Below are 57,671 nucleotides of genomic sequence, written 5' to 3'. Positions count from 1 at the left end.
CACTAAAAAAGCCACAACACCTCTTGCAACCGATCTCCGCAATAAAATTGAAGGGCAAATTCGTGATCGCAATTTCTTTTCAGCTGAAGCGCAGATTAACCAAGCATTAAATAAAGACAATTCACAACATGAATTATATTTACTGCTATTGGATATTCACTTACTACAAAAAGATGAATTTGCAATTAGCCAATTGCTGAATCATTTACGCTCTCTGAAACTATATGATATTTTGACGCAAGCAGAAGCCAAAAAATCAGATTATGAGCAGTTAAATCAAACAAATACTCCTGACACAATTCAGTTTAAATCAGTTGATATCGTAGCACCTGCATCCCAAAGACCTGTTGTTGAAGCACCAAATACTGCTGATTTCGATGCGCTAATGTCATCAGACAGCACAACAGTGCCTCCTGCACAAAGTATTACTGTTGAACCAGTTCAAGACATTAAACCACTAGATTTTGATACCTCAGCATTCATAACCACAACAACTCAACCCGAACCAGAAACACGTATTGAAGTACCTACTTTAGAATTTGATACTTCCAGCCTAAACACCATAGCAACTGAACCATCTCAACCAATTGGGGAAATTAAGCCCCTTGATTTTGATTCGTTGTCATTGGACCCCACCCCTGCTCAAACAGAGCTTCCGACAGAAGATATCAAACCTTTAGATTTTTCGTTCAATCTCGATGCGCCTTCTACAACAACTGAAGCTGAAACCTCGTTGATTGCAACACCAGATGAGCGTCCTGAATTTACATTTGATTTTTCAAACCAACCCACAACTGAAGCGACAACAGATATTCCTCCTGTTTCTTTCGACACTGTTAGCCCAAATGCAGCAATAGTAGACGAAACACCTGCAGTTATTACGCCAAGCCTCAGTTTTAGTCTTGAGTCTACGATACCTAGCCATAAGACTGAAAGTGATCCTCTAGTACAATCTTTCCCTCAACTAAGCGAAGTTAACGAAATCCTCTTAAACTTTGAGTTAGCTGAGCAATATATTCAATTGGGTGCTTTTGAAGCTGCACGTGAAATTCTGGCTGAACAAGAAGCAAACTACAGCGTTGAACAACGAGATCAAGCTGAACAATTGCTAGGTCGCATAGCATCCTAAGTCATTTCGTTTTAAACTAAAGCAGTCATCACAGACTGCTTTTTTTATAATGAAAAAAATTGCGCTTATTTATATGGGTGGAACCTTTGGCTGTATTGGTGAACCTTTACAACCCATGCCTGCCGAAGACTTTATTCCCAAACTTAGCCATGTCTTGCCGATTCATCTCGACATAGAATGTTTTGTTGCACCTGTCATTAAGGACAGTAGTGCATGCACAGCCGCTGATTGGTTATTGTTGATTCAACAGGTCCAGCACTTACAGTTGCAGCAGTTCCAACATTTTGTCGTGATTCACGGCACAGACACCTTGAGCTATGCCAGTGCCGTGGCAGCACACTTTATCGCTGACTCAGCTCGTGTGATTTTCACAGGTAGTCAGTACCCATTACTCAATGTACAAGGAACTGACACCCGTGAATTTAGTGATGCCATCAACAATTTGAATTTTGCCTTAGATGCTGTAGTGAAATACCCTATCGGTGTTTATTTAGCATTCCATCAACATTTGTTTCATGCCCAAACCGCTATAAAACGACATACCACTGAACTAGATGCCTTTAGTGGCCTGCCTGCTGAACAATCTATTTCGCACAATTTAAAAGCACATATTGTACAAACACGTGATGTAGAACAATCACAACAGTTCAACTGTCTTAATCTAATGATGCAACCTGTTGGCTTAGAACAGCAAATGCAGAACTTAAGAAACCTCTTAGCGGCCCCACCCCACTTTCTCATTCTACAAGGTTTTGGGACGGGTAATTTAGCCGTGAATGCTGAGTTGACTGCGCTTTTCGATGACCTTTACGCACAAGGCTGTGTTGTTATCTTAAGCACCCAAGTTCCTTTCGGCCGCACTGATCAGCGCTATGCCGTTGCCGCGTGGACAACCCAAGCCAAAATAATTGTCAGTGATTGCCTCGGGCATGCAGATCTGTATGCCAAAGCCCTCAAAATATATTTACAATACGCCACCGCTGAAGAACGCTTCAGCCATTGGCATGATTTGGGTTAATTTGAGGTACATATGCAACGTTTTGCGATCGGCATTGAATTTTGTGGGACACATTATCGTGGCTGGCAAACTCAGCAAACTGGCGTGACCAGCGTACAAGAGACGATTGAAAAGGTGCTTTCGAAAATTGCCAATGAACCAATTAGCCTACATGGTGCAGGCCGTACCGATGCTGGCGTTCATGCAACCAATATGGTGGCGCATTTTGATAGCTCCGCGCTTCGCTCCGAACGTGGCTGGCTAATGGGTAGCAATAGCCAACTACCCAAAGATATCTCGATCCAATGGATCAAAGCGATGGATCAAGACTTTCATGCGCGCTTTAAAGCACAAGCACGTCGTTATCGTTATGTGGTCTATAACCATCCGCAGCGACCTGCCCTGATGCATAAACAAGTCACGCATGCTTATTATGCACTAGATGTGGCGAAGATGATGCAAGCTGCGCAAAAGTTTGAAGGCACGCATAACTTTGAAAGCTTTCGTGCTGCAGCATGCCAGTCTAATCAACCTGTACGCCATGTGAGCCATTGTCGCTTAATTCAACATGGCCCATATCTGGTGCTCGACATTCAGGCTGATGGCTTCTTACACCATATGGTCCGCAATATCATGGGCTGCTTATTAGAAATCGGGCAAGGTATGTATGAAGTCGAACATATTGAGGCTATTTTCGCAGCAGAAGACCGTAAAGCTGCTGGCATTACTGCGCCTCCTGATGGACTATATTTTATTCATGCCGACTATCCAGCACAGTTTGAATTACCTAAACAGCCCCTTGGACCGCATTGGCTGAATATGCCAGAATAATTTATTTTTCAATCTCTCCCTAGTCGCTCCTTTTTCAAAGGACATGAGACTCCTCCCTTGATAAAAGGGAGCTTAGGAAGAATTGTTTAACGCTGCTTCCGCTTGCGATATTCCACTGGGGTTTCATTGGTCCAGCGTTTAAACGCACGATAAAAAGTACTTGGCTCTGAAAAACCAGTCAAATATACAATACGTTCTACACTTTCAGCCGTATTGGCCAAGAGCTTTTTCGCCAAACGACAACGGTAATCGGACAAAATCTGTTGAAAGCTAGTATTGGCTTCAGAAAGCTGAGTCCGTAAACGCCTTGGGGTAATACTGAGCTGAGAAGCCACCGTTTCCAATGTGGTCTCCCCGCTCTCAAGAGTTGAACCAATGGCTCGACGCACTTCACCAACCAAGTCATAACGTGCTAATTCTTGAAGTTTTTCAATCGCTAACTGCTCATGCAGTTGCAACAGTTCGGGCTCTGCCTGCCACAAGGGATAAGCCAAAATACTTGGATCAAAATATAAACGCGTTTCTTTTTGCCCCAAACTTACTGGGCATTCATACACCCGAAAATACTCATCATCGGATGCGCCTTTCGTGAAATTAAAATCAATATAGATCGGCTCAAAACGCCCTTCCGTAATGAATTTAAAGAAACGCAAGATACCTGACATTGCACATTCAGAAAAATGTCGATTGACTAAATTTTCAGCCCAAGGCTGTTCACCGTTAGTCAAATAACACCGGTCATCCTCAATCACCAATTTGGCATGAAACGCATCACTAATCAGACGTTGATAAGCCAATGCACGCTTTAAACCTTCACCAAAATTTTCAGATGAAATAAATAAATGTTCAATTACTTGACCACGGTATAAAGGTAGATTTTCTCCCAAATGTAGACCGATATCAGGATCGCGGCTCACCTCTTCAGCCGCCACCCAAAAAGCATATTGAGCGTTCAAAGGCGTACGGTCATTGGTTTCAACTTGGTTTAAAGCCACACCCGCCTTTGTTAAAATTTCTTCTGTTGGCAACCCTGAACGACGAATCGCTTGGTAGCCTAATCGCAATACAACCGATGCATCCGTTAGCTGACCCACGCTAGAACCTTCCTTGTATGTTCTTCATTTATACATAAAACATTAAAATTAGATTAACTTCGATTGACCAAACTGACAACAACTTATGCAGTTTTTTTGTTGAAAATCTTTATTACTCTTGTTCGCTTATTTTACTGACAGATGATCATGCAACCGCCCATTCCGCCTTGTTTTATGCAAAAAAATTGACTATAATTTGCGCCTTTCCAATTTATTCATTCAGGTAGGCTATGGCCAATAAAGAGGAACTCATCGAGTTCGAAGGCGTTGTCACCGAGACGCTTCCTAATACTATGTTTCGTGTACGTTTAGAAAACGGTCATGAAGTGATTGCTCACATCTCTGGTAAAATGCGTAAACACTATATTCGTATTTTGACTGGCGACAGTGTTAAAGTAGAAATGACACCTTATGATTTGTCTAAGGGTCGTATCACTTATCGTGCGCGCTAAGTTTTAGCGAAGCAAAAAAGCCACTTTTCAAGTGGCTTTTTTAATGTCTGCGCTTAGACTAAACGTTATACATCGACTATATTTAAACCAATAATCAAACTATAATTAAATGCGATAACAACTAAATACACCAAAACAATAATGAAGACGACTTTAATGAAGCTCGCAATTTTACTGTTCCCCATGCTATGTGTTGCCTGTGCCACAACCAACCAAACTCAGCTCAACCAAACCTTACAACACTATATCGGACAATCTTCAGATCAAGTTCAAAACCAACTCAACCTCAATAGCATGGGTTATAAAGTTCTCGGTGCTCCTGTACATACACCCGAGAAACTGACCTACACCCTATTACGCAATATGCCTATTCCGATGGGAACACCCAACCTTGGAACCAGTGTCACTATGGGTGCGCCCATTCCAACACCTTCTAGCGGTAGCCTGAATATTGAAATGAAATGTAAAATTGAGTTCAGACTGCATGATGATCTTGTGGAATCTATTCACTACATCGGTAAAGCGTGTTAACGGCTGTGTTATGTTGAGCCACCTACATACCGTTTATCTCAAATTACTCGAACCATACTCAAACGAATATCCAGATATAGAATACTAAAAGGGTGTCTCTCTGCTTAGGGGATAATCATGAAGCCCTTTATTGTCAGTTCCTTGAGTTCCATTTGCTTTCTACTACTTCAAGCTTGTAGCAACGCTCCAGCGCAAAATCACACCGTCATTTCATCCACTAAAATTGCGCTCCCCGACTATTTAGAACAATATATCGGCCAAGATGTATCGAGCATACGGCGTCAGCTCAACTTACACAAACTCGGTTATGAAACCTTAGGGTCACCAATTCAAACATCAAACCAACTGAGTTACACCATCGTCAGACGGATTCAAATTCCAACCCCTATGCCCACTATGCGAAGCGACAGCAGTGTCGGCGCGATTCCTATTCCAACAGCAACCCCATATTATGATGTACAGTTAGAATGCCAAGTTCATTTCTTATTAAAAGACAATATTGCCCAATCTGTTCAATACCAAGGCAAAGCCTGTAAAGGTTATTAAATCTTGGGAAAAAAAACGCAGCGAATGGCTGCGTTTTCCAGTGTATCTAACTTAGTTCAGTGCAGCCACAACCGCCTGCCCCATTTCCGCAGTACCCACTTTGCTCATGCCTTCAGACATAATGTCAGCAGTACGTAAACCTTGATCCAACACACTTCCTACCGCATCCTCAATCGCTTTTGCAGCAGCTTCTTCACGGAAAGTATAGCGTAGCATCATTGCAACAGACAGAATGGTCGCCAATGGGTTAGCAACGTTTTGACCTGCAATATCTGGTGCAGAACCATGACATGGTTCATACATACCTTTGCCACTTTCATCCAAAGATGCCGACGGAAGCATGCCAATCGAACCCGTTAACATTGCTGCTTCGTCAGACAAAATGTCACCAAATAAATTACCTGTCACAATCACGTCAAACTGTTTAGGCGCACGTACCAATTGCATTGCAGCATTATCGACATACATATGCGACAAGTTAATGTTTGGATAGTCAGCTTCTTTCATCGCCGTTACGGTTTGCTTCCAAAGCTCTGTCACTTCAAGTACATTGGCTTTGTCTACAGAGCACACTTTACCGCCACGTAAGCCTGCAAGTTCAAATGCGACTTTGGCAATACGCTTGATTTCAGACTCTGCATATACGTCGGTGTTAAAACCTTGTTTTTCGCCATTTTCCAGTTCACGAATACCACGTGGTTGACCAAAGTAGATGCCACCAGTCAATTCACGAACGATTAAAATGTCCAAGCCTGCAACAATTTCAGGCTTTAAACTTGATGCATCTGCCAATTGCGGATACAAAATCGCTGGGCGCAAGTTTGCGAATAAATTGAGCTCACTACGAATTTTTAATAAACCACGTTCTGGACGAATTGAGCGTTCAATGTTGTCCCATTTTGGTCCGCCAACTGCACCAAGTAAAATCGCATCTGCATTTTTGGCTTGTGCTGCAGTTACCTCTGGATAAGGTGAACCATGTGCGTCAATCGCAGCGCCACCCAGTAAACCTTGTTCCCACGTTAAACCTAAATTGAATTGATCGTTTACTCGTGTAAGCACTTGTTCTGCGGCTTTTACAATTTCAGGACCAATGCCATCACCCGCCAAAATCAAAATATGTTTAGACATGAAAAATTCCATTGTTAGTGAGTTTTAACTCACACGATTAAAGTTTTTGTTCTACAAACTCACCCAAGCCATTTAGGACATTGTACGGTTTGCAAAAACGACGAATTGTTCTTTGGTTTTGCTTTAAATCGACACATAAAGGGTCAGGTGCAGACATATTCAACAAACTTCCCTGATGTCGACTGCGCGCACGAAACATTCTAAAAGTATAACGTTCAGCAGGCTTAAAGCGATGAATCACATGTAAGGTTTCTGCTCGGTCTGCTGAGACCGGATAGAAGCGAATGACCAGTTCATGCTGCCCAGCAGGCACCGACAAAAACAGTGAATTTGCATCATTCAAATCATCTCGCTTCAAACGAACAATTTGTTCTCGAATTGCATCACGGCTCACACGATGATTGTCTGCATTGACGATTTTGATTTTATTCAATCGCTCAAACTCACAGTTCACTGTACCTGTACAATAAATTTGTGCATTGTTTTTACTTGCTGGGGTTTCATGAATACGCTTTATACTTGCCGTATTCATACTTTGACAGGCAGTTAATGTGCCTATCAAAGCAAGTAGAGTGATACGACCATAACTCGTCACCATTGTTCAAGTCCAACCTTTACCAGTAGCAAAACGATTAAAATTCTTTTGCTCTGATATTAACAAGAGATAAACCGCAGCACTAGTTATATCGTTTCTTCAATTAAGCATGAATTTCAGCAAACACCCATGGACGCGCAGCTTTGGTCTTTTCTTCATAAGCACGAATCTCATCTGCTGCTTGTAAGGTCAAACCAATATCATCCAAGCCATTTAACAAACAATGCTTACGGAAAGGATCCACTTCAAACTTGAAAGCTTCACCCGATGGTGTACGCACTTCTTGCGCATCCAAATCAATCGTCAGTTGATAGCCTTCATTTGCTGCACATTCTTTGAAGAGTTGGTCAACAATCTCTTCAGACAAAATCACAGGCAACATGCCATTTTTGAAGCTGTTGTTAAAGAAAATGTCTGCATAACTCGGTGCAATCACGGTACGGAAACCATATTCTTCCAGTGCCCACGGCGCATGTTCACGGCTAGAACCGCAACCAAAGTTCGCGCGAGAAATCAAAATCGAAGCACCTTGGTAACGTGGCTGATTCAATGCAAAATCGGGGTTTTTAGGACGTTTTGAATTATCTTGTCCTAAAAAACCTTCATCTAAATAACGCAATTCATCAAATAAGTTTTCACCAAAACCCGTGCGCTTAATGGATTTCAAAAACTGTTTTGGAATGATCAAGTCTGTATCAATATTGGCACGGTCTAAAGGTGCAACGATACCCTGTTCAACGGTATATTTTTTCATGTCTATGCTCCCAAGCCCGAATTAAAATGAACGCACATCGACAAAGTGACCTGCAATCGCTGCTGCAGCTGCCATTGCTGGACTCACCAAATGCGTACGACCACCATTGCCCTGACGACCTTCGAAGTTACGGTTGGAGGTCGATGCGCAGTGCTCACCAGGTTGTAATTTGTCTGCATTCATGGCTAAGCACATTGAACAACCTGGCTCACGCCATTCAAAACCAGCTTCAATCAAAACTTTATCTAAGCCTTCCGCTTCAGCTTGAGCTTTCACTAAACCAGAACCCGGGACCACCATTGCCTGTTTAATGGTACTTGCCACTTTTTTGCCTTTGGCAACTTCCGCCGCTGCACGAATGTCTTCGATACGCGAGTTGGTACATGAACCAATAAAAACACGGTCTAACTGAATGTCTGCCAATGCCTGACCTGCGGTTAAACCCATGTACTGATAAGCACGCGTCCAGTCATTACGCTGTACATCATCTTTGGCTTGTTCCAAAGTCGGCACCGCTTGAGAAACTGGAATCACCATTTCAGGCGAGGTCCCCCAAGACACTTGTGGTTCAATCTCTTCACCTTGTAATACCACCACAGTATCAAAATGTGCGTCTGCATCCGAATGTAAAGTATTCCAGTAAGCCACTGCTGCATCCCACTGTTCACCTTGTGGTGCGTAGGGACGACCTTTCACATAGTCAATGGTTTTATCATCGACAGCCACCATACCGACACGCGCGCCACCTTCAATCGCCATATTACAAACCGTCATACGACCTTCAATCGACATATCGCGGAAGACTTGACCACCGAACTCGATCGCGTGACCTGTCCCGCCTGCCGTACCAATTTTACCGATGATGGCTAAAACCACATCTTTCGGTGTCACACCCTGACCCAATTGTCCATCAACACGCACCAACATGTTTTTCATCTTCTTTTGAACCAAGCACTGGGTTGCCAATACATGCTCTACTTCAGATGTCCCAATCCCGTGTGCCAAGCAACCAAAAGCGCCATGCGTTGCTGTATGAGAGTCGCCACACACCACCGTCATGCCTGGTAAGGTTAATCCTTGCTCAGGTCCCACCACGTGTGCAATACCTTGACGCACATCATTAATGTCAAACTGCACTACATTAAAAGTTTTGCAGTTGTCGTCTAAGGTTTGGACTTGAATGCGTGAAGTATCATCTTCAATGCCTGCAATACCTTCTGATCGCTCTTTGCTTGAGGTTGGAACATTATGGTCAGGTGTTGCCACGTTCGCACTTAAACGCCATGGCTTACGCCCTGCAAGTTGCAAACCTTCAAAAGCTTGTGGCGACGTCACTTCATGTAATAAATGACGGTCGATATAGAGTAAAGCTGAGCCATCATCACGCTGTTTTACTAAGTGGTCATCCCACAATTTGTCATACAATGTTTTTGGAATTTGGGGTTTTGCTTGTTGGTTTTCGCCTGCCATGTCGATTGACTCCACTGGACTGGGTAATTCTTTCATTAAAAACGATTATAACGGTGATTTCACATAAATCTAATTTATCATTTTTATTAATTTAAAAACTTTTTGGAATTATTTTTAAATCACTCAAGTTCATGCTCTGCTACCGAGTTTAGACGCTTTCAGCAGATTTTACCTAAGCTCATAACACATTGTATACCGTGCTTTTTCTAAACTGAACCATCCCAAACCAACGTTTATTTTCTCTCAATTAACGCTTGAAATTATCTATGCTTGCATTAGACATAAAAGTAGCGCTGAGAATCCAATAGAGTCAAACAACAAAACAAACTCAGCTCAACATTGCCGACATAAATTCACTAGTAACATTCAATTTTATGCGGAATGAACGCTCTTAATTCTTGGCATAACTTGAAGTTACTTGTATTTTTACAAAAGGATTAATGGTTCAAGCAAAAGCCTTAATCTCTGTTTTTATTATGTTAAACATAAAACGAAGCACATTATTTCACTTGATTCAAAAATTCAATCGAGACCAATCAAAATTTCATTTTGACTTTACTAATGATAATAATTATTATTTACAAATGTAAAGTGTTATTGAGAGGCCTTTTATCATGTCAAACATTCAAAAATTTGTAGCAAAAAATCAACGCATCTTCAAAAAAACTTTAAGCTACTACATCATGCATATTACGGTCGCTATGTTAGTTGCGTATATGGTCACAGGTAACTTATGGATGGCGGTTACCTTAAGTTTGTTAGAACCGACTGTTCAAGCTTTTGCCTTCTTCTTCCATGAGCGAATTTGGGAAAGAAAAAGCCGTAGCCCAGAAGAAAATATTCCGGCCTAAGCCCCATCTCCTCTCATTAACTTAAAAAGATCACTTTTAGTGATCTTTTTTTATCTCAATGCAGATGAAATAACACCCGATTTATTTTAAAGATCGCAATTCATATAAAATGATTTTATAATTCAATTATACTTTCATAACCAGATTATCCTTATGAATCTTGCAGCCTTCGAAGCTTTTGTAAAAGTCATGGAAACCGGCTCTATTTCTTTAGCCGCAGATCAACTCTTCATTACGCAACCTGCTGTGACCAAACGTATTCATAGTTTAGAAGAATATTTTGGTGTGAAACTGTTTGAGTCGGCAGGTCGTGGTGTACAAGCCACGCATGCCGCACATTCACTGCTGCCTAAAGTCAAAAATTGGCTCAATGAACTGGGTGACATTCACCATACCTTGAGTCATGAACAAGGCATGGTTCAAGGCAAACTTAAAATTGGCACCAGTCACCATATTGGTTTACATCACCTACCCAATCATTTACGTGAATATGTACAAACCTTTCCCAATGTCACTTTAGATGTACACTTTGTCGACTCAGAGCAAGCGCATGAAAAAGTACTGGCTGGTGACTTAGAATTGGCTTTTTTGACGCTTCCACCGAAGTTAGATGAGCGTTTGCAATATGTCACCATTTGGGAAGACCCCTTAGTTTTTGTAGCAGCGCCCTTTCATCCGCTGGCACAAATGCAAAACTTAAAACTCGAAGATCTGATTCAGTACCCAAGCTTATTGCCTGCGTCTCAAACCTATACCAGCCAAATCACACTGGCAGAATTTGAGAAACAAGGGCTAAAACCTAAAATTAGCATGAGTAATAATCCACTCGAATCAATTCGCATGTTGGCATCTATTGGATTGGGCTGGTCAGTGCTTCCCAAGACTTTGATCAATCAAGACCTACAACAGTTAAATATTAAATTTGAAATGAACCGCCAATTGGGTATGGTTTGGCATCCTGGGCGAACGCAGTCGCGTGCAGTGCAAGAACTGATTACGATGATGAAATAAGCGCTGCACCAAATAAAAAACCATCCTGTAGGATGGTTTTTTTATTTGGTGCGAGGAGTGACTTAAGAACCGCCTATAGCCAATGCAATCAGTCCAAGCCAAATCGCTAACAAAATCGCACCGGCTAAGAGATTTGTACCACCACGATTTTCTAATTCTGTTGCGACATTGCCATTTCCGAACTGGCGGATTTTAGTAATCTGCTTATCGACGTGATGCTTATACAAAGTGTTACCCTGCATGCCAAATGCAATAGCCAAGCCGATATTTGCCCCCGAACTGTCAATCCCCAAAAGTGCTTCAACAATCCCGATGAACACAATCAGAGCTATGGACATAAAGCCATAACTGTACATTTTCCGATAAAACAACCAAATTACGCCAAGAAAAAAGCCGCAACATTAAATCCTGCATATTGTTTCTTGGGTGTGATTTTTTCAAATTGAGCCTGATAGTACGACGCATATTTCTCCCCGATAAATACAGCACGATCTAGTTCGAGCTGATCGACTGAAGCCCGTCTCTCTAAAACACGAGGCGACGGAAAAGATTGTTGATCTAAAGACATAAATTGCTTCTTATTTTTTATTTTATTGAAGAAATGAGGGCAAAGCTTTTCAGCATCGCCCCAAAAATATCACTTATTTTTTAATCAATGAATCTTCATGTAAAGATTCATTGAGTTGATCCACAATAATTGCCCACTCACCATCCGATTTAATTTTTTCTGCCAAAAACTGACGTTGCGCTTCAGTCCAATATTCCGCATCAACAATCATGGTTTGCGCATTAAGCTGATGCGTTACAATAAATAAGGCAATCGCATCTTCATTTGCATCTAAACCGAGTTGCTCAAACAGATGGGTCATTCTTGGTCGTACACTCATGTTATTCTCCACGATACTGTTCTAATTTTTACATAGTCAAAATAGCTTTAGCCAAGTTTTAACATAGCATATTTAGTTAGTTTTCCAAGATTTGTCGTCCCATCACCGCAATATTTTATCAATAGATTTGCTTTCAATGAAATTGACTGACTCAATGTCTTTGCAATAAAAAAGACGACCCGAAAGTAGCCTTTTCAATATCGAAAGATAAATAATTAAATGGACCAGTCTTGGATTTCCCATGCCTGATCTTTAGCCAATGCTTCCAAACGATCATCAGGATTAACAGCTATCGCATGGTCGGCGTATTCCAGTAAAAAACGATCATTAATAGAGTCCGAATACGCCCAAGACTCGCTGACATCACGCCCTGCCAGCCACTGATCTAAACGCGTCAATTTACCTTTTTGGTAGCACGGCGTATTGATCACTTTGCCCGTGTATTTGCCATCAACCACTTCAGCATTGGTTGCAATGATTTCGCTAATCCCAAACTCGCGAAAAATTGGGGCGGTAATAAAGTCTGAAGTGGCCGTGATCCCAACCAAAGCATGCCCTGCCTCTTTGTGACGTTGAATGGCTTGAAAACCATCAGGACGCATTTGCGGGCGAATCACTTTTTGCATGAATAACTCATGCAGTTCAGTGAGGTAGGTATTGTCATGTTGAGTTAAAAATTCAAACACAAATTCATTATAAGCAATCGGGTCGAGTTGCCCTGCTTTGTAATCTTCATAAAATTTATCGTTTATGGCACGATGGCGAACTGGATCAACCAAGCCCTCATTCACCAAAAACTCTCCCCAAGAATGATCCGAATCGGTGTTTAACAAGGTGTGATCGAGATCAAATAGTGCCAATTTCATGAAAATACTCGTAAAAACTGAAATTTAAGAAAAAATTTGTAAATCTATCTCCGCTAGTCGATAGAAATTCGTTAAGATCATAGCAATTTTAACATTTTTAAACTTTGCTTTTTTCGAGTTGGATACAGAAATAAAAATCCCCGATCGCAAAGTCATAAATTACACAATATTTAGGTAGCCAAATGATCGATTCGGAAGGTTTCCGACCCAATGTCGGGATCATTTTGGCAAACGAGTTTGGACAAGTTTTATGGGCAAAACGCATTGGACACAATGCTTGGCAATTTCCACAAGGAGGTATCCAATATGGAGAAACCCCTGAACAGGCACTTTATCGTGAGCTGAGAGAAGAAGTTGGCTTACTGCCCGAACACGTCCAAATAGTAGCGCAAACTAAAGGTTGGCTGCGTTATCGTTTGCCGCACCGATACATTCGTACAGATTCCGATCCCGTATGTATTGGACAAAAACAAAAGTGGTTTTTACTCAAACTCACTGCCCCCGCTCAGAATATTCGTTTGAATTTGTCTGATCCGCCCGAGTTTGACCAATGGCAGTGGGTCAGCTATTGGTACCCACTGGGGCAAGTGGTGAATTTTAAACGCGATGTATACCGCAAAGCGATGGTGGAGTTGTGCAATCAGCTCCCTCAAAAAAAGCCTTAAAAAATCTAGACGTCCTACAGATTTTTTAAGGTTCTCTTGTTATAAATAAGTTGGACGCACTTTTTTTGGAGTAGATGCGATGTCGAATATGCAACTGGATACCCTTAGACGTATTGTGCAAGAAATCAATGCGTCCACCAGTTTGCATGAATCACTCGACATTATGGTCAACCATGTGGCAGAAGCCATGCACGTTGACGTTTGCTCCATTTATTTATTGGACGAGCGTAATCAACGTTATTTGTTGATGGCATCGAAAGGTTTGAACCCCGATTCAGTCGGCCATGTTTCACTACATACCAGTGAAGGCTTAGTCGGCCTAGTCGGACAACGCGAAGAAATCGTCAACCTTGACAATGCCCCGAAACATGAACGTTTTATGTACTTACCTGAAACAGGTGAGGAAATTTATAACTCGTTCCTTGGCGTACCCGTCATGTACCGCCGTAAAGTCATGGGCGTGCTTGTGGTGCAAAATAAAGAGCCTCAAGACTTTAGTGAAGCGGCTGAATCCTTCCTTGTCACCCTCTGTGCACAACTTTCAGGGGTCATTGCGCACGCACATGCCGTGGGCAATATCGACGTTTTTCGTAAGCCCAGCAATTTACCCGCTTACAAAACTTTCCAAGGCGTCCCTGGTTCAGGTGGAATTGCCTTAGGCCGTGCTGTCATTCTCTACCCACCTGCAGATTTGGCGGCTGTTCCTGACCGTGAAGCCGATGATATCAGTGAAGAATTAGCCCTACTGGATCGTGCCCTAACCTCAGTGCGTGATGAAATCAAATCGCTTGATGACAAGATGCAAGACGCCCTTATGGCTGAAGAACGTGCCCTGTTTAGCGTGTTCTTACGCATGTTGGATGAAAATGCGCTACCTGCTGAAATTAAAGAGCAAATTCGCGAAGGTAACTGGGCACAAGGTGCAGTACGTATCGTCATTGATAACCATATTGATCTGTTTGAACAAATGGAAGATGACTACTTACGTGAACGTGCGGCAGATTTAAAAGATTTAGGTCGACGTATTTTGGCCTATTTGCAAGAAGCGGATTCGAGTCACCGTGAACTTACCGATGAAAGTATTCTGATTGGAGAGGAAATTTCAACCGCAGCTTTGGTTGAACTTCCTGTCGATAAAATTGCTGCGATTGTCACCACAGAAGGTGCCATGAACTCACATATGGTAATTGTGGCACGTGCTCTCGGCATTCCAACCGTTGTGGGGGTGACTGAACTACCGATTAATACACTTGATGACGTTGAAATGATTGTCGATGCGCATCAAGGTCGGGTCTTTATTAATCCACCTCGTCGTCTACGTACCCGTTATAAAGAGATTCAAAAAGAAGAAGAGCAAATTGCCAAAGACTTAAAACAGTATGAAACCAAAGATGCCATCACCCCTGATGGTGTCGCAGTCAAACTGTTTGTCAATACTGGTCTAATGATTGATGTGGTGCGCGGTGTACAACGCGGAGCCAAAGGTGTTGGTCTATATCGCTCCGAAATTCCATTTATGCTCCGTGACCGCTTCCCTGGCGAAGAAGAACAACGTGCGATTTATCGTCAGCAGTTGAGCCACTTCGCCAACAAACCCGTGGTGATGCGTACACTCGATATTGGCGCCGATAAAGACTTACCTTATTTCTCCATTGAGGAAGAAAACTCCGCACTGGGCTGGCGCGGCATTCGCTTTACGCTCGACCACCCTGAAATTTTCTCTTCACAAATTCGTGCCATGCTTAAAGCCAGTATTGGTTTAAATAACCTGCATATTTTACTGCCGATGGTCACCAGTGTCAGTGAAGTAGAAGAAGCGCTGTACCTTCTTGAGCGTGACTGGGTCGCAGTGCAAGAAGAGGAACAAGTAAAAATCACCAAACCGAAAATTGGTATTATGGTTGAAGTTCCAAGTGTGCTGCTGCAAATAGATGAGTTTGCCGAGTTGGTTGACTTTTTCTCGGTCGGCTCAAACGATTTAACCCAATATTTACTGGCAGTCGATCGAAACAATCCACGGGTTGCTAACGTTTATTCACATTTCCATCCTTCAATTTTGCGTGCACTGACTCGCTTAGTCAAAGAGTGTCATAAGTACAACAAACCAGTCAGCATTTGTGGAGAAATGGCAGGAGACCCTTTATCTGCGATCTTACTGATGGCAATGGGCTTTAATACGCTGTCGATGAGCTCAAGTAACATTCTGCGTGTACGCAAAGCTATTTGTCATGTGCCGATGCCTGACGCGATTGAACTCTTAGAACACGCATTGAAAATGAGTAATCCACTCATTGTAAAAAGCCAAATGGAATATTATTTTAAAACACACGGTTTAGGCGATATGGTCAAATCAGCGACACGTATTGTGACGGCTTAGAAGCCTTTAAACACAAAAAAGAGGCATTAAAAAAGGGAGATAATCATCTGAATATCTCCCTTTTTTGTGCTTGTCATAGCCTCGTTTTGCATTTTTCTTTCGGTCTACAAAGACTTGGCTTTGGTTGACTTCATGCATGTGTTTTGCCACGAAGTTGTGAATCACAACTTTTGGCTCAGCTTTCTTCTTTGCCATTTTCCCACCTAACTGAACGGATGATATCGCATAGGATATGGCTGGAATTTTACGCTTTTTTGTATACTTTACAAGCGACTTTCATGTCATTTCTGTCTCTTAGCGTAGCCTATTTTTAAAGAGATAGCTCATACAACTATTTAAGCGCCATAACTTGTATCTGCTGAAACATACACTTAAAAATAAAATTGATCTAACAATAAAATCATCGCAATCAAAATCATCAATGCACCAGAGACTCGACTCACGATCATAGCTGCATGAGGACGTGTTGCTAAAACTCTTTGCGCACTAAACCCGACCAAAAAGTAAACCGCCGCACAACTAACCAAATGGATTCCTGCCAATAAAATAATCTGAGAAGTTGCCGATACGGCAGATTTTGGATCAATAAAAGGTGGCAACAACGCTAGAAATAAAAGTAGGACTTTCGGATTTAAACCACTCAAATACACCCCACGAATGTACCAAGATTTAGAGGAAGTCAATGCCACCTGATCACGACTAATACTTGCAGGACGCATCGACAAGTTCAAACCCATCCAAAGCAGATACAGTGCCCCAATAGCTGTAAGCACTTGAAGTAACATTGGCTGACTCGCAACCAAAGTTCCAACACCAGCCGCAACAGTCAAAGCCGCCATCAAGTGTCCAGTTAATAGTCCCGTCACCGCAGGTAAGACTTTTTTACCTTGGATTCCTGAAGAAATCACATAAGCCCAATCTATACCTGGTGTGATCACGAAAAGTATAGAAACGCTCCAAAACGCAATCAAAATGCTGAGTGACATCCCTTTCCCCTTTTATCGGTTATCGTTGTTAAAATTTGGGGAGTTGATCATTCAAACAGCCTCAAATAATTTTGAAAGGATATCCTTTAGGCTCTAAAATGTGCTTTCAAATCTTTGTGCAATAACGGCTAAAAAAGGGAGATTCTTCCACATGGACAAAATTGATAAGAAGATTCTTGCTGAACTACAAGCAGATGGACGTTTATCGGTTACCGAGTTGGCAAATAAAGTTGGATTGAGTCTTTCACCCTGTCATCGACGAGTCAAAGCCTTAGAAGATGCGGGTATTATCAAAGGCTATCGTGCACAGCTCGATTTTTCTCAGTTGGGTTTAAATTTTTCGACCATTGTTTTTGTCACACTCAAAAATGGCGATAAAAATTCAGTGCTCAGCCTTGAAGAGGCTATTTTGCAGATTCCTCAAATTGTAAAAGCACAACGGCTTTTTGGTGACCCCGACTACTTACTGCATGTTGTCACCTATGACTTGGAAAGTTATCAAAAACTCTATGATGAACAACTGTCAGCACTCCCCAATGTGCAACGCCTGATTTCCACTATGGTCATGAAAAATATTATTTCGAATCGGAGTGTTTTATTCTAAAAAGAACACTATAGAGTGGTATCCACCCCACCATTTAGTGAGAAATGTCATACAACGCAATACTTACCCTCGTTCGATGGATGAGCTGAACGACAAAAGACCAATCCAACCTAAAGGTAAATGAGCCAAGCCATACTACGCGTATAAAGAGAAAAAGTTCTATTTACGAATGCTGAAAATTTATACGCAACTTATCTTATTTTTCACTATTGTTTATATTTGTTTCCTTCTTTAAAAGCGCTAAATTAATACTTAACTCGATATAAAATAAGAGCATCATCATGCCATTAGAAAAAGACAAAGATGCAACTATTGTGGTCAACGACACCCCTGACCAAGAAAAGTATGAATTCTTAAAAGAGAAGATTCGTTATAAACAAGCTTTACGCGAAAATTCAAAAAAAATTGACCATCAAAAAGTTCGACTGAATATTCAAGCGGATGCTCTTCCCAGTAAAACCTTTTTTATTATGAATGCCTTGGCGGCCGTCATTGCAGGTTATGGCCTGCTTTCAAACTCGGCTGCGGTAGTGATTGGCGCGATGCTAGTGGCGATGATGTTAGGGCCTATTTCAGGTATTGCCTTGGCTTTAATTGACAACCGCCTTTTACTGTTTAAAACCGCGCTGTCCACTTTACTCCTTGGCATTGCCATGATTTATAGCATTGGAATCGTGATTGGTTTAGTAAACTATGACCTGCCTATGACCAATGAGATTCTATCGCGCACGCAACCGACCATTTTAGATTTGATGATTGCTTTAGCAGGTGGTGCAGCAGGAGCTTTTGCTTCGGTTTCACCTCGGTTGTCTGTAGCAGTCGTCGGTGTCGCTGTTGCCACTGCTTTGGTTCCGCCCTTGGTGGCCAGTGGGATTTTATTTGCACATATGGAATGGAAAAATTCAGCCAATGCTTTTTTACTGGCGGTGACCAATATCTTTGCCATTCAGATTAGCTCATCTTTAGTCCTTTGGATTGCAGGCTTTAGACGTGGTTCCAGCGAAGAAGTGCAGAGTAATGTCAAAGAGTTTCTCAAACGTAATGCTATTAGCTTAATGTTCTTAGCGCTCTTAGGGATTTATCTCTCCTTTAATTTTTATACTCTGCTCAATGCTCGACTATATGAAAGCAGTACTGAAACAACCATCAGTACTGCGCTGAATCATGATAATAATATTATTGATACCATCCAATTCGATAAAAGAGATGATTTCACTTTAGTCCGTGTCTCTATCCGTGGCGATATCCCGCCTAGCCCTGCACAAATTGCAGCACTCAATCAGAAACTTTCGTCAGACTCAAACAATAAACCCAGTATCGTCCAAGTCCGTTTTATTCCGATTGATATTATTCAGGCTGAGGACAGCCCCAACGTCAAACTCGAACAACATGAGGCGCAAAAACTTTCAGTACAATAATGTGCCTTAAACCGCAAATGCTCTATGCAGCAGTCGTTCTACGTCGGGTTGTTTCATCTCAAGCATCCCGACAACCCGACCATGAAATGGACTATAACGGCTTTGAATAAAACCATCAGCCACATAGTCTGGTGCATGCCGTTTTAGCAGGACTGCTTGAGTCAAAATCACCAGCCTACTGACCAAACTGCGCCCCATAAATTGCAGCTCTTCAGGTGCCTGCTGGAATAATTTAAATAGACTTTGTAGCTCTTGCTTCAACTGGTCATCTTGCATCGCGGTGGATACTAAATCTTGAAACAAGATCTCAATCGACTCTACATCACGGCTGATGGCACGCAATACATCCAAACACATGACATTACCTGAACCTTCCCAAATGGTATTGACTGGGGCTTCTTTAAAAATGCGCGCCATGATGCCGTTGTCGACATAGCCATTGCCCCCAAAGACTTCCATCATCTCGCCAGTCAACTCAACTGCACGCTTACATACCCAGAACTTCGAAGCTGGGGTCATAATGCGTTTCCATGCTACGGACAATGCGTCATCCGCTTCATAGCAATGTGCAAGATGGAAACTAAGTTGCATCGCCGCTTCCGTTTCTAAGGCTAAATCTGCTAGTACCGCTTGCATCAAAGGCTGCTGTGCTAAATGTTTGCCAAAAGCTTTGCGCTGACGGGTATAAACAATACATTGCACCAAGGCTTGCCTAAGCATGGCAGTACTGCCTACGGAACAGGTCAGACGGGTGTAATTCGCCATTTCAATAATGGTGGGAATACCGCGTCCAGCTTCCCCAATCATAATGCCCCACGCGTCTTTAAATTCGACTTCGGAACTGGAGTTGCTACGGTTGCCCACTTTGTCTTTTAAGCGTTGCACATGAATTGGGTTCTTGCTGCCATCCTCTAGCCAACGTGGCACAAAGAAACAGGCCAAACCATCTTGTTCCGTCTTTGCCACCACCAAATGTGCATCACACATCGGTGCAGAGAAAAACCATTTATGCCCTGTGAGCAAATAGGCTTGTCCACGCCCCGACTCTGCGACGGGTACTGCAATGGTTTCATTGGCACGTACGTCCGAACCGCCTTGTTTCTCAGTCATGCCCATCCCTAGCCAAATTGATTTTTTCTGGCTGATTGGCACATCACGTTCATCGTATTCAGTCGAAAGTAACTTATCGCTGATTTTGGCCCACAGTTCAGGCTCACGTTGAATCAGTGGAATACTGCCCAAAGTCATCGAATTTGGGCACAAGTTTCCACACTCCACCTGCCCTGCCAAATAAAAACGGGCTGCCCAATCGACCCATTTTGAGGATGAATGGGGATGATTAAACGGATGTGCATGGGTATCGAACTGACGGTTCAATCCCATCCATTTATGCCATGCAGGGTGAAACTCGATAAAGTCTTTACGGCGTCCGCGCGCATCAAAAGCATGTAATATGGGCGTATGCCTATTGGCTAGATCAGCATAATCATAATATTCCGCCGAACCGATGACTTTACCCATCTCTGTGAGTCTTGCCTGATCCTGACTGCCATAACGGGCCAATATTTCTTGTAAAACGATATCAGTTTCAAACAGGTTGTAATTTTCCAGTTCATCAAACTGATTGCTGATTTGATGGGTCATCCCTGTCGTATTCATATCACTTTGCTCTTGTTATGCTGTGCTTTTCATTTCAGTATAGAGAAAAATTGAGTCTGCCATGTTCAGCTTTGTGCCATGAAGAATCCTGAGATCCAAGTCCGTCGTAGACCGCGCCAGTCGCGAGCTAAACTTACCCAAGAAGCTTTGCAAGAAAGTTTTGTTCGGCTTTTGCATGAACGCCATGCGCACGAAATTACCATTCGGGAAATTACCGATGTGGCGGGAGTTGGTTTAGGTACTTTTTATGAATACTTTTCAAAGAAGGAAGATTTGGTTGCATTGACCATTCACCAGCATGTGAAAACTAATGCGGAGCAACTAAAAAGTTATGCACAAAGCCTGATGGAGTTATCCACAAAATTAACTTTTGAGGGCTATTTACAGCAGATTATTCACTTTCAGCTTGAGCAGATTCAGACTCGACAGTTTCTCTGGGCTCAAACTTTTTTGCTGGAACGACAGGTGTCGAATATTGAAAGTTACCGTAAAAGTTATGAAATGATGGTGCAAATGTGGCACAGCATCCTTGAGCCTTATGTTGATGATGCAGAGCAACTACAGCAATTGAGTTTAAATGTGCAACGTGTGTGTTATGGCTTTGTGTCGCAGACTTTGCTGGTCGAGCCAGAGTTTGATGAGTGGTATCAACTTGAAAAGGATATCCATCAAAGTCTGGTGAAACTTAATTTTTAATAAAAATAAGCTTCCTATTCATTTTCGCACTTACATTTAAATTATAGGTATTTGAGATATAAAATAATACTAAGTAATTACCCCTATAAGCTCTATTATGTTAAATTGAATTTTCAGTAGCTAAAGATTTGGAAAGCGAATTTTTGTTTCGGCTTTTCTAATTTCATTACTGGTAAAAGAAATCGTTGTTCCTAGTGAATAAGCATAAATTCCTTGAATAGAATCATTAGATGATTCATATGAGATATAGAATCCGTTATCAACTCTATTCACCCATTCAAAATTCGTTTTATATTTTTCAAATAGAAATTCGATAATTTTCGTTTTTAACTCTATATCATTTGTATCAATATCATAAGCGATACAATGAAGCTTACCTTGCCATTCTTGAAGTGAAATAGATCCAACTGGGGTTGCCAATATATACCAGTTTGATTCTTTGATGAAATTCACGTTTGGAGTATGTTTTTCTAAATCGAATTTAGTCTGAATAGTTGAAAAATCTGAGCCAATTTCAATTATAAATGATTCTAATACTTTATCCTGATTCACCATATTATTCTCTGCATGCAATAAACTATTCGTAAAAAGTGAAATGAAAGCAATCAATATCAAAAGAGCTTTGGACATAAGTAATTCTAAATTTAAGTTTTCATAAAATGAATATAATGCATACTATACAACACCTATACTTTTAAATTAAATAATATCAGCATCTTATAATCCATAAAAAACCGCCCTTACAGGCGGTTTTTATTCCAGTGAAAATTACTTCGCATCAAAACGGCATATATCCATTCCATAATTTAAGAAGCAATAAACATTGAGGCTTCAATCATTACGAACGATTTTTTTCATTCAAATCTTTGGGTGGCATCGGGCAACCATTTGCGTCTTTAGGAGGCTGTGGATGATCTTTCCCCTGTGCGTCTTTAGGAGGTCGTGGTCTATCTTTATTATCCATATCTTTTGGTGGTGGAAGACAATCTTGCGTTTGATTTGAAGCAGGCTGTTTTTGTATTTGCGTATTTTGTGAGCTTGCGGCTAAGGCTGTGCCAGCAAGAGCAAGTGTCCCCAAACCTAGAATTAGACCCGTTAATACTTTTTTCATTGTGATGTACCTCTATGCTATAAATTATTATTCCAATGCTATAAATCAATTATGGATATTTAATGGATTTATATATTTGGGCAAACATTTCTATTCTCATTTTTGGTTAATTTATTATAAAAATTCAAATATAAAAAAACCGCTCTTTTGAGCGGTCTTTTGTTCTTGTGAAACCTACTTCACATCAAAACGGTCTGCATTCATTACTTTCACCCAAGCGGCAACAAAGTCTTTTACAAACTTCTCTTTGTTATCATCTTGCGCATAAACTTCCGCATATGAACGTAAAATCGAGTTCGAACCAAAGACTAAGTCTACACGTGTTGCCGTCCATTTGGTTGCCCCTGTCGCACGCTCCACGATTTCATAACGGTTTTTACCCACAGGTTTCCAGTTGTATTTCATGTCGGTTAAGTTCACAAAGAAATCATTACTCAGTACCCCTACGCGATCTGTCAACACACCTTCTGGTGTACCTGCATAGTTCGTACCAAGTACACGCATACCACCAACCAATACCGCCATTTCAGGTGCAGTCAAACCGAGTAATTGTGCACGGTCTAACAGCATTTCTTCAGGTTGTACGCTGTAATCTTCTTTGACCCAGTTACGGAAACCATCATGCTTAGGCAATAAGTCTTCAAAAGAATACACATCAGTTTGCTCTTGAGTCGCATCGCCTCGTCCTGCGAGGAACGGAACTTTGATATTCACACCCGCAGCGTGTGCCGCTTTTTCAACGGCTGCTGTGCCACCCAGTACAATTAAATCCGCAATACTGACTTTTTTCGCAAGACCTGCCTGAATTTCTTTAAGTTTCGCCAAAACTTTGGCTAAACGCTCAGGCTCATTGCCCACCCAGTCTTTTTGTGGTGCAAGACGGATACGGGCGCCATTGGCACCACCACGGTAGTCTGAACCACGGAAAGTACGCGCACTGTCCCAAGCAGTATTGATCAATTCAACCGAAGTTAAACCGCTATTTAGCAACTTCACTTTTAAATCTTCAATTTCAGCTTCAGACAAAACATAATCGACCGATGGAATTGGGTCTTGCCAAATAAGGTCTTCGCTCGGAACATCTGCACCTAAGTAGCGAGATTTTGGTCCCATGTCACGGTGCGTCAGCTTGTACCAAGCACGTGCAAACACTTCGGACAAGTAAGCAGGGTCTTTGTAAAAACGCTCTGAGATTTTGCGGTATTCAGGGTCTATTTTTAATGCCATATCAGCATCAGTCATCATTGGGTTACGGCGTACATTTGGGTTATGCGCATCAACAGGTTTGTCTTCCTCTTTGATGTTAATCGGCTCCCATTGTTTCGCACCCGCAGGACTGGTGGTTTTTTCCCATTCATAAGTAAACAGCAGATAGAAAAATTCGTTATCCCATTTGGTTGGGTGAGTCGTCCAAGCCCCTTCTAATCCACTGACCATGGTGTTCGCACCATTGCCTGTGCCTTCGGAGTTATGCCAACCAAGACCTTGAAACTCCACGTCAGCGCTTTCGACATCTGCCCCTAAGTTTTCAGCTTTACCATTCCCGTGGGCTTTCCCTACGGTATGACCACCCGCAGTCAATGCCACGGTTTCTTCATCATCCATTCCCATACGGTCAAAAGTGACACGCATGTCTTGTGCAGTCCGTAATGGATCTTGAACACCATCAACCCCTTCTGGATTGACGTAGATCAAACCCATTTGTACCGCAGCCAATGGATTTTCCAGCGATTTTCGGTCTTGGTCATTGGCATAGCGGTTTGCCGTTGGTGCCAGCCATTGACGCTCTTCGCCCCAGTAAATATCTTTTTCGGGTGCCCAAATATCTAGACGACCACCACCGAAACCAAAGGTTTTTAGACCCGCTTCTTCATAAGCTACAGTCCCTGCAAGAACAATTAAATCGCCCCATGAAATTTTATTGCCATATTTACGTTTGACTGGCCAAAGCAGGCGACGGCCTTTATCGGTGTTGACGTTATCAGGCCAACTGTTGAGGGGGGCAAAACGTTGGTTACCAGTGTTGGCACCGCCACGTCCATCTTGTTTACGGTAGGAACCCGCCAAGTGCCATGCGGTACGGACAAACATCCCAATGTAGCTACCATAGTCAGATGGCCACCATTCTTGACTGCTGTTGATGAGTTCACGTAGGTCTTGTTTCACCGCTTCTAGATCTAATGATTTGAATGCAGTTGCATAGTCAAAATCAGGATCCATCGGGTTGGTTTTTTTATCGTGTTGCGACAGGATGTCTAGATTGAGCGCATTGGGCCACCAATCAGAATTATTGGTGCTGGCTAAACTCGTTTGTCCACCGTCTTTCTGGTGAAATGGACAACCTGATGCTTGCATATTCTGTGTCATGTCGAGCTCCAAATTTGATCATCAAATTATGATTATCATGAACCGTTTAAAGTATTTATTACTTTTCTAACATAGCCCTTTTTTATGACAATCTAAAGCGAGTTTTACGAATAAAAACAATCGGATTATTCCATGTAAATATTTAAGAAAGAAAGATTTTTAACTTTTCAACAAGATAGAAGTCGACGAAAAAACAACAGCAAGAAAAGCCTTTAATGCGGAGTTAATGGGCATTTTCAATTGAGTTTATCGTTTAAAAATTAGACGATTCCTACCAGCAATCAGTGCAGCTCAGGTTGAGTAAAAATCAAACAATAAAAAAGGCATACTTTCGGTTTTTAGATTTTTTTTGAAAGATATTTTAGTGATGTCGTTATGGTCTCGGTGATGACTGTATTTTGCCAGCCATCACCTAATCTTTACATAAAGTGCCCATTACACGCTTAAGCGTCGACCTTCTCTTAAGCAAACAAACGGATTCATCAGCTTCGAACTATTTTTCATCGCCACTTTCAAATCCATCTCAGGTTGCTCACGACTTTCATCAGTCAGCTGAAAGGTGCGATAGTGAATGGCCATCGAGCATTTAGCATGCAGGTCTTTATGTGCTTGAAAGGCATCTTGTGGATTCATATGCATATAGCGCATGAGCTCACGCGGTTCATACGCCCCGATAGGCAGTAGTGCAATTCGCGGTGCGCCAAAACGCTGATGCAGCTCTTTAAAGTGCGGCGAATAACCTGTATCCCCCGCAAAATAAGCATAGTCAGCGCCACAGTGAATAGTAAACCCGCCCCATAACGCACGGTTTTGATCGCGTAGTCCACGTCCAGAACCATGCTGTGCTGGGGTATAGACCAGTTTCAAATCATGCAAGCGTGCTGACTGCCACCAATCCATTTCCAACACTTGTAAATGCTTGGGTAAATACCATCCATTGCCCAAACCCGTATAAATGGGCATGGCGAAACGCTCATACAACCAGTTCAGACTGGCTATATCCATATGATCATAGTGATTGTGGCTCAAAAGCACCGCATGGATGGTCGGCAAATTTTCTAGGGCAATCCCCGCAGGCATGACACGGCGTGGCCCTCGCCCTTGCTTCGGACTGACATGTTCCGCCCAGACAGGATCGGTCAATAAATTATAAGGGCCAATCTGGAGCAATACCGTGGCATGCCCCACAAACCAAACTTGCCAATCATTTAAATCGGCATGAGGACGGTCTTGCGGTAGACTTTTTTTATCGGCATGAAAATGCGCATATTCTTGTGCTAAATCGACATTCCATGTCGAAGACTTACGCTTCACCAACCATTTCAGTAAATCGCCACGACTACGCCCTTCGGGTCGACGAACCGAATTGAAAAAGCGTGTCCCGTTATAATGGTCGGAGTGTAGAAACTGAAATTCAGGTTGTCGCCACGTATGGGACATCGTATTTTCAGTCAGAATTTGATAATGGAGTTCAGTTGATTTTGGCTTCATTTAACGTCGTTATCTTTATTGCAATACACCAGTAACAGGACCAGTTTTGAAAACTGACCTCTACCTTAACCTATTCCAAGCGTCCTTGCATTCGCTCTAACCACACTTTTTTTGATTGTGGCTTAACAAAGAGTGCCACAATTTCAGGATGATTTTGTTTAATTTTTGCTTCAATTCGATTGACACAGGCTTCTATCTCATCGGTAGTCAGGTGATCTTCAAACTCCACGCTCAATGAGGCCAAAACCTGTTTGGCACCCATTTGTTCGGTCAACAAGCCGTTGGCTGACAGCACACCTTCATCATCTTGGGCAATTTTTAAGATGTTTTGCCGTACATGCAGGTCAGCGGTCTCACCGAGCAGCAAACCTTTAGTTTCTCGTGCCAGTAGAAAAGCAGATACCGCTAGAACCAGCCCAATCAGAATGGACGCCACGCCATCCAATTCAGGCAGATCTAAACGATGTGCCAAATAAATACCCAAAAAGGCAATCAACAGTCCAATCAATGCAGCAGAGTCTTCAAACAAAACGGTAAACGTGGTGGGATCTTTACTGCGTCGAAAAGCCTCAAAATAACCTTGCTGACCTTTCGCTTTACGAAACACTTTCAGGGCAACACACCATGACGCCCCCTCACTTACAAATGCAAAACCAAGTACAACATAATTGATGATCGGATTTAAAATCGGTTCAGGGTGTAAAATGTGCATGATCCCATTATACATAGAGACCAATGCCCCTAAGGCAAACACCATAAGAGATACAATGAAGGCCCAAAAATACAGCTCTCGCCCATAGCCAAAAGGATGATTAAAATTGGCAGGTTTATTCGACTTTTTTAGCCCATATAACAATAAAATTTCGTTTAAGGTATCTACAACAGAGTGAATCGCTTCACTCAACATGGCAGAACTATTGGTCAGATAAGCTGCTATAAACTTCACCAAGGCAATCGCTAAATTACCTATGAGTGCGGCATAAACCACCAGTTTATTTGAATCTGCCATATCGACTTTTAGCCCAAGCTGTATTCTATTTATGTTTTTATCATATCGAAATTTAGTGGCGCATAGCGCAGGTTTTTGTAGTTCATAAATAATAAACAGACCTAAGCAAACCTTGGTCTGTTTAAATACACCCATTTAAGTGCAAAGCTTTAAATCTCAGGCAATTTTACGTAAATCCTGCAACACGTCTAAATGTTTTTCTGCATCAAAGATGACTTGTTTGCCAATCATTTTTTTCAAATGTCGCATGTCTTTGGCTGCATTCACTGTAATTCCCCCCACGATAACACCATCGGTCACTCCAAACAGAACAAACGAAGAGGCTGCACGGAGTTCAGGTCGAATTTCGCCACGAACAATCCACTCTGCTGCGGCCATATCACCAACAAACTGATAGTTAATATCGAGCTGATCCGTCCAAAACCATGCAGAATTTGCTTTTGGATGCTCTACACTCATCACGTGACGGGCAAAAATTCCAGCCTGTAAATTGGCATTTTCCCATGTTTCCACACGACGGTACTGACCATCAGCACGAAATTGGGTCGCGACATCACCCGCAGCATAAATATCTGGATGTGAAGTTTGGCAGTGTTCATTCACTTGAATGGCACTATCAACCGCTAAACCAGCATCGACTGCCAGTTGTGCATTCGGGACAATCCCAATACCATAAATCACGGCATCTGCACGTAACTGTTCCCCTGTTGCAAGAGTGATTACCACGGTTTCACCATCTAAATGACAGTGATTAATGGTGCTATTCAAGCGCACATCGACACCCGCAAGACGTTGTTGCGCCAATAAAAACTCACTCAAAATCTGCGGGGATGAACGCCCCATCACCATCGGCCCCATTTCAATCACCGTCACTTGACAGTCTCTAAAGCGCGCAGAGGAAGCCAGTTCTAATCCAATGACCCCTCCACCAATCAAGACAATTCGCTGTCCAGCTTGTAGCACAGGCACCAGTGCTTGAGAGTCTTCCAAATTACGTAAGGTATAAATGCGTTGACCTAAAGCATCGAAATTCGGCAAGCGACGTGCTGCACCGCCAGTCGCAAGCAACAGTTTGTCATAAGCAATCACATCACCCTTTTGCAATTCAACAGTTTTTTCCTCAGGGTTGATTTTCACCACGCCATTACCAAGGATATGCGTGACACCTAAAGTCGCCAATTTCTCTTCTGATAAAATCTCAACCTTGGTTTCTTCGGGCTTTAAAATCACATCTTTGGATAAAGGTGGACGTTCATAAGGCAAATGAACTTCATCCCCAATCAGGATAATATTGCCCTCATACTTGTTACCGCGGAGTTCTAAAATCGCACTCGCACCTGCTTGGCCTGCACCAACAATGACGATGGTTTCAATGTTACTCATTTAGTTCACCTTTTAACTCTGCCGAGACAATGCCAAAGCCTGCAATCCACTCACTGATATCTTCATAGCAATGTGTGGTCATGTCATATTCGCCAAGTTCATGTAATGCAGCAAATGCCGCCATCCAAGAACGGACTTCCTGACCACCCCGCCCACCATCACGGCGAATATCGGCTTCAGTCATCGCTTCAATTGTGGCGAAGTCTGCTTTGGCCAATATTTCAAGCAATGCACGATCCCATTCTGGATTGAGTGGCACGGCAACAGATTGATCACCTGCTGCCAGTTTCTGCCCCACGGCAATAATTTTGGCTTGACGATGATTCCGTGATTCTTCACTCGGATTACGTCCACAAATCAAAAACTCTTCCACTTCTGGCGGTACAGCACCCATTTGTGGTGTCGGAGGATCATGTGAAAGTCCACCTGTTCCTAAAATTAAAACCCTTTCATTTTCAAGACTTAAAGACTGAATAAATTGTCCAACAGCACGCCCCAAAGCAATGGTTCGCTTGGTGGTTGGCATCGGTGCTGCTGCACCATTGACAAAAATAGGAATGGTTGGATAACGGTCTAGCTGTCCACCACACAGAAAATGTAAAGGCTGCGTCACGCCGTGATCGGCTTGCATTCGGTAGGAATAGGCAACATCCACACCTTCATCGAGTACACGACGCACCAAAGCAATCGCAGTATCTTCAGGCACATTGATTTTGTCGTTATCTTTACCGTAGTCCCAATCACCTGCCGCAGTTGCACGAATACCCACACAAAAACTTGGCATCAAATCATAGAAAAAGCCATTAAAATGGTCTGGGCCAAAAGTAATGATGAGGGTTGGATCATACCCTTTGACTTCTGCCGCAAGCTGGGCAAAAGTCTCACGTACAATCTGTTCTTTACGCTGTTCTTGCGGTGAAGCAAATTCCATTAAGGGACTGTGCGATGCACAAATGAGTTTAACGGCCATGTGTGACTCCAAAATAGAAACCGTCGCTTAATGACTGTGTTTCCTTAATATATGCAAAGATCTCAATATAAAGACTGGGCCAAAATTAAGCGCTGAAATGATGAAGCGGAGTCTTTCCAATAAAGCATAAACTTCCAGACTAACCTTCGGTTCGACCTACTTTTCTTTTGGGAAAAGTAGGCAAAACCATTGTCATTCGCAAAACTCGGCAACAACCATCACGACATTGACAGGTCGCAGAAACATTTCGTTTTAGCTTTAGTCCTGCCTCAAACAATTGCGAATGACTTTTCCGCGTACCCAAAATTTTTGAAATACTCATCAAACCTAATTGAGTTTAGATTTGAGATTTCTTTACGTTTAAAAGCGCTGAAGATCCCTAGATGATGAGCAGTTCAGTGAATCAATCACTCATCAAAGAACCCTGCACGGGGTTGGCGTAAACCACGGATGCCTAAACCGCATTCAGCATTGATCAAAACACCCGTCAGTGGACGGTTGTTCTGACGCGATGCCAATAGAACGTATGAACCTGTCATCTCTTCAGGTTCAGGCAAGAAATTTAATGGCATACCACGAGCAATCTTTTCAGGATCACGTGCATCGAGTAGCCCCAAATTTTCTTGACCCAAAGATGCTGCTCCTTTGATATTGACATTCATACCTGACGGCGCCACCGCATTCACTCGTACTTTAGGCGCAAGTTCATAGGCCAATTCTTTCATCACACCCACGCCTGCATGCTTAGAAGCTGTATATACAGGGCCTCCGCCTGCCGAGTACAAGGCTGAATTAGACAAAGTAAATATGATCGACCCTTCAGAAGCTATCAATGCCTCCAGTGCGGCTTTTGCCCCCAAGATGAGCGATTTGGTATTAATGCCCATAATTTCATCAAAGGCTTTATCTAACTGTTCACCCGAAGTATTGACGATATCGGCATAATGATCCCAAATCCCAGCATTACCGACAAAACAGTCCAGTTTGCCAAAACGCTCAAGCGTGGCATTCACGGCACGGACATTGTCTTCATAGCAAGCCACATCACCCGCAATGGCAAGAATGCGATCACCGAAATGTGCCTGTAATGCCTCCACTTTCGCTTGTGAGCGCTGTAGCACAGCCACTTGTGCACCTTCTGCTAAAAAGCGCTCGACCAATGCCCAGCCCAGACCAGAACCGCCCCCCGTAATCAGGGCAACTTCACCTTGTAACCAGCCCATGCTTATGCTCCCGCCATCTCGACAAACAATTGTCCATCTTCCACAATCACAGGAAAGGTTTGAATAGGATCAGTTGCAGGCAGGCATAAAGCCTGACCTGTTTTTAGGCAGAAACGAGCAGAATGTAATGGACATTCCACTGTGCCGTCCTCTTCCAAATAACCTTCGGACATGGAAGCATTGCCATGTGAACAGCGGTCATTCATAGCAAAGAATTCACCACCATTGTTGAAAACAGCCAGTGCCTCAATCCCATTCACACCGCAGTCCACTTTCAATGCTTCGCCTTCATCTAATTCACCGACTTGGCACACAAAAATCTTATTCATTAGAAGAACACACTCAGGTTATGGGAGTTGTAAGTCACTTGGTCTAGGGTGATTTTACGATTGAAAATCTGGAAACCTTGCTTGGTATCCACTTTACGAAGTTTGTCATGACGCTTCCCGCAGTAGAGGGTGACATCTTTTTCTTTCTGAGTACGGTAGAGTAAATACGTCACGTAAACATCATACTCACCGTCGACTTCAGTCGCTTCAACGATCACATTGGACACCATGTGTGTGGTACGAGACGGTGGCTCTTCAGCCCATGCCATCCCTGTTTCCAAACGCGCGACACGACGTTCTAACAAATCTTTAGAGTCGTTAAACACCCACGTGGTTGGCGGCTCAACCGAACGACGACGGTCACGGGTTTGCGCATTCGGTGTCGTGCGTAAGGTATAGGCAATATCATCTGCCAAGACATCCAACCACTCACGGAATTTCCAGTCGTCGAGCAATTTTGCTTCACGGTAAAGGAACTGACTGATCTGATGTTGAAGTTCTAAATTGATCTGACTCATTTCATCAACTCCTTCTCATAGTCTTCCGCGGCTTTTTCGACTTCTTCCCATGTTTCATGAATCAGTAAATCTGCCCAACGGCGGTATAAGCCACGTGCTGCGGTTTCGGAGAAAATATAGTTGGTAATGCCTGGAATGCCATCTTCACGAACTTTCTCATTGCCCAAGCCCATTTCCATAATCAACGGGTTGTTACGTGCTTTATAGCCACGAAGTACTTTTTGGATTTCAATCCAGTTTTCCGAGTCATCTTGCTCAAGGAAACCCGCAGGTCCAAAAGCACGCGTTGCAGAACGTTCAAAGGCTTCTTTCACTTCTTGAGAGGCTTCGGCATCGGCAATACAGAATGCCCAGACTTCAGTTTTGTTTGGACCGCGCGGATGCCAGACTCGAAGCGTTGCCGTTCCATTTAACCACGACATGGTCGGGAACATGGTGTTATGCCCCGCAAGACGTAATGCACGTACTTCACCCAAACGCTCTTTAACTTCCTCAAAGGTTTCACGGAAGTAGTTGGCTACTTCACCATCCACCCAGACGTTGGCATCGGGTTTTTCGGTAAAGAAGAAGCCTGAGCCATGACCACGTGAACCATACTGAATGGCATCTTTGGCAGTTTCCCAAACTGGACGCGCGGTTTGTGCTGCACCGAGTTTTTTAGAAGAGTCGTCATCGGGTTTAGCGCCCAAAACTTGAATCGCAGAGGCATGGGAGAACAAGGCATGGTACTGATCTGAGGCAAACTGTTCTGCCGCAAATTTCCAGTTACACTCGATTTCCCACTTGTGTACCCCACCAATAATTTCAGTCCCACCTGAACGACGATCGACCACGCCATCTAAATACCAAGCGATATCCCCCATATATTCAATCAGGTCTGGAGTCGATTCATCCCAGCAGCCAAAAATCAGCCCCTTATAAGACTCTACGCGGTTGACTTGAACCAAGCCCCACTGTTCTTTGCAGGCACCTTGTGGGAAAGCACGATCTTCAAGTGGAATATCTTTCAGTGAGCCATCTACCCCATAAGACCAGCCATGATATGGACAGGTAAAAGCGCGAGTATTACCACAGTCTGCAAAGCTGACCCGCATAGAACGATGTCGACACTGGTTTAGAAATGCTTTAATTGAGCCATCTTTTTGACGTGCCACAATAATTGGGTCTTCACCCATGTAAGTATTGAAAAAATCACCTGATTTTGGAATTTGGCTTTCATGACAGAGAAATAGCCATGTACGCCCAAACACGCGTTCCAGTTCTAATTCGTATAAATCTGGGTCTGTATAGATGGATGGCGAGATACGTCCATTTTGTGCATCGACCAAAGCGTCGATTTCACGCACATCAATTTTTCCACTCATGAAAAGCTCTCCTGCGACCAATACACGGCACAACGTAAATAGACTCAACTTTTGAGGCATCATGATTTTTTAGACAGCTTTAGTGAAATATTTTTTTTGTTTTAATTAATATGTTTTAGCAATTATTAGAAAAGTTATTTCTTATATTAAAATCTCCGCATTCATCTCAAGACCATTTATTTTATAAATACTTGAATCATCTTCACGGCATAGTTGTTTATAGATTATACTTTATTGTAGTCGTGGTAAGACATTTTTTGGATTACTCAGTGGGTTATTTATATGGAACTTAGACACCTTCGCTATTTCATCACCGTTGCTGAAGAACTGAACTTCAGTAAGGCGGCATTGAAACTTTATACCGCTCAACCTTCACTCAGTCAGCAAATCAAAGACCTCGAAGAAGATGTCGGCGTACAGTTGCTGTATCGAACCAAGCGAAAAGTTGAACTCACGGAAGAAGGTGCTGTTTTTCTAGAACAGGCACGCTTGACTCTAGCTCAAGCGGACAAAGCGGTCGCTATGGCACGTCAAGTGTCACAAGCCAAACAGCAAATGCTGCGCATAGGTTTCGTGCCAGTTGCGGAAATGAAAATATTCCCTTATGTGCTGCCCAATTTACGGGTACAAAACCCAGACTTAAAAATTGAGTTACTCAGTATGAACAATACTGAGCAGATGCGTTTGTTGAAAAAAGGGGAGCTGGACATTACCTTTACCCGACATAACTTTCATAATGATGAACTTGAGAGCCAATTTGTTCTACGTGAGCCACTCATCTTCCTGCTTCCTAAAGATCACCCTTTAGCAAAATATGAGCGCATTCCTGTTAAGGCTTTAAATGGTATTGATTTTATCATTCCCGCAGCCGAACAGTCACAGACCCTGCACCAAACTATTTTAGAATTTGCCAAAAATAATAGTATTGAATTCAATATTGTTCAAAAGGCCGATAATATTCTATTTAATATCAACTCAATTGGGATGGGTCTCGGTTGCACTATTTTACCTGGCTATGTTGCACCCTTAACCATGAGCAATACCGTGATTCGTCCGCTTGAGGTTGAACTCCCTTACTTAGATTTATATGTAAGCTATCGTAAAAACACCACATCACTGGCCGTAAATAAATTTCTAGAATTGCTGACTCGGGTGTTTTATTTGAACATTAACCGTGAATAAATCCCCAATGAGTTCAAATTAATCCTCAAATACGAGACACCACTATTTTCTGAATAAATGGCGGTGTACCTTTTTCATGAAAAAGTACCCTGAACTACAAGCGTATCTAGAGTATTTCAGTTTTAAACCAGACTTATCAGCTCTCGACTTTTGTTGCCTCTACTTTTTAAAGGAAGATTAACGAATAAAAATCAGAATTTTTGTCAGGTTTTACCTACAACTTAAGTCTAAACATAAGCATATACTGAGCTAGCTATTACGATTTTAGCTGCGCTAAAAAATAAAATAGAAAAGGAGAAAATCATGCCGATGCCCACTTTACAGCGTTTAAAAACGGCCATGCAGTTTCGCCCCTTCTTTTTTATTAGTTTTTTGGTTACGGCTATTTTTTATGCTCTGCTCAATACCCTGACTGACTGGTCTTGGTCTACCAATTTATTGATCAGTTGGAACATTGCCGTCTCAAGTTATTTGCTCAAAACCATGACAACGCTTTGGTCTGTTGACCATCGACACATTCTTCAACATGCACAGCAACAAGACGCCAGTAAATGGATTATTCTACTGTTGGTGATCATGACATTAGTTATGTGTTTGATTGCAATTGTGTTGGAGTTAACTCATCTTCCCAATGACCCAGCTATCAAATATGGTCACTTGGCTCTGTCCTTACTGACCATTATAAGTGCATGGCTCTTTATACATACTGTGTTTGCCATTCATTATGCGCATGACTATTATCTCGCTCTTGCGGATCAACAAGATGCTGGCTTGGACTTTCCAAAAACAGCACAGCCGACTTATCCTGACTTCTTATACTTTAGTTATGTGATTGGCACTTCAGCGCAAACTGCGGACGTTTCGATTACTTCCCGCTCCATGCGTATTCTCAATATTCTGCACATTATTTTGGCCTATGGTTTTAACACCTCGATTTTGGCCATTAGCATCAATGTAGCGGCAGGCTTTATTACACTCTAAGTTTAATGCTTCTTCTTTGAAATTTCGGACATAAAAAAAGGATGGTTCAACCATCCTTTTTCAATTCAATCGCTTATTTCACACCACGTGCACTTAAATAATCTTTAATCACCGTATTAAATTCTTCAGCTTTTTCCACCTGTGACCAATGTCCACACTGACTGAAAATGTGGGCATCCGCAAATGGAACCGTATTTAAAATATCCCATGTACGAGATACAGGAATCACCACATCCTGGACACCATGAATCAGCAATACAGGCACTTGGATGTCCTTCATTTTTTCAAAATCGAGTGGGAACTCAAAACGATCACGGTCACGTGCGCCTACCACATCCATTAAACGGTCTGAGGCATAGTCATTCTTGGCTGCTTCATAACGAACTTTGACCAACTCATCGGTAATTAAGCGCTTATCCACCACAAACATCGACAAAGTATTTTTGATGCCTTCTTCGGTCAAAACAGGATTAGCATGGGCTTTCAGTGCAGCAGTTTGTTTGGCTCCGCCTGTCCCCATCGACACAATACCCAAGACACGTTCTGGATAATCGAGCACCATTTGAAAAGCTAACCACCCACCCAGTGAATTGCCCACCAACCAAGTTTTTTCAATGCCTAAAGCATCCAGTGTACGCACCGCATGATCGACCCATGCGCGAATGCCATAAGCCGTACCATCAGCCACCACTGTTTGACCATAGCCAATTGAGTCAATAGCAATACAACGGGCTTGCTCCGCAATCTGTGGTAAATTTAACCACCAGTTCGCTGCTGCCGAAACACCTGTTCCAGAGCCGTGTAAAAATAAAATTGGTGTACCCTCACCCACTTCATGATAATGGGTTAACTCACCTTCCGCTGTTTCAATCCATTTATCTTCCAAGCCAAAGAATGGGTCGGTGGTGTAATTGGGGATTTGGACCGTGCTCATACTTACTCCTCGTACAGCCTAAGACCCGTCTGATGTTCTGTGTTCAGGACAGGTCAATTCATTCATTTCGACAGTTTTACTGTTCCATCTTACCTGTTCAAAACGACTCCACTGATACTTGTTTTCGATCAGACACTACAAAAAAACGATTATTTAAATAAATGTTTTACAACAATATTTTTATTAAAATCAGAAAATCTGTTTATTATTTGAAGGTGATTCAACAAAGAGCGACTTGTGCCCAAATCGCCCGCTTTCAGTTCAATACTTAAAATTTATAGCTATAGGTCGTAGCAACACGATATTCTTTTAAATCGCTTTTCCAATCATAGTCTGTGTCAATATACATGGCTTGAATCCCTAGACCTTTGAATTTGCCTTCAGGTACGGTGTAATTCACAATCAGATTCAATTCTTGTTCGTCCTGATCGGTTTTACCGCCTGCTGTCGCATCAAAACCAGCAAAATAAATTGCATTGGCATTCAAACCTTTTAACCCCAATTCAGCAAAGTCATAGCCATAAGAGATATTCCATGATTTCTCTTTGGCATTGGTAAAGGTTGCCACGGACCAATTCACCAGATATGGCTGTGGTACCCATCCTGCCAAGGTTGGGAAGCTGTTATCGCCAAACATTTGTTGATAGCCCAAACCTACACTGTGTGACCCATGACTGAATTTAGCGCCCATCGACAAGGCTTGGTTGTCAATTTCGCCATACAACTTATCACCTGACTCAGAATTATCAAAATAACGAACATGGCTGGTCAGCTTCGTATTTGTCCCCAGCGTGGTGTTATAACTGATTCCTGCATAATGCTGTTGATAAATGTCTTTGACATCGGCATACCAATAGCTTGCTCCAAACTCTGGATTAAACTGATGATCAATCCCCGCGATGTACATGCCATCCGCTGTTTTAGCTGTATTTGGGTTATTGTTCGGAAATAAACTTAAGTCCTGAAACTGATTGTCATAACGTGCATTAATCCCATCAATATACGCCAAACTCAGTTTGGTATCTTTCAGCTCTTTAGACTCTAACCATGCCCCGCTATACGTGGTCAATAACTGACGCGATGGATCAAATACTAAAACTGGAGAAACAGGCAATAACTCACCCACTTTCAATTCTGTTTGCGACACTCTGGCTTTTAAAGTCGCACCGACTTTGCCGAAATTGCTGGCTTGTTCCTGTCCATTATGTGGAAGTACCCAATCGGCATTTTTGTCACGGCCATTTAGACGAAATGCATGTTGCACCAAAAGATCGGCACCCAATTGTAAGCCACCTAATTCGGCATATCCTGATTTGGCATCTAAGCTGATGGCCTGCGACCAACTGCCCCAATTGTTTTGTGGTACAGTTTCATACTGACGGTCTAAGTAAAAATTTCTGAATTTTAACTGGACTTGGCTATCGTCGATAAATTCTGCATTCGTTGCAGTTGTACCTAATGCTGTAATTGCAACACAGATGGCTGTCCATAAAGTTTGACGACGCATGATATTCATTCCAATGATCACATTAAACTATGACACCATCATGCGGAACTCATCGAAGAGAAAAAATCCGACCACAGTCTTAAGAAAATGCCACATCACCGACTATAAATACCAAGCTGGACACCGCTCTTTTTTCATTTAGATAAAATTACAATAACTCACTTTTAACCCAATTTCGCAAGCTATGATGAAAGATGGAGCCTCTCCAACCTTTCTCGTTTTAAACCACTTTCTTTTCTAAATAGTTTGAATAATTTAAGTGTTTTTTTGTTTAAGTTTTTCGAGTCAGTTTTTTTATTTCAGCGTAACGTTATAAGAAAAAGCGCTCATATCACAGAAATTTTCTATATGTGCATGATGAAGTTGAATAACGTTAAAATTTTATGCATGTGTATTCAAGATTGATCATCCGCAAAACCTGTTCACTGGGTGCACTTAAATACTACGATTGCAAAAATAGCCTATTTCAAATATCACGCAGGTTGCTGATGAGGTTTCGCGGCTCGAATAATTTCTAAATTTAAAAAACAAAAAAAGCCCCCTCTAAGGACTAATACCAGTCAGTTACGCATTTTTAATCCTCCCCAACCCTCCTTTTTCAAAGGAGGGAGCGTTTCGGAATTCAATACGGTATGAATTCAAGGCGTTCCCCTCTTTCCAAAGAGGGGTTAGGGGAGATTCATCAATCAGCAATAATGAAATTACGCTTAACTGATCAGCATTACCCCGAAGAACGCTTGCTTAATACTGAATGATTAACTTAAACCAAAGCAGCCTTCGCTTTCGACATGGTCAAAGCCAAATCTTCAATCATGTCTTCCTGACCACCGACCGTACCACGACGGCCTAATTCCAATAAAATCTCACGCGCTGACACACCATATTTGGCTTCTGCACGCTTTGCAAAGAGTAAGAACGATGAATACACCCCTGCATAACCCAAAGTCGCCGCATCACGGTCCGCTCGAATTGGGTTCAACATCATTGGAATCACCAAATCCTCTGCCACATCCTGTACTTTAAACAGATCCACGCCTGTTTCTAGTCCCATACGGTTTGCCACCGCAATGAACAATTCTAATGGAGTATTACCTGCACCAGCACCTAAACCCGCAGACGCCAAGTCGACACGAATAGCCCCAGCATCAACTGCAGCAACCGTATTTGCCACCCCCATACCCAAGTTATGATGCCCGTGGAAACCCAGTTCAATACTGCTGTCCAGTTCTTGACGCAGTAAACCGACACGGTCTGTGACATCTTGTGGCAGCATATAACCTGCTGAATCAGTCACATAAATACAGTTCGCGCCATAAGACACCATCTTTTTCGCTTCTTCAAGCAATTGAGCAGGCGATGCCATGTGTGCCAACATCAAGAAACCCACAGTATCCATACCCAACTGACGTGCCGCAGTAATATGCTGCTCTGAACAATCGGCTTCGGTACAATGGGTTGCTACACGAATGGTAGAAACACCAATTTCATGCGCCATTTTTAAATGATCGACTGTACCAATGCCGGGTAACAGCAAGGCTGACACTTTGGCATTTTTCATACGCGGAACAACAGCAGATAAGTATTCTTCATCCGTTGCCGCAGCGAAACCGTAGTTCACTGATGAACCGCCTAAGCCATCGCCATGCGTCACTTCAATTAGCGGTACACCTGCATCATCCAATGCAGTGGAAATTGCAATCATTTGCTCAACAGTGGTTTGATGGCGCTGTGGATGCATACCATCACGCAAAGTCATATCATGCACAATAATCTTAGACATGGGTTGCTCCTTATACTTCAGCCGTAGCCAATAAACGTTCCGCAAACATTTCCGCAGTGCGCGCAGCTGCCGCAGTCATAATGTCCAAATTCCCTGCGTACTTTGGCAAGAAATCACCCAAGCCTTCCACTTCAAGGTATATCGACACGCGGTTGCCATCAAATACTGGGCCATTCACCAGTTTATAACCAGGTACATATTTTTGTACTTCGGTAATCATGGCCTGAACCGATGCCGTAATGGCCACTTGATCGGGTTCCCCTTCGACCAAGCAATGCACCGTATCACGCATCATCAGTGGTGGCTCGGCTGGGTTAATAATGATGATGGCTTTACCTTGTTTTGCACCGCCGACTTTTTCAATCGCGCCAGCCGTGGTACGGGTAAATTCATCAATGTTTTTACGTGTACCCGGGCCAACCGACTTGGTCGAAACGGTCGCAATAATTTCCCCATAACTCACCGCTTGTACGCGAGAAATGGCAGCCACCATAGGAATGGTCGCTTGTCCACCACAGGTCACCATGTTCACATTCGGCAACTCACCTGCATCCAAGAGTTCTTGAAGGTTGACAGGTGGCACACAAAACGGACCAATCGCAGCAGGTGTCAGGTCAATCATCTGCACACCTAATTCGTTCAACTTACGGCTATTTTCCGCATGCACATAAGCCGAGGTCGCATCAAAGGCAATTTGAATTTCATCCGCAACTACATGTGGCAGTAATCCGTCTACACCTTCTGCTGTGGTTTTTAGACCCATATTCGCTGCGCGGGTTAAACCTTCTGAACTTGGGTCAATCCCGACCATCCATACTGGCTCAAGGAATTCGCTACGCTGCAACTTATACAATAAATCTGTTCCGATATTTCCCGGACCGATTAATGCACATTTAATCTTTTTCATGCATCTACTCTCTCAAAAATCCAATTTATTTCGCAGCAAACGCAGCGACTACTGAACCAAAGCCTTCAATTTCAACTTTAAATTCATCTCCTGCTTGGGCAATCACCATTGGCCCCAAAGCACCCGTTAAAATAATGTCACCAGCCAGCAATGGACGACCACGACGTACCATCTCATCGGCAAGCCAAACCGCAGCATTTAAAGGATTGGCTAAACAGGCTTTACCAATGCCTTGCGAAACTACCTCATCGCCACGGGTCATGGTCATTTTGCAGTTGACTAAGTCAAGCTGATCCAATTTCACGGGGCGTGAACCCAAAACAAATGCCGCAGAAGACGCATTGTCTGCCACGGTATCAATCAATGAAATTTTCCAGTTCTCAATGCGACTATCCACCACTTCAATTGCAGGCAAGGCATAGGCTGTGGCACTAATAATGTCTGCATAGCTATGTTTTTCTTGAGTTAAGTCTTTGTTAATCACTAACGCGATTTCTGCTTCTACTTTAGGCTGAATCAATAAACCTGCAGGAATGGCTTCACCATCGCCATAAGCCATATCGGCAAACAGCATGCCGAAATCGGGCTGATCAACCCCTAGTTGCGCCTGCACGACTTTAGAGGTCAAACCAATTTTACGTCCTACCAAGCGACGCCCTTCTTGTAAGGCACGTTGGGTATTCACTTCCTGAACCGCATACGCAATATCGACATCTGCCTGTTCCGCACCTAATTGCGGACGTATAGGTGCAATCGCAGTTTTTGATAATTCGGCATTGCGTAAAGCCTGCGCAACAGATTCAACAACAGCAGAATTCGACATCTAACTTTCCTTAAACTGCAAAATAGAGACAAAATACTGTTTTATCGAGCAAGGGAAAGACAGAGATGTTCAAAATGAAGCGAGCATATACTTGAAGAAGAACCTGATGGCTTATCCCTAAGACCACTCAAAACGAGTATGTTTTAGACCACTCAAGCATCGGAAAATTGCGGGTTTTACGCCAATACTTATTTTATTTTTTACAATAGTTAGAACCTATAAATCTTCTCTATTTTAGCCATCAAAATAAACAGCATAGAAAAATCAAAACGAAAAACGACAAAATCACCCATAATTTCGCTATGTATATTTCAATCAAATTTTTTCATCTACGACTAAAAAACGATACGTGAGAAACCTATTTGAAGAAATCTATAATTAGAAAAACCTCTTATCAAAGAGGTTTTTCTAGTTAAATGATTTTATGCTGCAAATAAAGCAGGATTGTTCTTGAAACTTTCACGTTGTTGAATAGCCAATACATAGCGCTCAATTGCTGGATGTGGCTTTAATAAATTCATTTTTAATTGCCACATGATCATTGCTCCTAAACTGATATCGGCTACCGTAAACTGCGAACCGCATAGATACGGGCTGGCTTGCTCCAAGCCTTGAATCAACGCTTGATACGTATCCTGATAATCGCCATACCCCATAAACATCTTCTGTTCTGGCGCAACTAGTACTTTTAAATGTTGATTGTCGGAGGCTGCTGCAAACGGGCCTGCACCAAAAAACAACCAACGATAATATAAACCTCTTTTCGGATCATCCAGTGCGGGAGCCAAACCTTTTTCAGAAAATTGATCTGCTAAATATGCACAAATGGCATCCAACTCGTAAATCACCACATCACCATCCACCAAAACAGGCACTTTACCAAAAGGGTTGAGTTTTAAAAATTCGGCTGATTTCATTTCTGCGCCATAGGTAACTTCTATACACTCGACCTCAATCCCCAAATCAAGAATAAGCCAGTCCACCACAACGCCACGAGATTGCGTATTGGTATATAAAGTTAAAGCCATTGTTCTATCCTCTGTGTTTATTGTTTTTTAGAATAGAACTGAGTTGTGTCAGTTTTTGTCAGCAGTGTTTGCCGATTGTCCTGAATTTGAAAATTCTTTTTGACACCATTGTTCAAATAAATGGCGTTTAAATTGGGGATAAATTTGCTCTGTGAATATGAGTGTTTGAATTCGATCTAAACGAAAGTTTCTAAAGTCTTCTCGCAATTCACACCATGCAGCCAACAACATTTTGTCGTTAAAATATCCCAATGCAAAAGGCCATAATTGCCTATGTGAAATCTGTTTATGCTCATCAACATAATCAATCTGAATTTTAGTCTGTAAGCGAATTGCAACACGAACTTGTCCCACAATGGTTTGATCAACCTCAATCCATGAATGAATTGATTTTAGATAAGTATCATTTAAAAATTCTTGTTTTCTTTGTGGCAATACTGCTTTTAATTTACTTAATACTGAATGTGAAGCCTGCTGTAATGCATGATCAGGGATGGATTTAGCCCATTGTAATGCCAGATACATCGCTTCAATTTCTGACTCATCTAAACTCATTGGCGGCAGGAGAAAGTTTTCTTTCAATTGAAATCCTAAACCTGCACTTCCCTCAATATTGACCCCTTGATCACGTAAACTTTCGATATCCCGATACACACTTCGCACACTGATTTGCAAGTGCTCAGCCAAACATTGGGCTGTAACAGGATAACGCTGTTCCCGCAGATGCTGTAACAAATGAAGTAATCGAATAGAACGACTCATAGCATATTTCTTGTTCTTCAAAATTAAGTTTAGGCATATATCCTTATACGCCTTGAAAAATGGTCAACTTTGCTTACGCCACATCGAAAGCCTTCAACTGCTGTCTTAAAAAATGATCCAAACTGGCTACATCATCTACAATCGTCAAAGGCTGATACTGTCTTAAGGTTTCAGGTGTATGCACACCATAGCTCACCCCAATTCTCGGCATAGCAATATTACGTGCCATCTCCAAGTCATAACTGGTATCACCGACCATAATCGCGCGTTCAGCGGACACACCCGTTTCAGTTAAGATTTCTTCTAACATCAAAGGATGTGGTTTGGACTTGGTTTCACTGGCAGCACGGGTTGCCACAAATAACGATTGACTCTGAGTCTGTGCCAACACTCGGTCTAAGCCTTTACGGCTTTTACCCGTTGCCACCGCCAACAATAACCCCGCTTCACGTAAGCCATTCAGCATGTCTGCAACACCATCAAACCAGACATCAGTTTTTGAGTTCGCTACATAATGTTCTGCATAGCATTGCAAAATTTCAGTATGTAACTCAGGCACTTGAGGGAATAGACGCTGTGCAACCTCTGGCAAGCCTAAACCGATAATGCTTTTGGCATCTTCACGGGTGAGCGGTTGTGAAAATTGCTGTGCTACAAATTGTAAACTCGCCACAATCTGCCCCACTGAATCAAATAATGTGCCATCCCAATCAAAGATAATCAGTTCTACAGGTTTATTCATGCTGGGGTTCCAATATTTACTTTTATGAAAACAATTTACACGATGCATTTGCTAACGATGGCAACAGAAGTGTCGCCGTTGAGCTGATTTGCACTTCGCTTTAAAGCAGTGCTTAAAGCGCGTTTAGGACGTTCAATCAGCTCAACAAAAGACTGTTGCTACTTTTCATCTTTTGAAAATTAAAGATGACCAATACAACATCATTTTAAATTAATCACAACCAACAAAAGTCATGTCTTTACCAACGCTCCTACAATGAAGTGGAAAAGGCTTAATCCTTCTTCTGTGCTCTTAACTGCGCCACAATACTCTGCATATCTTCAGGCAACGGCGCTTCAATCGTCTCATAACCTGGGATGTCTAAACGCATCGCATGTAAACATAAACGACGTGGTTTCGGTCCCTTGTATTCTGTTTCATGACCATATTTATCATCCCCAACCAATGGATGACCGATACTTAAACCATGCACACGAATTTGATGGGTACGCCCTGAAAGTGGCGAGGCATAGACTAAGGTTGCATGCATAAAGCGCTCAGCCACATTCCACTGCGTCTTAGACTCTTTACCTTCACTCGATACACGTACACGACGCTCGCCATTGGACAACTCATAGCGGTGCAAAGGCGCATCAATTAACTGCTTGTCTAAACTCACCACACCTTTGACGACAGCGGCGTAAGTTTTCTTAATTTTGTGTTCACGTAGCATGTCCTGTAAGCTTTTTAATACACTACGCTTTTTAGAAATCATCACCAAACCTGAGGTATCACGGTCAATACGATGAATCAGTTCTAAATATTTTTTACCTGTTGCCGCACGTAAGCCTTCAATCAGACCATAGGCCACACCACTGCCGCCATGTACAGCAATTCCGGATGGCTTATTGACGACCATCAAGCCTTCATCTTCATACACCACACGGCTCAGCAAACTCTGTGCGACTTTGTCAGAAACAGGCGCCGCATTTTCATCTTTTTGTTCATAGCGAATCGGGGCCACACGAATTTGGTCCCCAATCGACAGTTTAGTTTCTGCTTTTATACGCTTTTTATTGACCCGAACCTGACCTTCACGAATCAGACGATAAATACGACTTTTAGGCACACCTTTTAAACGGCTAAATAAAAAATTATCAATCCGTTGCCCTGCTTGATGCTCGTCCACTTCAAACCACGTCACGTTTTGCCATTGTTGGGTAGAATTCATACAGTTACTGCGACCTAAAAAATACGGAATTTGGATAAAAAATGACCACTTAGGCTATGCTTTACACAAGAAAGACTAGCTTAGCCCATAGGCAGATGGTACAAGGTTTGATATAGTCAGCGCACGGATACCACCATAAGTGAGTTAAAAGCTTAATCATTTCAATTTTAAATTGGATAATTAAGAAAAACTCAACTCAGCTTGGAACGGTCCCAAAAGAATTATGCCGACGCCGAAGGCTTATTATATCGGCAAAACTGCAAACTGTTAGGTTTAATTGTGCATCTGCACATAAATCAGTTTGCCCCAAAAAAATATGTGACCAACCTCAAGTTGGTTTTTAAACGTAAACTGATATACATCAGATTAGTCGCTCCCTGATCTCGTATTCAGGCCACAGCGTTGATGCATATGGATCTGTACAGTTGTAAAGATACGATGATAATTCCGTATCAAGACACCCTATCCAAAAAGAAGGGTTGCTCTTCGAGCAAATGTGACAGTGAAAGTTACTTACATCCAATGCACCGCTTGTCCGCCAGTGAAACGCGCAGGAGACTTTAATCGTTTAAAGATTGAAGCCGTATTGCCATCATCAATATGTGAATCAAAACCGAAGCCGATCAAAAAGGCAGGTAATAAAACTCAGACCACAATCGGTTTATTTGAGATCTGAGCAAAATTGGTCCGTGATGTTTGATGTTCGCTACGTGTTTTAGCGATAATTTGTTGTGTATCACTATTAGGTGTTACACCCATGAAACGTATGTTGATTAATGCAACACATGCCGAAGAAATTCGCGTTGCACTTGTCACTGGGCAGCGTCTTTACGATTTTGACTTAGAGAATCGTACCCGTGAACAAAAAAAATCTAATATCTATAAAGGTCACGTGACTCGCGTTGAACCTTCTTTAGAAGCTGTCTTTGTCGAATATGGTGCAGGACGTCAAGGCTTCTTGTCTATGCGCGAAATCGCAAACTCATATTATCAAGCAGACCCACGCCAAACTTCAAACATTCGCGAATTGATTACTGAAGGCACAGAGCTTTTGGTTCAAGTGGAGAAAGAAGAACGTGGCAACAAAGGTGCTGCCCTTTCTACCTTCATCTCTTTAGCGGGTCGCTATTTGGTACTCATGCCAAATAATCCAAAAGGTGGTGGTATTAGTCGTCAAATTTCAGGTTCTGTGCGTGACGAACTGAAAGAAATGTTGGCTTCACTCAATGTTCCACGTGGTATGAGCGTAATTGTTCGTACCGCAGGGATTGGGCGTTCTCAAGAAGAACTACAGCTTGACCTACAACACTTACTCGATCTTTGGGCACAAATCCAAAACACAGCAAGTTCTGGTCCATCACCAATGTTAGTTCATCAGGAAGCGGGCGTGGTGACACGTGCGATTCGTGATTATTTACGTGATGATGTTGCTGAAATCTTAATTGACTCAGAACAAGCCTATAACGAAGCGTATAACTTCGTGAAAGCAGTGATGCCTCGTCAAATCGACAAGTTAAAAACCTATACCTTGAATGAACCGTTATTTGCTCATTTTGGTATCGAAAGCCAAATTCAAACAGCTTATGAACGTGAAGTGAAGTTGCCTTCTGGTGGTTCAATCGTGATTGACCAAACAGAAGCTTTGGTTTCTATTGATATTAACTCTGCAAAATCAACCCGTGGTAGTGACGTTGAAGATACAGCGCTCAATACCAATCTTGAAGCAGCAGAAGAAATTGCACGTCAACTGCGTTTACGCGACATTGGTGGTTTAGTTGTCATCGACTTTATCGACATGACCAAAGACCGCAACCAACGTATGGTTGAGGCGAAACTTCGCGAAGCAACACAAAGCGACCGTGCCCGTATCCAATTCGGTCAACTGTCTCGTTTTGGCTTGATGGAAATGAGCCGTCAACGTCTACGCCCTTCGCTTGAAGAAGCAACAGGTTATGTCTGCCCGCGCTGTCATGGCACAGGTATGGTTCGTGATCTACGTTCACTTTCACTTTCAATCATGCGTAAAGTCGAAGAAATTGCACTACGTGAACGTCATGGCGAAGTTCAAGTTGAAGTGCCTGTTGAAATTGCAGCCTTCTTATTGAATGAAAAACGTCACACTCTAGTTTACCTAGAGCAAACCTCTGGTGTTCGTGTGACTGTGCTTCCACACCCACACTTAGAAACACCACATTACGAAATTTCGTATAACCCTGAAGGCTTTGCACCAACCAGTTATGAACGTACAGAAGCAACGCGTTCAAGCGAAAAAGAGTTGGGCTACGAGTCATCAGAATGGCATTTGGATGGTGCAGATCACGCACATCAACACGCCGCTCCGGCAGTGCCTGCACAACAAGAAAAAGGCAATAAAAAGCAACGCAATAATAATCCGCAACAAACAGCTCAACCTGCTCCAGCACCGTCTGTAGCATCCAGCAGCCCATGTGCTTGGTTAGAAAACTTGTTTGTACAAAAACAAGCTGCAACTGTTGATCAATCACGCTCTGCAAACAATGCTGCTGCGGCCATTGAACAAATGGTCAATGGTGGTGCGGTCAGTCGCGGCCAATTTGGTCAAGTTGCCGTCCCAACAGTAACAACACCAAGCAATAACGCGTACATGACTTCTGCTCCTGTACATGCAAAATCTGAACACCGTGAAGAGAAGCATGTCGAGAAAGAGGAACGCGGTACACGCCACAATAAAAAGCGTTCTAAACATAAAGAGCCTCGCGAGCAAAATGCACAACATGAAAACCAAGTTCATGAAGAAATTGTGCAAGTACCACGTCAAGAGCAACAACGTCAAGATCGCTATGAACAACGTTCTGAGCGTAACGAGCAACAACGCCAAGACCGTGACCGTCCTGAGCGTAGTGAACAGCAACGCCAAGAACCGCGTGAAAACAAGCGTTCATCACGTCGCCAACACGGTGAACAACAGCAAAGTAATGATGTTCAAAATGAACAACAAAATACAATGCCACGTCGTGACCGTCGCAACCAACCACGTCCAGAGCGTCCAAATCGCCACCGCGACCCAAGCGTCCTGAACGAGCAAGCGGTTGAAACAGCGCCAGTGGTCGCTCAAGAACCTCAACTCAAAGTTGAGCTGATTGAAGCACCTCGTCAAGAGATGATCACAACAGCACATGTGGTCAATGTCGATCAAGCGCAAAGTGAAATCGTGGCGTTAACACCAGCTCAAACGACAACTGAAACCAAGCCTCAGCAAACTGCTGTTGTGAAAGCAGAGGTTGATCTAAAAGCAGAGACGGTTGAACCAGCAAAAGCACCTGAGGTTGTAGAAGCTCCAGCTGAACACCACGCAGAGCAGAAACCACGTGAAAGCGTAAAACGTGCCAGCAATGATCCACGTCAACGCCGTCGCCAACAACGCGCTGCCCAGGCACAGCAAGCTGAAGCACCGAAACTCACACCTTCACAGGTACCAACGTTAGGACAGTACACCATCAGCAGCTTGATTCGTCATGTCTATGGTGAAGACTGTTCAGTGTTGATTGAGCAATTTGGCTTAATTCCAACCTTCAACCGTGCTCTTCAGAAATTTACTGAAGAGTATGCTGCAACGTTAAGCAAAACAGCTTCAACGCCTGCTGTAGAAGCTGAGAAAAAACCTGTCACACGTGATGTTGAAGTTGCCAAAGCACAACCTGAAGCAGAACCTGTTGCAGTCTTGGACTTAACACCACCAAAGCCTGAGTCAGAAAAGCGTGTTGCAAATGACCCTCGCGAGCGTCGTCGTTTAGCAAAACTTGCTGCTGAACAAGCCTTGGATCAAGTGAAACAAGCACGTGAAACTGCACCTGTTGCTGATGTGACCGCTCCTGAAGAAACTGTTGCAGCTGCGCAAGTGGAGGCACCTGAAGCTCAAGTCGAAGAAACTCCCGCAGTTGAAACGACTCAGGAAAGTCCTGTTGAAGCTGAGGTTCAATCTGAAAACACAGTTGTGGCAGCAGTCGCTGAAACAGCTGAGGCCGAACCTAAAGCGCCAGTAGTTGAAGAAGCACCAGTTGTAGCACCAACTAAAGCGCCAAAAGCTGCGAAAATAACTGAAGATGCAGCAGAGAAAGCTGAAACTTCAGCAGAAGCTGACGAATCAGATAAGTCTGATAAAGACAAGCCAGTTCGTCCGCGTCGTCCACGTGGGCGTCCACCGAAAAAGGCCAGTCCAACTGAGTCGTAATTCGCCTTAGAGCTGTAAATTTTAAAAACCTAGTCATGCCAGTGGCTAGGTTTTTTTGTTATTTTTGTCGGATTAGGTTGATTGCACTAGACCGAAAAGATTAAAAGAACAAGTGTATAAACTGAGCACTACTCAAACGCATTGGATTGCATAAAATAATTAGGATTCATATGAGCCAACACCCATCTCATGACCTCATTGGTATTACCGACGTTGCAGCAAAACTTCCGCAATTCATCAGTAAAGTCCCCAACTTACTCAGTGGATTAAAGCAAGCATATTTACGTACGCCGAACACCCCGACAGGACTAGGCATTGCTTTTGAAAAAGCAGTGAAACGTAATCCATTAGGCCTAGCCTTAGTTTTTGAAGATCAAAAATTTAGTTACCAAGCGCTGAATGAATGGGCAAATCAGATTGGACACTACTATTTATCTATTGGGGCAAAAAAAGGCGATGTCATCACTGTGATGATTGAAAACCGCCCTGAACTAGTGGCAACCGTAATTGCCCTAGCAAAAATTGGAGTGACCACTTCTCTTGTAAATACCTCGCAAGTCGGCAAAGTTTTGGCCCATAGCATTAATCTAGTAAACCCAATTGCCGTCATCGTAGGTGAGGAATGCCGTGCGGTGGTTGATGAAATCCGCCAAGATTTAAATGTTACGACCGATCGCTTCTACTGGTTTGCCGACCAAGAAACACGAAAAGAAGCAGCTCATGCCCCAAAAGGTTTTAGTAACCTTGCTGAAAAAATTGATACCTTCGCCAAATTTAATACACCAACCACGAACAGTGTCATAGGTAAAGACGGCTTATTTTATATTTATACTTCGGGCACAACTGGCCTACCTAAAGCGGTTATTTTCACACATAGTCGCTGGACATTGGCTTATGGTACTTATGGTCACGTGCTTAACCTTGGCCCAGATGATGTCATGTATGTCACCTTGCCGCTGTATCATGCGACAGGCATTGTGGTGTGTTGGTGCGGTGTAATTGCAGGGGCTGGAACCTTGGCTTTGCGTCGTAAATATTCCACCTCTGCATTTTGGAAAGACGTACAAAAGTTTGATGCTTCAGCAATTGGCTATGTCGGTGAGCTGTGTCGTTACCTCATGGATGCACCGCCATCTGAGCTAGAAAAAGGCCATCGTGTTACTAAAATGATCGGCAATGGTATGCGCCCCAATATTTGGGATAAATTCAAACAACGCTTTGGTATTGAAGAAATTTTAGAACTTTATGCCTCAAGCGAAGGTAATGTCGGCTTTAGCAATGTTTTTAACTTTGACAATACTGTCGGTTTCTCACCAACCCCTTATGCCATTATTCAGTTTGATAAAGAGAAAAATGCACCGATACATGATGATGAAGGCCACTGCATCAAAGTCAAAAAAGGGGAAGTAGGCTTACTCATTGGAAAAATTACCCGTCGCTCCCCTTTCGATGGCTATACCGACCCTGAAAAAAATAAATCGGTAATTTTAAAAGACGTTTTCAAATCTGGAGATGCCTATTTCAACACTGGTGACTTGGTCCGTGATATTGGTTTCCGCCATGCTCAATTTGTAGATCGCTTAGGTGATACTTTCCGCTGGAAAGGTGAAAATGTGTCTACAACTGAAGTAGAAAACATGGTTTGCGAATATGACAAAATTACAGAAGCAGTCGTCTACGGTGTTGAAATACCGAACACCAACGGTCGTGCGGGGATGGCTGCAATTACGCTAACAGACGGGGCTGAACTCAATACGCAAGACTTAGCGCAAATGTTTGCCACATTTAAAAAATGTCTTCCAGCTTATGCTGTACCCGTCTTTTTACGCATACAAAAACAGGTCGAAACGACAGGTACATTTAAATACCAAAAAAGCAAACTCAAAGAACAGGCTTTTGACCCAGCCAAAACCAGTGAACGCTTATTGGTTTTACTTCCAAACAGCAGTGCATATACAGATATCACACAGGAAGTCTTTGATAATATTCAAGCCTACCAGTATCGGTTCTAAGTTCAAATTGTTTGTTTTTTAACTTGATAATCGCAAATTTGTTGTATTTATAATCAAACATCAACAAGTTTGCGATTTTTTACTTGCGCTAGATGCATATCTTGCTACAATACGCTCCATCAAATGATATGGGTCGTTAGCTCAGCTGGTAGAGCAGCGGACTTTTAATCCGTTGGTCCCGCGTTCGAATCGCGGACGACCCACCACTTCTTTGATACCCTTGATGGGTCGTTAGCTCAGCTGGTAGAGCAGCGGACTTTTAATCCGTTGGTCCCGCGTTCGAATCGCGGACGACCCACCATCTTTTTGTAAAATCTTGTTTTACAAACCTGCTCAGGTTCGAATGCTTTAAAATCCTTTTTTAAACTTTCAGCGAATATTTCTTCGTACACCTTGCTCAGGGTCGTTAGCTCAGCTGGTAGAGCAGCGGACTTTTAATCCGTTGGTCCCGCGTTCGAATCGCGGACGACCCACCATTTATCTAAATTCTTTTTTATAATTCTTCAATAGTGCTTCATATATTCAGCATTATCTTCAAAGAACAATCTCTCCTTTTACGATATATCTCAGTATCAACAAAGACTCTGCTTTAGCAAATAAATGACCATAGAATACAATATCTTAGTTATTTGGCTCACGTTTTAAAGTATATGCCCACTCTAACTTTGGAAAACCACGTGCATACAACTTTTGGTTATTTTCATCTAAATTATTACTTTTATTCAAATCCATCTGTAGAGTCTGTGCATCAATCACTCGATAATAGAAATTCAGGCCTTCTTTACGATGCACAATCAGCTCGGTCCGTTCTTTGTCCATGGTCCACGTATCACGGCGATAATTTAAGTGTGTAAAACCTGGCCGTTGTTTTTCAGAAAAAACCTTCCCTAAACGGACAATACTGCGGTGTACCGTACCATCGGGCAAAAAATTCAGAATAAAATCAGCTTTCCCTGTTTCACATGGGAAAAAATAGCCATCACATTGAATTTGTGTACGATAACGGCCGATAAACTGCTGCTCACGAATATCGAGCTTACGCGGTGCATAATCTGAGTCATCCTGCATGGTGGCGCGTCCAGCGACTTCCGTCAGCTTTTTACCAGAATGTTCATTCTTAGCAGGTGTATCTTTCATGCTGGTAGGCTCATGTTGCTGTGATGCCTCGGAATGCCCATTATCACAACCAAATAGCGATACACCAATAAGCCCCACCACGATTCCTCGTCGTAATATAGCCATTACCCCTTGATGTTCTGGTTTTAAGTTCATTCCACACTCACCACATCAACGTGATTTATTTCCATACAAATCATGAGTTTCTATTCCAACCATTCACTATACTTAACACTTAATTCGTTTTCATGGCTAAAGCTGAATACATAAGCGCGGGACATTTTAATCCGTATAAAACCCAAGCTTTTCGTAAGTTACATAACTTTACTTTTTAATTGCCTCCCGCACCTTTAAAAACGTATTTGTGTCACCATTTTTAAAGTATGAGTTCATCAAGTAACTCACATTTTATATTTTAAGGAGACCTAGATGGCCAATGTTGGTTTATATCGCTCTAACCGCTCAAACATGATTGCTGGTGTGATGGGTGGTATTGCTGAACGTTTTGGTTGGAACGCAAATTTACTTCGTATTGTTTTCATCACCATTTCACTATTGAGTGCCGCATTCCCTGGAATTTTGGTTTATCTCATCCTTTGGTTAGTGATGCCGAAACAAAAAGACTATATTGAGCACTCTCCACAGGCTCAAGCTGGTTATCACAATACAATGCGTACCGTTAACCCAGATCATCGCAACCCATAAACGCTGTCTTTCGTCTCAAAAAAGTTTCTTTTTATGCTACGACATCTTCCCCCAAAGTGTCGTAGCTTTTTTTTGCCTACAACATTTACACGACTTAGCGATGCTGCAATTGGCGGTATAAGGCTGCAATCATATCTGCTCGGCTAATAATACCAACCAAGACTTTGTTTTCAACCACAGGGATATAGTTAAAAGAACGCTCAACAAAGTAAGGAATTAAATCTTGCAGTGCTTGATCTGGCTGTACGGTCACCACTTGACGACTCATAATATGCTTCACCTGATCTTGCCAAGATGTACGTAAGTCGGTCGCCTTCTGAAACCACTCCACGACCTCATATAAAGCCAAGGTACCGCATAAATGTCCTGCACGATTCAACACTGGCAAACTCATTAAATTAATCTGTTTAAATTTCTCTAGAGCAACCTGAATATCTTCATCATCGTATAAGCACAGTACATCCTTACTCATAATGTCCTGACAACGTAAGTCTATCTGAAAACGCGTATCCGCTTGAGCTTGGGCCTTTAAAATCAATTTTTGTAAATCATATTCACTAATGTCGAGTAACTGTGTTTCTTTCGCTAAAACGCGATGAATATCCTCGGGTTGGATCGTCACTTTCTGAGTTGGTGTTGGATCTTTGGAGCGCCGATTAAGCTGGGTCGCAACTTGCGGATATTGACGCCCAATTAAACGATTAAAGACAACTGCAATGCACAGCAATACCCCAGAATTAAGCAATACAGGATAAGCAATAAAATAATATCCTAACTGATGTACTACATCTCCCCCCAGAACAGCAGTGATTGCTACAGCACCACTTGGCGGATGTAATGAGTCTGTCGTCATCATTAAAAAAATAGATAATGCAACAGCAATACTAAATGCTTCCGTTAAATTAGGAATATAGAGTGCGCAACTGACCCCAATAATACCCGCAATAATATTGCCAACAACCATATTCCAAGGCTGAGCCAAAGGACTGGCAGGCACAGCAAAAAGCAGTACAGAAGATGCTCCCATCGGTGCGATATACCATGCATTAATTCCCCCCAACACCCACCAACTGATAAGCGAAGACAAGGCTAAACCCAATAATGCACCCAGACCACAGAGCATTCTTTCCTTTAGCGGTAACACTTTAAAATTCGGTTTTAAGGTATTTAACCATTCAAGTTGCATATGAAACACAGCCACCCTTCTATTTTTTCGCACTCAACTGGTGCAAAATTATACGTGGTCTCAGCAATAAGATGCATCTATTTTACATCTTATTTTTATGAGTAATTCTGCTGAATTCTTTAGTGAACATATTGTTGTAACTGCACAACCCGGTCAGCATCACTTCATTATAACAACACCGATAAATACCATTAGATTGAAATAATGAAAGCCAGCTTTGTCCTCAATATCATGTGTATTCTCATTGTTTCTCTTTTTGTATATTGATGCCTTATTTAGACTACTTTCAAGCATTGCAATAACACACCCTCAGGTGCTATTTCATAACGTAATAGTTTGCTACTTTAAGTGCCAATCTAACTATAAAATCATAATCAGGCCAACATGAAATCCATTACTAAAAAGCTCTTTCAACCACTACAACAAACGAAAAAGGGAATAACAGCAAATTTATTCCTCGCCCCCATTGGTGGACTACCAGCTACTTGTATGGCTACATTGATTATTGCAATCATGAGTGGTCAGGTGACCAACGCCAAAATTTTGCTGTATCTATTTATGATGATTCTTCCTGCTTTTTTATTCTATTTATGTTTTTTCTATATCCCCTATCTTCTGCTCTTTTTAGTATTACAGCATTTTCATAAATTCAATCTCTTCAATATAGGGTTGGCAACGCTATTCGGCTTCCTCAGCTTTTATTACATTTCTTATCCCCATCGTTTTTTAGATGTATTTACCCTAACAGTGTTAGTCTTATTTTTCATTTTACCCACAGCTGTTTTTTTTGTTTTCCTCAGCTTAAAAAGCCATAAACAAATCATGGAGGAAAAAAGTAACCTTCGCCAAAAACCTAAAGGTAATCACTAAAATTACTATTCTGTATTTTGCACAGAAACTTTGCCACTCCCACCTAAAATCCTTATACTTAGAACCAATTTTTTCTTATATTTATAATGGATGCTGCATGAGTCGCGCCATATCGCATATTGATACATTCCAAGGCTTAATTCTTGCCTTACAAAACTACTGGGCTGAACAAGGTTGTGTGATTTTACAACCTTACGATATGGAAATGGGTGCAGGGACATTCCACACTGCAACATTCTTACGCGCACTTGGGCCTGAAACTTGGAACGCAGCATACGTTCAACCCTCACGTCGTCCTAAAGATGGCCGTTATGGCGAAAACCCAAACCGTTTACAACACTATTACCAGTTCCAAGTAGTACTGAAACCCAACCCAGACAATATCCAACAACTGTATCTAGACTCGTTAAAAGCCATTGGTATTGATACCCTTACTCACGACATTCGTTTTGTTGAAGACAACTGGGAATCTCCAACGCTCGGTGCATGGGGCTTAGGTTGGGAAGTTTGGTTGAACGGTATGGAAGTAACTCAATTTACTTACTTCCAACAAGTCGGTGGTGTTGAATGCTACCCAGTGACCGGTGAAATCACTTACGGTCTTGAACGTTTAGCCATGTACCTACAAGGTGTCGATTCAGTTTACGATCTGGTTTGGACCAAAGGTCAATTCGGTACTGTGACTTATGGCGATGTATTCCATCAAAATGAAGTTGAGCAATCGACCTATAACTTTGAATATGCCAACGTTGAAAAAATGTTTGAATTGTTCGATTTCTATGAAGCGGAAGCAACTCGCTTAATGGAAGCTGAACTTCCACTGCCTGCATATGAGCAAGTGATCAAAGCATCACACAGCTTTAACTTACTCGATGCACGTGGTGCGATTTCTGTGACTGAGCGTCAACGCTATATTTTACGTGTACGTACTTTGGCACGTTCAATTGCACAAAGTTATGTGGCTGCACGTGCCAAACTTGGCTTTCCGATGGCAGAACCGCATTTACGTGATGAAGTTTTAGCTCAATTGAAAGCTCAGGTTGAAGCGGAAGCGGCTCAAGCAGAAAAATCAGCGGAGAACAAATAATGTCTAAACATACCGTTTTATTTGAACTCGGCTGTGAAGAACTTCCCCCAAAAAGCTTAAAAACTTTACGTGATGCATTGCAAGCTGAAACCATCAAAGGCTTAAAAGATGCAGGCTTGGCTTTTGATTCTATCGAAGCCTATGCAGCGCCTCGTCGTTTAGCATTGAAAATTATCAATGTCGATGCTGCGCAAGCAGATACTCAAAAACGTTTTGACGGTCCTGCGGTACAAGCGGCTTATGATGCAGAAGGCAAGCCAACCAAAGCACTTGAAGGCTTTATGCGTGGTCAAGGCATTACTGCGGATCAAGTTTCAACTTTCCAAGCAGGTAAAGTTGAAAAAGTTTGCTACTTAAAAGATGTCAAAGGCCAAAGTCTTGACGTTTTACTGCCACAAATTTTACAAACTGCACTGGATAATCTTCCAATTGCAAAACGTATGCGTTCTGCGGCAAGCCGTACTGAATTCGTTCGTCCTGTAAAATGGGTGGTATTACTAAAAGATAACAATGTGGTTGATGCAACAATTCAAGATCACAAAGCAGCGAATGTGACTTATGGTCATCGTTTCCATGCGCCTGAAGCGATTACTTTAGCCAATGCAGATGCTTACTTAGATGCACTTCGTGCGGCAAAAGTTGTGGCGAATTTTGAAGAGCGTCAAGCGATCATAGATCAACAAGTTAAAGCCCTTGCGGATGAGGTCAATGCGATTGCCATCGTTCCTGCTGATTTACGTGATGAAGTAACGGCATTGGTTGAATGGCCTGTTGCGCTTCGTGCAAGCTTTGAAGAGCGTTTCCTTGCTGTGCCTCAAGAAGCATTGATCACCACCATGCAAGATAATCAGAAGTATTTCTGTTTGGTGAATAGCGATAACAAATTACAGCCTTATTTCATCACCGTTTCAAATATTGAGTCTAAAGATCCGACTCAAATTATTGAAGGAAATGAGAAAGTTGTACGCCCTCGTTTGTCTGATGCAGAATTCTTCTTCTTACAAGACCAAAAGCAACCGCTTGCATCTCGTAAAGAAAAACTCGCCAATATGGTTTTCCAAGCACAGTTAGGTACGTTATGGAATAAATCTGAACGTATTGCTAAATTGGCTGTGGCTTTATCTGCAATCACAGGTGCAAATCCTGCCGATGCTGAAAAAGCAGCACTTCTTGCAAAGTGTGATTTAACTTCTGAATTGGTGGGAGAATTCCCAGAGCTTCAAGGGATTGCGGGCACTTACTATGCACGTATTGAAGGCGAGAATGATGAAGTTGCTGAAGCTTTAGGTGAGCAATATTTACCTAAGTTTGCTG

General features: G+C 42.4%; 55 protein-coding genes and 3 tRNA genes (2 of these 58 running past the window's edge). 24 read left to right on the top strand and 34 right to left on the bottom strand.

Annotation, left to right across the window (positions count from 1 at the left end; all coding sequences use genetic code 11):
• The 3 genes in view from ACE01U_RS06980 to truA are tightly spaced (at most 49 nt apart) and all read left to right on the top strand, a layout consistent with a single transcriptional unit that may run on beyond the window.
• Nucleotides 1-1,129, top strand: the 3' portion of a protein-coding gene (locus ACE01U_RS06980) for a hypothetical protein (RefSeq protein ID WP_395579036.1). It extends 182 nt beyond the left edge of the window; only the last 1,129 of its 1,311 coding nucleotides appear in the window; the start codon falls outside the window, past its left edge; its stop codon occupies nt 1,127-1,129.
• Nucleotides 1,130-1,178: 49 nt separating this feature from the next.
• The gene (locus ACE01U_RS06975; protein WP_395579035.1) at nt 1,179-2,147 is read left to right on the top strand and encodes an asparaginase domain-containing protein; all 969 of its coding nucleotides are present in this window, start codon (nt 1,179-1,181) and stop codon (nt 2,145-2,147) included.
• A 12-nt stretch (nt 2,148-2,159) separates the two neighbouring features.
• Complete coding sequence (truA, locus tag ACE01U_RS06970; protein ID WP_395579034.1) at nt 2,160-2,957, top strand: tRNA pseudouridine(38-40) synthase TruA; 798 nt, start codon at nt 2,160-2,162, stop codon at nt 2,955-2,957.
• Nucleotides 2,958-3,043: 86 nt separating this feature from the next.
• Here truA and ACE01U_RS06965 read toward each other — a convergent pair whose 3' ends face one another.
• On the bottom strand, nt 3,044-4,051 hold the full coding sequence (locus ACE01U_RS06965) for an AraC family transcriptional regulator (RefSeq protein WP_086209992.1): 1,008 nt from the start codon (nt 4,049-4,051) through the stop codon (nt 3,044-3,046).
• A gap of 230 nt (nt 4,052-4,281) precedes the next feature.
• On the opposite strand from ACE01U_RS06965, the gene infA reads away from it, so the two are divergent.
• From infA to ACE01U_RS06950, 3 genes are all read left to right on the top strand, one after another.
• A complete protein-coding gene (gene infA, locus ACE01U_RS06960; RefSeq protein WP_004692529.1) occupies nt 4,282-4,503 on the top strand; it encodes a translation initiation factor IF-1 in 222 nt (73 codons plus the stop codon).
• A gap of 156 nt (nt 4,504-4,659) precedes the next feature.
• Complete coding sequence (locus tag ACE01U_RS06955; protein ID WP_228147005.1) at nt 4,660-5,034, top strand: hypothetical protein; 375 nt, start codon at nt 4,660-4,662, stop codon at nt 5,032-5,034.
• 117 nt (nt 5,035-5,151) lie between these two features.
• Nucleotides 5,152-5,580, top strand: a complete 429-nt coding sequence (locus tag ACE01U_RS06950; protein ID WP_395579033.1) for a hypothetical protein — start codon at nt 5,152-5,154, stop codon at nt 5,578-5,580.
• A 51-nt stretch (nt 5,581-5,631) separates the two neighbouring features.
• Here the strand turns inward: ACE01U_RS06950 and leuB are convergent, their stop codons facing one another.
• The 4 genes from leuB to leuC form a co-directional block, all read right to left on the bottom strand.
• A complete protein-coding gene (gene leuB / locus ACE01U_RS06945; protein ID WP_119064624.1) occupies nt 5,632-6,711 on the bottom strand; it encodes a 3-isopropylmalate dehydrogenase in 1,080 nt (359 codons plus the stop codon).
• A gap of 37 nt (nt 6,712-6,748) precedes the next feature.
• On the bottom strand, nt 6,749-7,309 hold the full coding sequence (locus ACE01U_RS06940) for a hypothetical protein (RefSeq protein WP_395579032.1): 561 nt from the start codon (nt 7,307-7,309) through the stop codon (nt 6,749-6,751).
• Nucleotides 7,310-7,409: 100 nt separating this feature from the next.
• Nucleotides 7,410-8,060 carry a 3-isopropylmalate dehydratase small subunit gene (gene leuD / locus ACE01U_RS06935; RefSeq protein ID WP_395579031.1) on the bottom strand — a complete coding sequence of 217 codons (651 nt, stop codon included), beginning with the start codon at nt 8,058-8,060 and terminating at the stop codon, nt 7,410-7,412.
• A gap of 21 nt (nt 8,061-8,081) precedes the next feature.
• Nucleotides 8,082-9,530, bottom strand: coding sequence for a 3-isopropylmalate dehydratase large subunit (gene leuC / locus ACE01U_RS06930; protein ID WP_291373370.1), 1,449 nt, complete (start codon nt 9,528-9,530; stop codon nt 8,082-8,084).
• Nucleotides 9,531-10,144: 614 nt separating this feature from the next.
• Here leuC and ACE01U_RS06925 point away from each other — a divergent pair.
• Nucleotides 10,145-10,381, top strand: a complete 237-nt coding sequence (locus tag ACE01U_RS06925) for a DUF2061 domain-containing protein (RefSeq protein ID WP_086209999.1) — start codon at nt 10,145-10,147, stop codon at nt 10,379-10,381.
• A gap of 153 nt (nt 10,382-10,534) precedes the next feature.
• On the top strand, nt 10,535-11,392 hold the full coding sequence (locus tag ACE01U_RS06920) for a LysR family transcriptional regulator (protein ID WP_086210000.1): 858 nt from the start codon (nt 10,535-10,537) through the stop codon (nt 11,390-11,392).
• 62 nt (nt 11,393-11,454) lie between these two features.
• On the opposite strand, the gene ACE01U_RS06915 is transcribed toward ACE01U_RS06920, so the two are convergent.
• The 4 genes from ACE01U_RS06915 to ACE01U_RS06900 all read right to left on the bottom strand — a co-directional run bounded on the left by ACE01U_RS06915 (nt 11,455) and on the right by ACE01U_RS06900 (nt 13,145).
• Nucleotides 11,455-11,730 (bottom strand): hypothetical protein, encoded by a 276-nt coding sequence (locus ACE01U_RS06915; RefSeq protein ID WP_395579030.1) that lies wholly within the window; start codon nt 11,728-11,730, stop codon nt 11,455-11,457.
• 38 nt (nt 11,731-11,768) lie between these two features.
• Entirely contained in the window at nt 11,769-11,960 is a 192-nt protein-coding gene (locus ACE01U_RS06910; RefSeq protein ID WP_395579029.1) for a hypothetical protein, read from the bottom strand.
• Nucleotides 11,961-12,033: 73 nt separating this feature from the next.
• Nucleotides 12,034-12,279 (bottom strand): DUF2789 family protein, encoded by a 246-nt coding sequence (locus tag ACE01U_RS06905; protein WP_086210002.1) that lies wholly within the window; start codon nt 12,277-12,279, stop codon nt 12,034-12,036.
• A gap of 215 nt (nt 12,280-12,494) precedes the next feature.
• Nucleotides 12,495-13,145 (bottom strand): HAD family hydrolase, encoded by a 651-nt coding sequence (locus tag ACE01U_RS06900; protein ID WP_395579028.1) that lies wholly within the window; start codon nt 13,143-13,145, stop codon nt 12,495-12,497.
• Nucleotides 13,146-13,327: 182 nt separating this feature from the next.
• On the opposite strand from ACE01U_RS06900, the gene ACE01U_RS06895 reads away from it, so the two are divergent.
• Both ACE01U_RS06895 and ptsP read left to right on the top strand, forming a co-directional pair.
• Nucleotides 13,328-13,810: an RNA pyrophosphohydrolase gene (locus ACE01U_RS06895; RefSeq protein ID WP_004692547.1), complete on the top strand. Its 483-nt coding sequence runs from the start codon at nt 13,328-13,330 to the stop codon at nt 13,808-13,810.
• A 79-nt stretch (nt 13,811-13,889) separates the two neighbouring features.
• Complete coding sequence (gene ptsP / locus ACE01U_RS06890; protein ID WP_086210004.1) at nt 13,890-16,187, top strand: phosphoenolpyruvate--protein phosphotransferase; 2,298 nt, start codon at nt 13,890-13,892, stop codon at nt 16,185-16,187.
• A 6-nt stretch (nt 16,188-16,193) separates the two neighbouring features.
• On the opposite strand, the gene ACE01U_RS06885 is transcribed toward ptsP, so the two are convergent.
• Together ACE01U_RS06885 and ACE01U_RS06880 are read right to left on the bottom strand one after the other, a co-directional pair.
• Entirely contained in the window at nt 16,194-16,382 is a 189-nt protein-coding gene (locus tag ACE01U_RS06885) for a DUF7230 family protein (RefSeq protein ID WP_086210005.1), read from the bottom strand.
• Nucleotides 16,383-16,558: 176 nt separating this feature from the next.
• Nucleotides 16,559-17,173: a LysE family translocator gene (locus tag ACE01U_RS06880; RefSeq protein WP_151707196.1), complete on the bottom strand. Its 615-nt coding sequence runs from the start codon at nt 17,171-17,173 to the stop codon at nt 16,559-16,561.
• Between the two features lie 151 nt (nt 17,174-17,324).
• Between ACE01U_RS06880 and ACE01U_RS06875 the strand changes: the two genes are divergently transcribed.
• Together ACE01U_RS06875 and ACE01U_RS06870 are read left to right on the top strand one after the other, a co-directional pair.
• On the top strand, nt 17,325-17,777 hold the full coding sequence (locus ACE01U_RS06875) for an Lrp/AsnC family transcriptional regulator (protein WP_086210007.1): 453 nt from the start codon (nt 17,325-17,327) through the stop codon (nt 17,775-17,777).
• 281 nt (nt 17,778-18,058) lie between these two features.
• Nucleotides 18,059-19,195 carry a DUF389 domain-containing protein gene (locus ACE01U_RS06870; RefSeq protein ID WP_395579027.1) on the top strand — a complete coding sequence of 379 codons (1,137 nt, stop codon included), beginning with the start codon at nt 18,059-18,061 and terminating at the stop codon, nt 19,193-19,195.
• A 6-nt stretch (nt 19,196-19,201) separates the two neighbouring features.
• On the opposite strand, the gene ACE01U_RS06865 is transcribed toward ACE01U_RS06870, so the two are convergent.
• Complete coding sequence (locus tag ACE01U_RS06865) at nt 19,202-20,854, bottom strand: acyl-CoA dehydrogenase family protein (RefSeq protein ID WP_395579026.1); 1,653 nt, start codon at nt 20,852-20,854, stop codon at nt 19,202-19,204.
• Between the two features lie 78 nt (nt 20,855-20,932).
• Here ACE01U_RS06865 and ACE01U_RS06860 point away from each other — a divergent pair, with 78 nt between their 5' ends.
• Nucleotides 20,933-21,550, top strand: coding sequence for a TetR/AcrR family transcriptional regulator (locus ACE01U_RS06860; protein ID WP_395579025.1), 618 nt, complete (start codon nt 20,933-20,935; stop codon nt 21,548-21,550).
• Nucleotides 21,551-21,670: 120 nt separating this feature from the next.
• Here the strand turns inward: ACE01U_RS06860 and ACE01U_RS06855 are convergent, their stop codons facing one another.
• The 11 genes from ACE01U_RS06855 to hcaE form a co-directional block, all read right to left on the bottom strand.
• The gene (locus ACE01U_RS06855) at nt 21,671-22,180 is read right to left on the bottom strand and encodes a hypothetical protein (RefSeq protein ID WP_395579024.1); all 510 of its coding nucleotides are present in this window, start codon (nt 22,178-22,180) and stop codon (nt 21,671-21,673) included.
• Nucleotides 22,181-22,388: 208 nt separating this feature from the next.
• Nucleotides 22,389-22,661, bottom strand: a complete 273-nt coding sequence (locus ACE01U_RS06850; protein WP_395579023.1) for a hypothetical protein — start codon at nt 22,659-22,661, stop codon at nt 22,389-22,391.
• Nucleotides 22,662-22,835: 174 nt separating this feature from the next.
• Nucleotides 22,836-25,028, bottom strand: a complete 2,193-nt coding sequence (gene katG, locus ACE01U_RS06845) for a catalase/peroxidase HPI (RefSeq protein WP_395579022.1) — start codon at nt 25,026-25,028, stop codon at nt 22,836-22,838.
• A gap of 435 nt (nt 25,029-25,463) precedes the next feature.
• Entirely contained in the window at nt 25,464-26,519 is a 1,056-nt protein-coding gene (locus ACE01U_RS06840; RefSeq protein WP_395579021.1) for an MBL fold metallo-hydrolase, read from the bottom strand.
• A gap of 70 nt (nt 26,520-26,589) precedes the next feature.
• Nucleotides 26,590-27,528, bottom strand: coding sequence for a cation diffusion facilitator family transporter (locus ACE01U_RS06835; RefSeq protein WP_395579020.1), 939 nt, complete (start codon nt 27,526-27,528; stop codon nt 26,590-26,592).
• Nucleotides 27,529-27,684: 156 nt separating this feature from the next.
• Nucleotides 27,685-28,911, bottom strand: coding sequence for a 3-phenylpropionate/cinnamic acid dioxygenase ferredoxin--NAD(+) reductase subunit (gene hcaD / locus ACE01U_RS06830; protein ID WP_395579019.1), 1,227 nt, complete (start codon nt 28,909-28,911; stop codon nt 27,685-27,687).
• Nucleotides 28,904-29,881 (bottom strand): 3-carboxyethylcatechol 2,3-dioxygenase, encoded by a 978-nt coding sequence (locus tag ACE01U_RS06825; protein ID WP_395579018.1) that lies wholly within the window; start codon nt 29,879-29,881, stop codon nt 28,904-28,906. The genes hcaD and ACE01U_RS06825 overlap by 8 nt, the downstream gene beginning before the upstream one ends.
• Nucleotides 29,882-30,288: 407 nt before the next feature.
• A complete protein-coding gene (gene hcaB / locus ACE01U_RS06820; protein WP_119064080.1) occupies nt 30,289-31,104 on the bottom strand; it encodes a 3-phenylpropionate-dihydrodiol/cinnamic acid-dihydrodiol dehydrogenase in 816 nt (271 codons plus the stop codon).
• Between the two features lie 2 nt (nt 31,105-31,106).
• The gene (gene hcaC / locus ACE01U_RS06815) at nt 31,107-31,433 is read right to left on the bottom strand and encodes a 3-phenylpropionate/cinnamic acid dioxygenase ferredoxin subunit (RefSeq protein ID WP_395579017.1); all 327 of its coding nucleotides are present in this window, start codon (nt 31,431-31,433) and stop codon (nt 31,107-31,109) included.
• On the bottom strand, nt 31,433-31,951 hold the full coding sequence (hcaF, locus tag ACE01U_RS06810) for a 3-phenylpropionate/cinnamic acid dioxygenase subunit beta (RefSeq protein ID WP_086209616.1): 519 nt from the start codon (nt 31,949-31,951) through the stop codon (nt 31,433-31,435). The genes hcaC and hcaF overlap by 1 nt, the downstream gene beginning before the upstream one ends.
• Nucleotides 31,948-33,315 (bottom strand): 3-phenylpropionate/cinnamic acid dioxygenase subunit alpha, encoded by a 1,368-nt coding sequence (hcaE, locus tag ACE01U_RS06805; RefSeq protein ID WP_291372268.1) that lies wholly within the window; start codon nt 33,313-33,315, stop codon nt 31,948-31,950. The genes hcaF and hcaE overlap by 4 nt, the downstream gene beginning before the upstream one ends.
• A 282-nt stretch (nt 33,316-33,597) precedes the next feature.
• On the opposite strand from hcaE, the gene hcaR reads away from it, so the two are divergent.
• Together hcaR and ACE01U_RS06795 are read left to right on the top strand one after the other, a co-directional pair.
• Nucleotides 33,598-34,497, top strand: a complete 900-nt coding sequence (gene hcaR / locus ACE01U_RS06800; protein ID WP_086209618.1) for a DNA-binding transcriptional regulator HcaR — start codon at nt 33,598-33,600, stop codon at nt 34,495-34,497.
• 303 nt (nt 34,498-34,800) lie between these two features.
• Entirely contained in the window at nt 34,801-35,478 is a 678-nt protein-coding gene (locus ACE01U_RS06795; protein ID WP_110975901.1) for a DUF1345 domain-containing protein, read from the top strand.
• A gap of 73 nt (nt 35,479-35,551) precedes the next feature.
• Here ACE01U_RS06795 and ACE01U_RS06790 read toward each other — a convergent pair whose 3' ends face one another.
• The 9 genes from ACE01U_RS06790 to ACE01U_RS06750 form a co-directional block, all read right to left on the bottom strand.
• Nucleotides 35,552-36,412 (bottom strand): alpha/beta fold hydrolase, encoded by an 861-nt coding sequence (locus tag ACE01U_RS06790; protein ID WP_151707428.1) that lies wholly within the window; start codon nt 36,410-36,412, stop codon nt 35,552-35,554.
• A gap of 268 nt (nt 36,413-36,680) precedes the next feature.
• Nucleotides 36,681-37,919, bottom strand: a complete 1,239-nt coding sequence (locus ACE01U_RS06785; protein ID WP_395579016.1) for an OprD family outer membrane porin — start codon at nt 37,917-37,919, stop codon at nt 36,681-36,683.
• Nucleotides 37,920-38,679: 760 nt separating this feature from the next.
• Nucleotides 38,680-39,699, bottom strand: coding sequence for a 4-hydroxy-2-oxovalerate aldolase (dmpG, locus tag ACE01U_RS06780; RefSeq protein ID WP_068909697.1), 1,020 nt, complete (start codon nt 39,697-39,699; stop codon nt 38,680-38,682).
• A gap of 10 nt (nt 39,700-39,709) precedes the next feature.
• On the bottom strand, nt 39,710-40,606 hold the full coding sequence (locus ACE01U_RS06775; protein ID WP_395579015.1) for an acetaldehyde dehydrogenase (acetylating): 897 nt from the start codon (nt 40,604-40,606) through the stop codon (nt 39,710-39,712).
• A gap of 25 nt (nt 40,607-40,631) precedes the next feature.
• On the bottom strand, nt 40,632-41,429 hold the full coding sequence (locus tag ACE01U_RS06770; RefSeq protein WP_395579014.1) for a 2-keto-4-pentenoate hydratase: 798 nt from the start codon (nt 41,427-41,429) through the stop codon (nt 40,632-40,634).
• A 422-nt stretch (nt 41,430-41,851) separates the two neighbouring features.
• Nucleotides 41,852-42,457 carry a glutathione S-transferase family protein gene (locus ACE01U_RS06765; protein ID WP_395579013.1) on the bottom strand — a complete coding sequence of 202 codons (606 nt, stop codon included), beginning with the start codon at nt 42,455-42,457 and terminating at the stop codon, nt 41,852-41,854.
• 48 nt (nt 42,458-42,505) lie between these two features.
• Nucleotides 42,506-43,219, bottom strand: a complete 714-nt coding sequence (locus tag ACE01U_RS06760; RefSeq protein WP_395579012.1) for a helix-turn-helix transcriptional regulator — start codon at nt 43,217-43,219, stop codon at nt 42,506-42,508.
• A gap of 73 nt (nt 43,220-43,292) precedes the next feature.
• The gene (locus ACE01U_RS06755) at nt 43,293-43,961 is read right to left on the bottom strand and encodes an HAD-IA family hydrolase (RefSeq protein ID WP_395579011.1); all 669 of its coding nucleotides are present in this window, start codon (nt 43,959-43,961) and stop codon (nt 43,293-43,295) included.
• 271 nt (nt 43,962-44,232) lie between these two features.
• A complete protein-coding gene (locus ACE01U_RS06750; protein WP_086209627.1) occupies nt 44,233-45,171 on the bottom strand; it encodes an RluA family pseudouridine synthase in 939 nt (312 codons plus the stop codon).
• A 757-nt stretch (nt 45,172-45,928) separates the two neighbouring features.
• On the opposite strand from ACE01U_RS06750, the gene ACE01U_RS06745 reads away from it, so the two are divergent.
• From ACE01U_RS06745 to ACE01U_RS06725, 5 genes are all read left to right on the top strand, one after another.
• Nucleotides 45,929-49,381: an Rne/Rng family ribonuclease gene (locus tag ACE01U_RS06745; protein ID WP_395579010.1), complete on the top strand. Its 3,453-nt coding sequence runs from the start codon at nt 45,929-45,931 to the stop codon at nt 49,379-49,381.
• 170 nt (nt 49,382-49,551) lie between these two features.
• Nucleotides 49,552-51,393: a long-chain-acyl-CoA synthetase gene (locus ACE01U_RS06740; RefSeq protein WP_395579009.1), complete on the top strand. Its 1,842-nt coding sequence runs from the start codon at nt 49,552-49,554 to the stop codon at nt 51,391-51,393.
• A gap of 130 nt (nt 51,394-51,523) precedes the next feature.
• A tRNA-Lys gene (locus tag ACE01U_RS06735) sits at nt 51,524-51,599 on the top strand.
• Between the two features lie 19 nt (nt 51,600-51,618).
• A tRNA-Lys gene (locus ACE01U_RS06730) sits at nt 51,619-51,694 on the top strand.
• Nucleotides 51,695-51,793: 99 nt separating this feature from the next.
• Nucleotides 51,794-51,869: transfer RNA gene (locus ACE01U_RS06725), tRNA-Lys, on the top strand.
• A 145-nt stretch (nt 51,870-52,014) separates the two neighbouring features.
• Here the strand turns inward: ACE01U_RS06725 and ACE01U_RS06720 are convergent.
• Nucleotides 52,015-52,665, bottom strand: a complete 651-nt coding sequence (locus ACE01U_RS06720) for a hypothetical protein (protein ID WP_395579008.1) — start codon at nt 52,663-52,665, stop codon at nt 52,015-52,017.
• 273 nt (nt 52,666-52,938) lie between these two features.
• Between ACE01U_RS06720 and ACE01U_RS06715 the strand changes: the two genes are divergently transcribed.
• Nucleotides 52,939-53,214 (top strand): PspC domain-containing protein, encoded by a 276-nt coding sequence (locus ACE01U_RS06715; RefSeq protein ID WP_086209631.1) that lies wholly within the window; start codon nt 52,939-52,941, stop codon nt 53,212-53,214.
• A 94-nt stretch (nt 53,215-53,308) separates the two neighbouring features.
• Here ACE01U_RS06715 and ACE01U_RS06710 read toward each other — a convergent pair whose 3' ends face one another.
• On the bottom strand, nt 53,309-54,409 hold the full coding sequence (locus tag ACE01U_RS06710; protein WP_291372412.1) for an HPP family protein: 1,101 nt from the start codon (nt 54,407-54,409) through the stop codon (nt 53,309-53,311).
• A 375-nt stretch (nt 54,410-54,784) separates the two neighbouring features.
• On the opposite strand from ACE01U_RS06710, the gene ACE01U_RS06705 reads away from it, so the two are divergent.
• The 3 genes from ACE01U_RS06705 to glyS form a co-directional block, all read left to right on the top strand.
• Complete coding sequence (locus ACE01U_RS06705; protein ID WP_395579007.1) at nt 54,785-55,270, top strand: hypothetical protein; 486 nt, start codon at nt 54,785-54,787, stop codon at nt 55,268-55,270.
• Nucleotides 55,271-55,367: 97 nt separating this feature from the next.
• Entirely contained in the window at nt 55,368-56,357 is a 990-nt protein-coding gene (glyQ, locus tag ACE01U_RS06700; protein WP_086209633.1) for a glycine--tRNA ligase subunit alpha, read from the top strand.
• A protein-coding gene (glyS, locus tag ACE01U_RS06695; protein ID WP_395579006.1) for a glycine--tRNA ligase subunit beta crosses the window boundary here: on the top strand, nt 56,357-57,671 show its 5' portion. 755 nt of this gene lie beyond the right edge of the window; only the first 1,315 of its 2,070 coding nucleotides appear in the window; it begins with the start codon at nt 56,357-56,359; its stop codon lies off the right edge, out of view. Before glyQ ends, glyS begins: the two co-directional genes overlap by 1 nt.

It is taken from the genome of Acinetobacter halobius (genome assembly GCF_044130335.1).
In the GTDB taxonomy this organism is placed as follows: Bacteria; Pseudomonadota; Gammaproteobacteria; order Pseudomonadales; family Moraxellaceae; genus Acinetobacter.
Note: the sequence above shows the minus strand (reverse complement) of the source record. Positions and strands in the feature narration are given on the sequence as shown.

Bases quoted from the DNA above. Each gene is read 5' to 3' on its own strand.
- ACE01U_RS06920 (WP_086210000.1), top strand. From the start codon at position 10,535: ATGAATCTTGCAGCCTTCGAAGCTTTTGTAAAAGTCATGGAAACCGGC.
- ACE01U_RS06745 (WP_395579010.1), top strand. From the start codon at position 45,929: ATGAAACGTATGTTGATTAATGCAACACATGCCGAAGAAATTCGCGTT.
- ACE01U_RS06765 (WP_395579013.1), bottom strand. From the start codon at position 42,457: ATGGCTTTAACTTTATATACCAATACGCAATCTCGTGGCGTTGTGGTG.
- hcaR (WP_086209618.1), top strand. From the start codon at position 33,598: ATGGAACTTAGACACCTTCGCTATTTCATCACCGTTGCTGAAGAACTG.
- hcaC (WP_395579017.1), bottom strand. From the start codon at position 31,433: ATGAATAAGATTTTTGTGTGCCAAGTCGGTGAATTAGATGAAGGCGAA.
- ACE01U_RS06910 (WP_395579029.1), bottom strand. From the start codon at position 11,960: ATGTCTTTAGATCAACAATCTTTTCCGTCGCCTCGTGTTTTAGAGAGA.
- hcaB (WP_119064080.1), bottom strand. From the start codon at position 31,104: ATGGGCTGGTTACAAGGTGAAGTTGCCCTGATTACGGGGGGCGGTTCT.
- ACE01U_RS06870 (WP_395579027.1), top strand. From the start codon at position 18,059: ATGCCATTAGAAAAAGACAAAGATGCAACTATTGTGGTCAACGACACC.
- hcaD (WP_395579019.1), bottom strand. From the start codon at position 28,911: ATGAGTAACATTGAAACCATCGTCATTGTTGGTGCAGGCCAAGCAGGT.
- ACE01U_RS06955 (WP_228147005.1), top strand. From the start codon at position 4,660: ATGAAGCTCGCAATTTTACTGTTCCCCATGCTATGTGTTGCCTGTGCC.
- ACE01U_RS06770 (WP_395579014.1), bottom strand. From the start codon at position 41,429: ATGTCGAATTCTGCTGTTGTTGAATCTGTTGCGCAGGCTTTACGCAAT.
- katG (WP_395579022.1), bottom strand. From the start codon at position 25,028: ATGACACAGAATATGCAAGCATCAGGTTGTCCATTTCACCAGAAAGAC.
- ACE01U_RS06775 (WP_395579015.1), bottom strand. From the start codon at position 40,606: ATGAAAAAGATTAAATGTGCATTAATCGGTCCGGGAAATATCGGAACA.
- ACE01U_RS06750 (WP_086209627.1), bottom strand. From the start codon at position 45,171: ATGAATTCTACCCAACAATGGCAAAACGTGACGTGGTTTGAAGTGGAC.
- ACE01U_RS06740 (WP_395579009.1), top strand. From the start codon at position 49,552: ATGAGCCAACACCCATCTCATGACCTCATTGGTATTACCGACGTTGCA.
- ACE01U_RS06940 (WP_395579032.1), bottom strand. From the start codon at position 7,309: ATGGTGACGAGTTATGGTCGTATCACTCTACTTGCTTTGATAGGCACA.
- ACE01U_RS06850 (WP_395579023.1), bottom strand. From the start codon at position 22,661: ATGAAAAAAGTATTAACGGGTCTAATTCTAGGTTTGGGGACACTTGCT.
- ACE01U_RS06885 (WP_086210005.1), bottom strand. From the start codon at position 16,382: ATGGCAAAGAAGAAAGCTGAGCCAAAAGTTGTGATTCACAACTTCGTG.
- truA (WP_395579034.1), top strand. From the start codon at position 2,160: ATGCAACGTTTTGCGATCGGCATTGAATTTTGTGGGACACATTATCGT.
- ACE01U_RS06855 (WP_395579024.1), bottom strand. From the start codon at position 22,180: ATGTCCAAAGCTCTTTTGATATTGATTGCTTTCATTTCACTTTTTACG.
- ACE01U_RS06880 (WP_151707196.1), bottom strand. From the start codon at position 17,173: ATGTCACTCAGCATTTTGATTGCGTTTTGGAGCGTTTCTATACTTTTC.
- leuC (WP_291373370.1), bottom strand. From the start codon at position 9,530: ATGGCAGGCGAAAACCAACAAGCAAAACCCCAAATTCCAAAAACATTG.
- ACE01U_RS06785 (WP_395579016.1), bottom strand. From the start codon at position 37,919: ATGCGTCGTCAAACTTTATGGACAGCCATCTGTGTTGCAATTACAGCA.
- ACE01U_RS06950 (WP_395579033.1), top strand. From the start codon at position 5,152: ATGAAGCCCTTTATTGTCAGTTCCTTGAGTTCCATTTGCTTTCTACTA.
- ACE01U_RS06790 (WP_151707428.1), bottom strand. From the start codon at position 36,412: ATGAGCACGGTCCAAATCCCCAATTACACCACCGACCCATTCTTTGGC.
- ACE01U_RS06895 (WP_004692547.1), top strand. From the start codon at position 13,328: ATGATCGATTCGGAAGGTTTCCGACCCAATGTCGGGATCATTTTGGCA.
- glyQ (WP_086209633.1), top strand. From the start codon at position 55,368: ATGAGTCGCGCCATATCGCATATTGATACATTCCAAGGCTTAATTCTT.
- ACE01U_RS06860 (WP_395579025.1), top strand. From the start codon at position 20,933: ATGAAGAATCCTGAGATCCAAGTCCGTCGTAGACCGCGCCAGTCGCGA.
- ACE01U_RS06705 (WP_395579007.1), top strand. From the start codon at position 54,785: ATGAAATCCATTACTAAAAAGCTCTTTCAACCACTACAACAAACGAAA.
- ACE01U_RS06905 (WP_086210002.1), bottom strand. From the start codon at position 12,279: ATGAGTGTACGACCAAGAATGACCCATCTGTTTGAGCAACTCGGTTTA.
- leuD (WP_395579031.1), bottom strand. From the start codon at position 8,060: ATGAAAAAATATACCGTTGAACAGGGTATCGTTGCACCTTTAGACCGT.
- infA (WP_004692529.1), top strand. From the start codon at position 4,282: ATGGCCAATAAAGAGGAACTCATCGAGTTCGAAGGCGTTGTCACCGAG.
- dmpG (WP_068909697.1), bottom strand. From the start codon at position 39,699: ATGTCTAAGATTATTGTGCATGATATGACTTTGCGTGATGGTATGCAT.
- ACE01U_RS06925 (WP_086209999.1), top strand. From the start codon at position 10,145: ATGTCAAACATTCAAAAATTTGTAGCAAAAAATCAACGCATCTTCAAA.
- ACE01U_RS06865 (WP_395579026.1), bottom strand. From the start codon at position 20,854: ATGAATACGACAGGGATGACCCATCAAATCAGCAATCAGTTTGATGAA.
- ACE01U_RS06840 (WP_395579021.1), bottom strand. From the start codon at position 26,519: ATGAAGCCAAAATCAACTGAACTCCATTATCAAATTCTGACTGAAAAT.
- hcaF (WP_086209616.1), bottom strand. From the start codon at position 31,951: ATGAGTCAGATCAATTTAGAACTTCAACATCAGATCAGTCAGTTCCTT.
- ACE01U_RS06720 (WP_395579008.1), bottom strand. From the start codon at position 52,665: ATGAACTTAAAACCAGAACATCAAGGGGTAATGGCTATATTACGACGA.
- ACE01U_RS06835 (WP_395579020.1), bottom strand. From the start codon at position 27,528: ATGGCAGATTCAAATAAACTGGTGGTTTATGCCGCACTCATAGGTAAT.
- ACE01U_RS06760 (WP_395579012.1), bottom strand. From the start codon at position 43,219: ATGAGTCGTTCTATTCGATTACTTCATTTGTTACAGCATCTGCGGGAA.
- ptsP (WP_086210004.1), top strand. From the start codon at position 13,890: ATGTCGAATATGCAACTGGATACCCTTAGACGTATTGTGCAAGAAATC.
- ACE01U_RS06715 (WP_086209631.1), top strand. From the start codon at position 52,939: ATGGCCAATGTTGGTTTATATCGCTCTAACCGCTCAAACATGATTGCT.
- ACE01U_RS06875 (WP_086210007.1), top strand. From the start codon at position 17,325: ATGGACAAAATTGATAAGAAGATTCTTGCTGAACTACAAGCAGATGGA.
- ACE01U_RS06795 (WP_110975901.1), top strand. From the start codon at position 34,801: ATGCCGATGCCCACTTTACAGCGTTTAAAAACGGCCATGCAGTTTCGC.
- ACE01U_RS06915 (WP_395579030.1), bottom strand. From the start codon at position 11,730: ATGTCCATAGCTCTGATTGTGTTCATCGGGATTGTTGAAGCACTTTTG.
- ACE01U_RS06825 (WP_395579018.1), bottom strand. From the start codon at position 29,881: ATGGCCGTTAAACTCATTTGTGCATCGCACAGTCCCTTAATGGAATTT.
- leuB (WP_119064624.1), bottom strand. From the start codon at position 6,711: ATGTCTAAACATATTTTGATTTTGGCGGGTGATGGCATTGGTCCTGAA.
- ACE01U_RS06900 (WP_395579028.1), bottom strand. From the start codon at position 13,145: ATGAAATTGGCACTATTTGATCTCGATCACACCTTGTTAAACACCGAT.
- hcaE (WP_291372268.1), bottom strand. From the start codon at position 33,315: ATGAGTGGAAAAATTGATGTGCGTGAAATCGACGCTTTGGTCGATGCA.
- ACE01U_RS06975 (WP_395579035.1), top strand. From the start codon at position 1,179: ATGAAAAAAATTGCGCTTATTTATATGGGTGGAACCTTTGGCTGTATT.
- ACE01U_RS06755 (WP_395579011.1), bottom strand. From the start codon at position 43,961: ATGAATAAACCTGTAGAACTGATTATCTTTGATTGGGATGGCACATTA.